At 73.0% G+C, this 54,315-nt stretch carries 57 protein-coding genes and 1 pseudogene (1 of these 58 cut by a window edge); 39 read left to right on the forward strand and 19 right to left on the reverse strand.

Features of this window, described 5'->3' with window-relative positions:
• Window positions 1-517, reverse strand: partial view of a bifunctional DNA primase/polymerase gene (locus tag ACIBIW_RS19520; RefSeq protein ID WP_399337736.1) — the 5' portion only. 83 nt of this gene lie to the left of the window's left edge; 517 of the gene's 600 nt are visible here — the first part of the coding sequence; its start codon is at window positions 515-517; its stop codon lies beyond the left edge, outside the window.
• Window positions 518-882: 365 nt separating this feature from the next.
• Here ACIBIW_RS19520 and ACIBIW_RS19525 point away from each other — a divergent pair, with 365 nt between their 5' ends.
• Entirely contained in the window at window positions 883-2,127 is a 1,245-nt protein-coding gene (locus tag ACIBIW_RS19525; RefSeq protein WP_399337738.1) for a hypothetical protein, read from the forward strand.
• Window positions 2,128-2,136: 9 nt separating this feature from the next.
• On the opposite strand, the gene ACIBIW_RS19530 is transcribed toward ACIBIW_RS19525, so the two are convergent.
• Complete coding sequence (locus ACIBIW_RS19530; protein WP_399337740.1) at window positions 2,137-3,063, reverse strand: phosphotransferase family protein; 927 nt, start codon at window positions 3,061-3,063, stop codon at window positions 2,137-2,139.
• A gap of 143 nt (window positions 3,064-3,206) precedes the next feature.
• On the opposite strand from ACIBIW_RS19530, the gene ACIBIW_RS19535 reads away from it, so the two are divergent.
• Window positions 3,207-3,857, forward strand: coding sequence for a hypothetical protein (locus tag ACIBIW_RS19535; protein WP_399337742.1), 651 nt, complete (start codon window positions 3,207-3,209; stop codon window positions 3,855-3,857).
• A gap of 65 nt (window positions 3,858-3,922) precedes the next feature.
• On the opposite strand, the gene ACIBIW_RS19540 is transcribed toward ACIBIW_RS19535, so the two are convergent.
• Window positions 3,923-4,573 (reverse strand): TetR family transcriptional regulator, encoded by a 651-nt coding sequence (locus tag ACIBIW_RS19540; RefSeq protein ID WP_399337744.1) that lies wholly within the window; start codon window positions 4,571-4,573, stop codon window positions 3,923-3,925.
• Window positions 4,574-4,702: 129 nt separating this feature from the next.
• Here ACIBIW_RS19540 and ACIBIW_RS19545 point away from each other — a divergent pair, with 129 nt between their 5' ends.
• The 6 genes and pseudogenes from ACIBIW_RS19545 to ACIBIW_RS19570 all read left to right on the forward strand — a co-directional run.
• Window positions 4,703-5,689, forward strand: a complete 987-nt coding sequence (locus ACIBIW_RS19545) for a zinc-binding alcohol dehydrogenase family protein (protein WP_399337746.1) — start codon at window positions 4,703-4,705, stop codon at window positions 5,687-5,689.
• Between the two features lie 141 nt (window positions 5,690-5,830).
• On the forward strand, window positions 5,831-6,583 hold the full coding sequence (locus tag ACIBIW_RS19550; protein ID WP_399337748.1) for a DUF2993 domain-containing protein: 753 nt from the start codon (window positions 5,831-5,833) through the stop codon (window positions 6,581-6,583).
• A 251-nt stretch (window positions 6,584-6,834) separates the two neighbouring features.
• Window positions 6,835-6,930: a putative leader peptide gene (locus ACIBIW_RS19555; RefSeq protein WP_399337750.1), complete on the forward strand. Its 96-nt coding sequence runs from the start codon at window positions 6,835-6,837 to the stop codon at window positions 6,928-6,930.
• 195 nt (window positions 6,931-7,125) lie between these two features.
• A complete protein-coding gene (locus ACIBIW_RS19560; RefSeq protein ID WP_399337752.1) occupies window positions 7,126-7,965 on the forward strand; it encodes a sulfurtransferase in 840 nt (279 codons plus the stop codon).
• Between the two features lie 136 nt (window positions 7,966-8,101).
• A complete protein-coding gene (locus ACIBIW_RS19565; RefSeq protein WP_358936921.1) occupies window positions 8,102-8,389 on the forward strand; it encodes a DUF1416 domain-containing protein in 288 nt (95 codons plus the stop codon).
• Between the two features lie 145 nt (window positions 8,390-8,534).
• Window positions 8,535-8,816 (forward strand): annotated as a pseudogene (locus ACIBIW_RS19570) (DUF3099 domain-containing protein); the annotation flags it as partial.
• Between the two features lie 239 nt (window positions 8,817-9,055).
• Here ACIBIW_RS19570 and ACIBIW_RS19575 read toward each other — a convergent pair.
• Window positions 9,056-9,418, reverse strand: coding sequence for a DsrE family protein (locus ACIBIW_RS19575; RefSeq protein ID WP_399337754.1), 363 nt, complete (start codon window positions 9,416-9,418; stop codon window positions 9,056-9,058).
• A 327-nt stretch (window positions 9,419-9,745) separates the two neighbouring features.
• Here ACIBIW_RS19575 and ACIBIW_RS19580 point away from each other — a divergent pair, with 327 nt between their 5' ends.
• The 3 genes from ACIBIW_RS19580 to ACIBIW_RS19590 all read left to right on the forward strand — a co-directional run bounded on the left by ACIBIW_RS19580 (window position 9,746) and on the right by ACIBIW_RS19590 (window position 11,927).
• Window positions 9,746-10,327: an FABP family protein gene (locus tag ACIBIW_RS19580; RefSeq protein ID WP_399337756.1), complete on the forward strand. Its 582-nt coding sequence runs from the start codon at window positions 9,746-9,748 to the stop codon at window positions 10,325-10,327.
• Between the two features lie 66 nt (window positions 10,328-10,393).
• On the forward strand, window positions 10,394-10,813 hold the full coding sequence (locus ACIBIW_RS19585; protein WP_399337758.1) for a Fur family transcriptional regulator: 420 nt from the start codon (window positions 10,394-10,396) through the stop codon (window positions 10,811-10,813).
• 148 nt (window positions 10,814-10,961) lie between these two features.
• Window positions 10,962-11,927, forward strand: a complete 966-nt coding sequence (locus ACIBIW_RS19590) for a YgfZ/GcvT domain-containing protein (RefSeq protein ID WP_399337760.1) — start codon at window positions 10,962-10,964, stop codon at window positions 11,925-11,927.
• 70 nt (window positions 11,928-11,997) lie between these two features.
• On the opposite strand, the gene dtd is transcribed toward ACIBIW_RS19590, so the two are convergent.
• Window positions 11,998-12,423: a D-aminoacyl-tRNA deacylase gene (gene dtd, locus ACIBIW_RS19595; RefSeq protein ID WP_399337762.1), complete on the reverse strand. Its 426-nt coding sequence runs from the start codon at window positions 12,421-12,423 to the stop codon at window positions 11,998-12,000.
• A gap of 717 nt (window positions 12,424-13,140) precedes the next feature.
• Here dtd and ACIBIW_RS19600 point away from each other — a divergent pair.
• The 3 genes from ACIBIW_RS19600 to ACIBIW_RS19610 all read left to right on the forward strand — a co-directional run bounded on the left by ACIBIW_RS19600 (window position 13,141) and on the right by ACIBIW_RS19610 (window position 16,027).
• Window positions 13,141-13,647, forward strand: coding sequence for an aerial mycelium formation protein (locus ACIBIW_RS19600; RefSeq protein WP_399337764.1), 507 nt, complete (start codon window positions 13,141-13,143; stop codon window positions 13,645-13,647).
• A gap of 59 nt (window positions 13,648-13,706) precedes the next feature.
• Window positions 13,707-14,678: an asparaginase gene (locus ACIBIW_RS19605; protein WP_399337766.1), complete on the forward strand. Its 972-nt coding sequence runs from the start codon at window positions 13,707-13,709 to the stop codon at window positions 14,676-14,678.
• Between the two features lie 86 nt (window positions 14,679-14,764).
• A complete protein-coding gene (locus tag ACIBIW_RS19610; RefSeq protein ID WP_399337768.1) occupies window positions 14,765-16,027 on the forward strand; it encodes a GNAT family N-acetyltransferase in 1,263 nt (420 codons plus the stop codon).
• Window positions 16,028-16,038: 11 nt separating this feature from the next.
• Here the strand turns inward: ACIBIW_RS19610 and ACIBIW_RS19615 are convergent, their stop codons facing one another.
• Window positions 16,039-16,293, reverse strand: coding sequence for a hypothetical protein (locus ACIBIW_RS19615; protein WP_399338419.1), 255 nt, complete (start codon window positions 16,291-16,293; stop codon window positions 16,039-16,041).
• Between the two features lie 110 nt (window positions 16,294-16,403).
• Here ACIBIW_RS19615 and ACIBIW_RS19620 point away from each other — a divergent pair, with 110 nt between their 5' ends.
• Complete coding sequence (locus ACIBIW_RS19620; protein ID WP_399337770.1) at window positions 16,404-17,306, forward strand: GntR family transcriptional regulator; 903 nt, start codon at window positions 16,404-16,406, stop codon at window positions 17,304-17,306.
• Between the two features lie 110 nt (window positions 17,307-17,416).
• Here ACIBIW_RS19620 and ACIBIW_RS19625 read toward each other — a convergent pair whose 3' ends face one another.
• The gene (locus ACIBIW_RS19625; protein ID WP_399337772.1) at window positions 17,417-17,608 is read right to left on the reverse strand and encodes a hypothetical protein; all 192 of its coding nucleotides are present in this window, start codon (window positions 17,606-17,608) and stop codon (window positions 17,417-17,419) included.
• Between the two features lie 232 nt (window positions 17,609-17,840).
• Between ACIBIW_RS19625 and ACIBIW_RS19630 the strand changes: the two genes are divergently transcribed.
• From ACIBIW_RS19630 to ACIBIW_RS19640, 3 genes are all read left to right on the forward strand, one after another.
• Entirely contained in the window at window positions 17,841-18,725 is an 885-nt protein-coding gene (locus ACIBIW_RS19630; protein ID WP_399338369.1) for a GntR family transcriptional regulator, read from the forward strand.
• A 158-nt stretch (window positions 18,726-18,883) separates the two neighbouring features.
• Window positions 18,884-19,657 carry an HAD family hydrolase gene (locus ACIBIW_RS19635; protein WP_399337774.1) on the forward strand — a complete coding sequence of 258 codons (774 nt, stop codon included), beginning with the start codon at window positions 18,884-18,886 and terminating at the stop codon, window positions 19,655-19,657.
• 278 nt (window positions 19,658-19,935) lie between these two features.
• Window positions 19,936-20,994: an aminoglycoside phosphotransferase family protein gene (locus ACIBIW_RS19640; RefSeq protein ID WP_399337776.1), complete on the forward strand. Its 1,059-nt coding sequence runs from the start codon at window positions 19,936-19,938 to the stop codon at window positions 20,992-20,994.
• Window positions 20,995-21,001: 7 nt separating this feature from the next.
• On the opposite strand, the gene ACIBIW_RS19645 is transcribed toward ACIBIW_RS19640, so the two are convergent.
• Window positions 21,002-22,474, reverse strand: a complete 1,473-nt coding sequence (locus ACIBIW_RS19645) for an MFS transporter (RefSeq protein ID WP_399337778.1) — start codon at window positions 22,472-22,474, stop codon at window positions 21,002-21,004.
• A gap of 325 nt (window positions 22,475-22,799) precedes the next feature.
• On the opposite strand from ACIBIW_RS19645, the gene ACIBIW_RS19650 reads away from it, so the two are divergent.
• The 3 genes from ACIBIW_RS19650 to ACIBIW_RS19660 all read left to right on the forward strand — a co-directional run bounded on the left by ACIBIW_RS19650 (window position 22,800) and on the right by ACIBIW_RS19660 (window position 26,756).
• Window positions 22,800-23,510, forward strand: coding sequence for a glycoside hydrolase family 75 protein (locus ACIBIW_RS19650; RefSeq protein WP_399337780.1), 711 nt, complete (start codon window positions 22,800-22,802; stop codon window positions 23,508-23,510).
• Window positions 23,511-23,600: 90 nt separating this feature from the next.
• On the forward strand, window positions 23,601-24,092 hold the full coding sequence (locus ACIBIW_RS19655; RefSeq protein WP_399337782.1) for a MarR family winged helix-turn-helix transcriptional regulator: 492 nt from the start codon (window positions 23,601-23,603) through the stop codon (window positions 24,090-24,092).
• Between the two features lie 471 nt (window positions 24,093-24,563).
• The gene (locus ACIBIW_RS19660; RefSeq protein WP_399337784.1) at window positions 24,564-26,756 is read left to right on the forward strand and encodes a prolyl oligopeptidase family serine peptidase; all 2,193 of its coding nucleotides are present in this window, start codon (window positions 24,564-24,566) and stop codon (window positions 26,754-26,756) included.
• 255 nt (window positions 26,757-27,011) lie between these two features.
• Here ACIBIW_RS19660 and ACIBIW_RS19665 read toward each other — a convergent pair whose 3' ends face one another.
• Together ACIBIW_RS19665 and ACIBIW_RS19670 are read right to left on the reverse strand one after the other, a co-directional pair.
• Window positions 27,012-27,488, reverse strand: coding sequence for a hypothetical protein (locus ACIBIW_RS19665; protein ID WP_399337785.1), 477 nt, complete (start codon window positions 27,486-27,488; stop codon window positions 27,012-27,014).
• A 20-nt stretch (window positions 27,489-27,508) separates the two neighbouring features.
• Window positions 27,509-28,777 (reverse strand): helix-turn-helix domain-containing protein, encoded by a 1,269-nt coding sequence (locus tag ACIBIW_RS19670; protein ID WP_399337787.1) that lies wholly within the window; start codon window positions 28,775-28,777, stop codon window positions 27,509-27,511.
• Window positions 28,778-28,930: 153 nt separating this feature from the next.
• On the opposite strand from ACIBIW_RS19670, the gene ACIBIW_RS19675 reads away from it, so the two are divergent.
• Window positions 28,931-29,629, forward strand: coding sequence for a hypothetical protein (locus ACIBIW_RS19675; protein ID WP_399337789.1), 699 nt, complete (start codon window positions 28,931-28,933; stop codon window positions 29,627-29,629).
• Between the two features lies 1 nt (window position 29,630).
• Window positions 29,631-30,266 carry a hypothetical protein gene (locus ACIBIW_RS19680; protein WP_399337791.1) on the forward strand — a complete coding sequence of 212 codons (636 nt, stop codon included), beginning with the start codon at window positions 29,631-29,633 and terminating at the stop codon, window positions 30,264-30,266.
• 147 nt (window positions 30,267-30,413) lie between these two features.
• Here ACIBIW_RS19680 and ACIBIW_RS19685 read toward each other — a convergent pair whose 3' ends face one another.
• Window positions 30,414-31,661 (reverse strand): MFS transporter, encoded by a 1,248-nt coding sequence (locus tag ACIBIW_RS19685; RefSeq protein ID WP_399337793.1) that lies wholly within the window; start codon window positions 31,659-31,661, stop codon window positions 30,414-30,416.
• Between the two features lie 474 nt (window positions 31,662-32,135).
• Here ACIBIW_RS19685 and ACIBIW_RS19690 point away from each other — a divergent pair, with 474 nt between their 5' ends.
• Complete coding sequence (locus tag ACIBIW_RS19690; protein ID WP_399337795.1) at window positions 32,136-33,635, forward strand: ABC transporter permease; 1,500 nt, start codon at window positions 32,136-32,138, stop codon at window positions 33,633-33,635.
• Window positions 33,636-33,732: 97 nt separating this feature from the next.
• The gene (locus tag ACIBIW_RS19695) at window positions 33,733-34,413 is read left to right on the forward strand and encodes an ABC transporter ATP-binding protein (protein ID WP_399337797.1); all 681 of its coding nucleotides are present in this window, start codon (window positions 33,733-33,735) and stop codon (window positions 34,411-34,413) included.
• A 36-nt stretch (window positions 34,414-34,449) separates the two neighbouring features.
• On the opposite strand, the gene ACIBIW_RS19700 is transcribed toward ACIBIW_RS19695, so the two are convergent.
• The 3 genes from ACIBIW_RS19700 to ACIBIW_RS19710 form a co-directional block, all read right to left on the reverse strand.
• Window positions 34,450-35,070, reverse strand: coding sequence for a hypothetical protein (locus ACIBIW_RS19700; protein WP_399337799.1), 621 nt, complete (start codon window positions 35,068-35,070; stop codon window positions 34,450-34,452).
• A gap of 9 nt (window positions 35,071-35,079) precedes the next feature.
• Window positions 35,080-35,664 (reverse strand): TetR/AcrR family transcriptional regulator, encoded by a 585-nt coding sequence (locus ACIBIW_RS19705; RefSeq protein WP_399338371.1) that lies wholly within the window; start codon window positions 35,662-35,664, stop codon window positions 35,080-35,082.
• A 177-nt stretch (window positions 35,665-35,841) separates the two neighbouring features.
• Entirely contained in the window at window positions 35,842-36,411 is a 570-nt protein-coding gene (locus ACIBIW_RS19710; protein ID WP_399337801.1) for a TetR/AcrR family transcriptional regulator, read from the reverse strand.
• Between the two features lie 80 nt (window positions 36,412-36,491).
• On the opposite strand from ACIBIW_RS19710, the gene ACIBIW_RS19715 reads away from it, so the two are divergent.
• From ACIBIW_RS19715 to ACIBIW_RS19725, 3 genes are all read left to right on the forward strand, one after another.
• Window positions 36,492-37,010 (forward strand): FBP domain-containing protein, encoded by a 519-nt coding sequence (locus ACIBIW_RS19715; protein ID WP_399337803.1) that lies wholly within the window; start codon window positions 36,492-36,494, stop codon window positions 37,008-37,010.
• Window positions 37,011-37,110: 100 nt separating this feature from the next.
• Window positions 37,111-38,247, forward strand: coding sequence for a protein phosphatase 2C domain-containing protein (locus tag ACIBIW_RS19720; RefSeq protein ID WP_399337805.1), 1,137 nt, complete (start codon window positions 37,111-37,113; stop codon window positions 38,245-38,247).
• Window positions 38,248-38,308: 61 nt separating this feature from the next.
• Window positions 38,309-39,040, forward strand: a complete 732-nt coding sequence (locus tag ACIBIW_RS19725) for a class I SAM-dependent methyltransferase (RefSeq protein WP_399337807.1) — start codon at window positions 38,309-38,311, stop codon at window positions 39,038-39,040.
• 64 nt (window positions 39,041-39,104) lie between these two features.
• Here the strand turns inward: ACIBIW_RS19725 and ACIBIW_RS19730 are convergent, their stop codons facing one another.
• On the reverse strand, window positions 39,105-39,986 hold the full coding sequence (locus ACIBIW_RS19730) for a class I SAM-dependent methyltransferase (protein ID WP_399338373.1): 882 nt from the start codon (window positions 39,984-39,986) through the stop codon (window positions 39,105-39,107).
• A gap of 308 nt (window positions 39,987-40,294) precedes the next feature.
• On the opposite strand from ACIBIW_RS19730, the gene ACIBIW_RS19735 reads away from it, so the two are divergent.
• From ACIBIW_RS19735 to ACIBIW_RS19745, 3 genes are all read left to right on the forward strand, one after another.
• Window positions 40,295-41,209, forward strand: coding sequence for a methyltransferase domain-containing protein (locus ACIBIW_RS19735; RefSeq protein WP_399338375.1), 915 nt, complete (start codon window positions 40,295-40,297; stop codon window positions 41,207-41,209).
• An 84-nt stretch (window positions 41,210-41,293) separates the two neighbouring features.
• Window positions 41,294-42,274, forward strand: a complete 981-nt coding sequence (locus ACIBIW_RS19740) for an NAD(P)H-dependent flavin oxidoreductase (RefSeq protein WP_399337809.1) — start codon at window positions 41,294-41,296, stop codon at window positions 42,272-42,274.
• 350 nt (window positions 42,275-42,624) lie between these two features.
• Window positions 42,625-43,401 carry an oxidoreductase gene (locus ACIBIW_RS19745; protein WP_399337811.1) on the forward strand — a complete coding sequence of 259 codons (777 nt, stop codon included), beginning with the start codon at window positions 42,625-42,627 and terminating at the stop codon, window positions 43,399-43,401.
• 88 nt (window positions 43,402-43,489) lie between these two features.
• Here the strand turns inward: ACIBIW_RS19745 and ACIBIW_RS19750 are convergent, their stop codons facing one another.
• Complete coding sequence (locus tag ACIBIW_RS19750) at window positions 43,490-43,825, reverse strand: cupin domain-containing protein (protein ID WP_399337813.1); 336 nt, start codon at window positions 43,823-43,825, stop codon at window positions 43,490-43,492.
• Window positions 43,826-43,896: 71 nt separating this feature from the next.
• Between ACIBIW_RS19750 and ACIBIW_RS19755 the strand changes: the two genes are divergently transcribed.
• Entirely contained in the window at window positions 43,897-44,832 is a 936-nt protein-coding gene (locus ACIBIW_RS19755; RefSeq protein WP_399337815.1) for a GlxA family transcriptional regulator, read from the forward strand.
• Window positions 44,833-45,018: 186 nt separating this feature from the next.
• On the opposite strand, the gene ACIBIW_RS19760 is transcribed toward ACIBIW_RS19755, so the two are convergent.
• Entirely contained in the window at window positions 45,019-45,927 is a 909-nt protein-coding gene (locus ACIBIW_RS19760; RefSeq protein ID WP_399337817.1) for a LysR family transcriptional regulator, read from the reverse strand.
• 86 nt (window positions 45,928-46,013) lie between these two features.
• Between ACIBIW_RS19760 and ACIBIW_RS19765 the strand changes: the two genes are divergently transcribed.
• From ACIBIW_RS19765 to ACIBIW_RS19780, 4 genes are all read left to right on the forward strand, one after another.
• Complete coding sequence (locus ACIBIW_RS19765) at window positions 46,014-46,658, forward strand: HAD family hydrolase (protein WP_399337819.1); 645 nt, start codon at window positions 46,014-46,016, stop codon at window positions 46,656-46,658.
• A 15-nt stretch (window positions 46,659-46,673) separates the two neighbouring features.
• Window positions 46,674-47,327: a class I SAM-dependent methyltransferase gene (locus ACIBIW_RS19770; RefSeq protein WP_399337821.1), complete on the forward strand. Its 654-nt coding sequence runs from the start codon at window positions 46,674-46,676 to the stop codon at window positions 47,325-47,327.
• Window positions 47,328-47,911: 584 nt separating this feature from the next.
• Window positions 47,912-48,283, forward strand: coding sequence for a VOC family protein (locus ACIBIW_RS19775; RefSeq protein WP_399337823.1), 372 nt, complete (start codon window positions 47,912-47,914; stop codon window positions 48,281-48,283).
• Between the two features lie 513 nt (window positions 48,284-48,796).
• On the forward strand, window positions 48,797-49,870 hold the full coding sequence (locus ACIBIW_RS19780; protein WP_399337825.1) for a hypothetical protein: 1,074 nt from the start codon (window positions 48,797-48,799) through the stop codon (window positions 49,868-49,870).
• Window positions 49,871-50,110: 240 nt separating this feature from the next.
• Here the strand turns inward: ACIBIW_RS19780 and ACIBIW_RS19785 are convergent, their stop codons facing one another.
• A complete protein-coding gene (locus tag ACIBIW_RS19785) occupies window positions 50,111-50,383 on the reverse strand; it encodes a hypothetical protein (RefSeq protein WP_399337827.1) in 273 nt (90 codons plus the stop codon).
• A gap of 375 nt (window positions 50,384-50,758) precedes the next feature.
• Here ACIBIW_RS19785 and ACIBIW_RS19790 point away from each other — a divergent pair, with 375 nt between their 5' ends.
• From ACIBIW_RS19790 to ACIBIW_RS19800, 3 genes are all read left to right on the forward strand, one after another.
• Window positions 50,759-51,166 carry a helix-turn-helix domain-containing protein gene (locus ACIBIW_RS19790; protein WP_399337829.1) on the forward strand — a complete coding sequence of 136 codons (408 nt, stop codon included), beginning with the start codon at window positions 50,759-50,761 and terminating at the stop codon, window positions 51,164-51,166.
• 17 nt (window positions 51,167-51,183) lie between these two features.
• Complete coding sequence (locus ACIBIW_RS19795) at window positions 51,184-51,792, forward strand: hypothetical protein (RefSeq protein WP_399337831.1); 609 nt, start codon at window positions 51,184-51,186, stop codon at window positions 51,790-51,792.
• Window positions 51,793-52,039: 247 nt separating this feature from the next.
• On the forward strand, window positions 52,040-52,384 hold the full coding sequence (locus ACIBIW_RS19800) for a DUF2516 family protein (protein WP_399338377.1): 345 nt from the start codon (window positions 52,040-52,042) through the stop codon (window positions 52,382-52,384).
• A gap of 80 nt (window positions 52,385-52,464) precedes the next feature.
• Here ACIBIW_RS19800 and ACIBIW_RS19805 read toward each other — a convergent pair whose 3' ends face one another.
• Window positions 52,465-53,805 (reverse strand): PP2C family protein-serine/threonine phosphatase, encoded by a 1,341-nt coding sequence (locus ACIBIW_RS19805; RefSeq protein ID WP_399338379.1) that lies wholly within the window; start codon window positions 53,803-53,805, stop codon window positions 52,465-52,467.
• Window positions 53,806-54,315 lie beyond the last annotated feature (510 nt).

Below are 54,315 nucleotides of genomic sequence, written 5' to 3' on the forward strand. Positions count from 1 at the left end.
AGTGGTCGGCTCGGTCCAGCAGGGCCGCGGAGGCGACGAGCATCACGGCCAGGGAGGTGGTGCGCAGCGGACTATTCTCCGGGAAGCGGTTGGGGGCGCGCAGCCACTGGTAGCGGTCATTGGCCATAGGGATCGGGCCCGGTACGACGACGTACGAGTCACGATCCAGATACCGGTAGGCCGGGGGCGTGTCGGTCTCCCGGCTGATGAGTCGGGCGAAGCGGTCACGTGAGTTGAGCGGCAGGAAGAACCCCACCTGGTGGCTCCCCCGGTCGGCCATCACTGGCCCAACCGGCATGTTCCTGCGCTCCAGTTGGTCGAAGACCTCGACGCCGAGGCGCTGATCCGTCGCCACGACCTCGAAGGCCACGCCAACGGGGAAGGGGTAGGGCCGCCGAAGGTCATCCGCCCAGGACTTGCGGCACAGTTCGGGGTTCTCCGCGACAGCGGAGAGCCACTGCACGCCGCGCTTCGTCATCCTCTGCACGTCATCCACCTCGGTCGGACGCTTCGTCACCGGCCCTGTTCGGCCGCCGTACGAACAGGTTCCTGCCTCTGCCGTGAGCTGGGGAGATGACGAGGGGTGACGGGGGATGACGAGGTGGCAGGGCGCGCGTCATCCCCCGTCGCGGGCAAAGAGCCGCATCCGGGGCGGCGCGGGGTGTTCAAGTGTCCGAGTGATTACGTAGAGTCCATGAGTGGCACTGGTGCGGTGTCCGGACGCGGCCCTCGGGGAGGTGCAGACGCATGGCCACTCCGACTTCCGTCAGCAGCCGTCTACGGGACGTCCGGGCCGAACGCGGTTGGAGTCAACTCCGCCTGGTCAACGAGCTGCGGCGAGCCTCCGCACAACGCGGTCAGACGCTGCCGACCGACGCCAGCGTGAAGCGTCGGATTGCCAGTTGGGAGAACGGGCACAGTGCACCGGACGACTTCTACGGCCCGTTGCTCTGCACGGCGCTCGGTCTGTCGGCCGCCGAGCTGGGGCTCAACCACCTTACCGACCATGACGTGCCCCTCCTGGACGCGACGTACCCCGCCAGTCCCGACGCGGCGATCGCTACCGTCGACCGGCTGTGGCGCGCCGATCTGAACGGCTACGAGCCCCTGATCAAGGCCGAGCCCTCCCAACCGGCGTGGAACGAGGCGTCGCTGCGCTGGCTCGTCGCGCCTGAGGCGTCCTTTCCCGCGCGCAGCGGCGAGCGCGAGCCGAAGGTGGGGCTCGCTGACGTGGCCGTGATCAGAACGACCAGCGACATGTTCGCCGGCCTGGACGACCAGTTCGGCGGTGACCACGCACGGCAGTCCGTGATCCAGTACCTCAGCCGGGACGTGGCCCCGCTCCTCAAAGGGCGGTACACCGAAGCTGTCGGCCGGGCACTGTTCTCCACAGTCGCGGAAGCCACCCTGCTGGCCGGTTGGATGTCGTACGACGCGGGACACCACGGCCTCGCCCAGCGGTACTTCCTCCAGGCGCTGCGGCTCGCCCAGGACGGCAACGACCGCCGGCTGGCGGGCAGCATCCTGTCCGCGATGAGCCACCAGGCCACGTTCCTGGGGCAGTACACCCATGCCGCGACGCTCGCCCGTGCCGCCCTGATGGGTATCTCGGGGGTCGCCACCCCGACGCTGCGAGCGCAGTTCCACGCCATGGAGGCACGGGCGCTGGCCCGTACGGGAGACCGCCGCGCGACCGAGACGGCTCTCAGCGAGGCCGCCAGGGCTCTGGACGCCTCCAACACGACGGACGAACCCGAGTGGATCACGTACTTCGACGCCGCGGAGCTGGCCGCCGAGACGGCGCACTGCTTCCGCGACGTGCGACGGGCGCGGCAGGCCGTCGAGCACGCCGAGAACGCCATGAGCGGCAGCCATGTACGGAGTGACTTCTTCGCGACCATGGTTCTGGCGGACGCGCACCTGCACGCCGGAGATGCCGAGGAGGCGTGCCGCGTGGTGCTCGACGCACTCGACCTGGGGGAACAGCTCAAGTCCGCCCGCTGCGTCGCCTACCTCGCGGAGTTCCGTCGGCACACGGACGCGCTCGGGCCCTCGACAGCGCAACGAGAGCTTGCGGAACAGGCGGCCGACAACCGGCTGTGGCTCGCCTCCGAGACACGGGTCTGAGCGCCGTCCTCAGAAGGGGGCCCACTCATTGCGGCTGCCGTCCGTGCGGAGCGTCTCGACCCGCCGCCCGAACTCCGCCGCCGACTTCCCGCTGTCCGCCACCTGTTGGCCCATCCACAGGACCATCATCAGCTCGCGGACATCGGCCAGAACCGAGTACCCGGGCCAGTTCATGACGTCGAAGCCGTAGTGGTGGACGAAGCTCTCGTACTCGGTGCGCGTGTGCCAGCCGAAGCGGTCGTAGTAGATCGCGGTCAGGATCAGGTCCCACTCGCGGGGTGCGAGGGTGAAGCCGTCGAGATCGATCAGGATGGCCTGCCCGTCCCGGTGGCGGAGGACGTTTCCGACGTTCGCGTCACCGTGGATCATCCCGAAAGGCAGGACGAAGTCCAGCCGCTCGTACTCCTTGGCCAGGCGCACGACCCGCTGTTCGAGGAACGCCGTGTCTTCGGGCGTCACCCCGCGCAGGGCGCGCAGCGAGGACCACAGCTTGCCTACGGGGTCGAAGTACGGCAGGTGCAGCGACTCGGGCTCGTGCAGCCAGTGCAGGCGCTTGAGCAGGTCGGCCAGCTCGGTGACCGTCGCGTACTCCTCGCGCTCCTGCGCGCTCTCCCAGAACGTCACCACGCGGCCAGCCGCGGTCAGCGGCTGCTCGATGCGGGGCAACACCTGGGTCGCGGGGAAGTCCTCCGACTCCAGCCAGCGGGCCACCGCGACCGCCCGTTCCATGTCCTCGGCCGCGTCCACGTCGCGCGCGATGCGGACGACAACCGGAGCGGACGGAAGCCGGTACACGGCGTTCGAGCCGAGACGCAGCAGCTCCGCCCCGGAGGCATCGACACCGGCGGCCGCGCACGCCTCGCGCAGCGCCGCACCGGCGGTCTCCGCCGTGAACTCCTGCCGCTCGTCGGGTCCGCCGGCCGCCTGCGAGGTCATGCGATCGACCGTACCCGCCGTGCCAGAAGCGTGCCAGAACGTACGGTGAGCCACGGTCACGAACAGGACATTCGCGCCATGCGTTCGGGGTGGCTCATCGGGTGTCTGTGCAGGTCAGGCAGCAAGAACCGGATTTATAGCTGGTGATTCCCAAGCTGGCTTTCGGCTTCGCACAGGAGATTCAGCAGACCCTCAACAGAACCATCTGCCAGGACGTACGCATACGTGCCGTCCAGCGCCGCGTCGAGAGCGTGCCCGTCTTCACCGTGGGCAGCGGGCTCAACCGTCAGAACTTGACCAAGCCGCTGGGCTTCCCGGTCCGTATCGACCAGAAGGCCCCGCGGATCTGGATGAACCTCAGCTATCAGGTACGCCTGGATTCGGCTCAGCGCTACCTGACCGTGCACAAGTCCTACTTCGGCATCTTCTCGGACGAATCCCTCGAAACGTGCTTATGCCATTTCGACTTCGAGCGTGACAAGCAGAAATACACCGGCGCCCATGTGCAAGTACACGGGAAGTCCGCGGCGTTGGACGCGCTGAACCGCGTCGGAGACGAGAAGCGTCCACTCGACAAGCTGCACTTCCCCGTCGGGGGCAAGCGATTTCGGCCATGTTTGGAAGATGTCATCGAGTTCCTGGTCGACGAGCGTCTGGCGGATGGCCGAGCCGGGTGGCGGCAGCTCGTGAGCGAGGGACGCGAGCGCTTCCACCGCAACCAGCTCAGGGCGGCGATGCGCAGGAACACGGCCGTCGTCGAGGAGTTCATGCGGGAACACGACAGCCAGGACTGAGCCGGGGGCCGAACGGCGTGGCGGGCATCGTTCATGGCGTGCGGACCCGCCGTGGCAAGCCCCCGTCAGGGGCTCGTGTCTGTCAGGCCCTTTGCCGTTGCCCGGAGGAGTTGGTCCAGGCGGGGCTTGAAGTCCAGGGCCACGTGGCCCCAGGACGGGACCTCGGTGTAGAGGGCGGCGAGGGTCGGGGTGGGGTGGCTGATCTGCCAGAAGTGGGACGCGAAGGTGAGGGCGGCGGGGAGCAGGGCCCGGATCTGGGCCGTCGTCATGGTGCTCGCCCGGTCCAGGGCGGCCACGATCGCGTCGTGCGCGGCGAAGGAGTTCGTCTTGTAGCGGCGGGCCCGCTCGATGTCGACGTCGCCCTCAAGGCTGAGCGCCACATGCGTCAGCAGGTCGCAGAAGACCGGTAGCGACGCGATCGTGTCGGCGAGGGCCGCGGCCGTCTCCGCGGGGCCGAGCCCGCCGCGGCCCGCGAGCCGCGCCGCGACGGCGTCGCGCCACTGGCGCCAGCCGCGCTCCGCGAGTTCGAGGAGGAGTTCCTCCCTGCTCGCGTAGTACCGCCGTACCCCCGTCCTGTGCAGCCCCGCGCGCTCGGTGACCGCCGCCACGGTCACGAAGCGGACGCCGCCGAGTTCGAGGGCCAGGGCCTCGGCGGCCACCAGCAGATCCTCGGAGCGGCGCGCCTTGTCCTCGGTCGACCGGGCTCTCTCACGCATGCCACGAGGCTAACGCATCACGGGATGCGTTATCTCCGCGGGCGTGTTACGTTCGGTTTAACGCATCACGAGGTGCGTTAAATCTGGCGCGGCGGGCCGTGCCCCGCGCCCCCTGGAGAGGAACGCCCCATGCAGGCTGTCCAGGCCACCCGCTTCGGCGGGCCGTCCGTCCTCGGCGTCGTCGAGCTGCCGGACCCGGAGCCCGGCCCCGGCGAGATCGCGATCGACGTCACACATGCCGCCGTCGGACTCGTCGACGTCTTCTTCCGGCAGGGCCGCTACCGGGACCTGCCGGGGATGCCGCGGCCCCCGTTCGTGCCGGGGCTTGAGGTCGCGGGCACGGTGCGCGCGCTGGGCGAGGGCGTCAGCGGCCTCGCCGTCGGCGAGGAGGTCGTCTCGATGTCGGCCGCCGGGGTCGGCGGATACGCGTCGGTGTACATCGCCCCCGTCACCCGCGTCGCGTCCACGCGGGGCAGCGGCATCGCCCCCGCGCTCGCGGTCGCCGCCGTGCCGAACGCCGCCATGGCGCAGGTGGCCCTCACCCGCGCCGCCCACCTCGCCGAGGGGGAGAGCGTCCTCGTGCACGGCGCGCTCGGCGGCTTCGCCGCCGCCTTCCCCGGCATGGCGCGGCGGCTCGGCGCCTCCCGGGTGGTCGGCTCGGTGCGCGCGGGCCGGCTCGCCGCCGCCCGCGCGACCCGGCTGCCGTACGACCGCGTGGTCGACTCCGCGGAGCTTGCCGAGGCGCTGGCGGGCGAGACCTTCGACGTGGTCGTCGACCCGGTGGGCGGCGCCGTGCGCACCCGCAGCCTCGACGTCATGGCGCCCGGCGGCCGGCTGCTCGCGGTGGGCAACGCCAGCGGCGACTGGGACCACAGGCTCGACAGCAACGAGCTGTGGCGCGGCAGCCTCACGGTGTCGGGCTTCAACTCCGGCGCCTATCTGCCCCGCCACCCGCGGTACATACGCCCCGCGCTCGACGCGGCCCTCGCGGTGGTCGCCGCCGGGCAGGCCGACGGCGTGCTGGACGTCCTCCCGTTCTCCGAGGCCGCCACGGCCCACGAGCGCATGGAGGACCGCGCCCTCGACGGCCGGATCGTCCTCACCCCGGACGCGTGAGCGCGCCGCGGGGCCGCCCGCCCCCGGACACCGGTCGGCTTCGGTGGGCCAGGGCGGTGGCCCGGGTTAGGCTCCGGGGGCCGGGGCCGGCCCGGGGAGGTGCGGTGGGCAGCCGCCTGACGGGGAGAGAACAGCACACTCATGCGCGCACTGCGAATACTTCTGATCGTCGTGGTCGTGCTCGCCGCGATCTTCGTGGCGGGCGACCGTATCGCCGTGAACTACGCCGAGGGCAAGGCAGCCGACGAACTGCGCGACCACGAGGACCTGGGCGAGAAGCCGGACGTCTCGATCAAGGGCTTCCCCTTCCTCACCCAGGTCGCGGGCGGCTCGCTCGACCACGTCACGGTGGGCATCGACGACTACGCCGCCACCACATCGGCGGTCGGCGGCCCCGGCGGCAAGGCGGAGACGATCCACGTCAGGGACCTCAAGGCCGACATGCGCGACGTCGACTTCTCCAGCGACTTCAGCTCCGCCACCGCCGCCTCCGCCGACGGCAGCGCCCGTATCTCCTACCCGGACATGCTCAAGGCCGCGGAGGTCGACTCCGAGGACGTGGCGCCCGGGATCACCGCGAAAGCGGTCAAGCTCTCCGACGGCGGCGACGGCAAGGTCAAGGTGGACGTGGAGGTCACCGTCCTCGGCAGCAAGCTGCCGGAACCGATCTCCGTCATGAGCACCCTGGAAGTCAAGGGCGACGTGGTCACCGCGCACGCCGAGGGCCTGCCGAAGCTGCCCGAGGGGCTCGGCGAAGAGCAGATGCGGAAGATCACGGACTACAAGCAGCGCATCGGCGACCTGCCCGCGGGAATCAGCATCGACCGGCTGACCCCGGTGCCGGACGGCGTCGAGATCATCATCAAGGGTTCGCACGTGGACCTGGCGGGGTAGGACCCCCGGGCCCGCCCTCCCCGCGCCCGCCCCTCGGGCCGCCCCCGCCCTTCGTCCCGAAGGGCGAGACGTTGCCGTCCGCACCGTAGGAGAAAGCGGGCCCCCGCACCCCGCCCGGCACGGCCCGCGGGCCGCCGCGTCGCCATGGCCACGACCGTGCGTCCAAATGGCGGACTCACCCGTCTCGGGATTCGAACAACCGGTGACATGTCAGCCGCTGGCTCCTTACGATCGCTGTCATGCAGTGCTCCATGAGCGGACTCCGTGCACGGGGGCAGGCCGACCTCACCAAGCGACGTGCGGTGGACCTGTGCCGTGTCGCCGCCATGCTCTGTCGCACTCTCTGAGCGGGACCGCGTCCCGTCGGGCCGCCGCCCCACGGGGCGCCGCGCCCGCTCCACGCACCGCGCACCCCATCCCCTCGCGCCACGGCGCCGCATGACACCGCGGAGCAGCAGCCCCAGGACCCACCACGGCCCCCGGTGCCACGCCCCGCGCCGCCGCGCACCCCGCCAAGCCGCACCCGCCCCGGAGGAGAAAGCATGAGCCGCAGCGACGTCCTGGTAGACGCCGACTGGGTCGAGGCCAACCTCGACACCCCCAAGGTCGTCATCGTCGAGGTCGACGAGGACACCGCGGCGTACGACAAGAACCACATCAGGAACGCCATCAAGATCGACTGGAAGCAGGACCTCCAGGACCCGGTCCGCCGCGACTTCGTCGACCAGGCTGGTTTCGAGAAGCTGCTCTCCGAGCGCGGTATCGCGGGCGACGACACCGTGATCCTCTACGGCGGCAACAACAACTGGTTCGCCTCGTACGCCTACTGGTACTTCAAGCTCTACGGCCACGACTCCGTCAAGCTCCTCGACGGCGGCCGCAAGAAGTGGGAGCTGGACGCCCGCGAGCTGGTCGAGGAGGTGCCGCAGCGCGCCGCGACCCAGTACCGGGCCAAGCCGCAGAACGCCGCGATCCGCGCCTTCCGCGACGACGTCGTGAACGCGATCGGCAACCAGAATCTCGTCGACGTCCGCTCGCCCGACGAGTTCAGCGGCAAGCTCCTCGCCCCCGCCCACCTGCCCCAGGAGCAGTCGCAGCGCCCGGGCCACGTGCCCAGCGCCCGCAACATCCCCTGGTCGAAGAACGCCAACGACGACGGCACCTTCAAGTCGGACGACGAGCTGAAGGAGCTGTACGCCGACGAGCAGGTCGACCTCGCCAAGGACACCATCGCCTATTGCAGGATCGGCGAGCGCTCCGCGCTGACCTGGTTCGTGCTGCACGAGCTGCTGGGCGTCGAGAACGTCAAGAACTACGACGGCTCCTGGACCGAGTACGGCTCCCTCGTCGGCGTTCCGATCGAACTGGGCGCCGCCAAGTAGTCCAGGCGCCCGGGTCCCCTCCGCACGGCCCCGCCCGGGTCACCTCCGGGCGCGGCCCGGAGCCGCACACGCGGGGGCGCGAGCGAGCGCCCCTCACGTGTCCCACCCAGAACCAAGCGACAGTAAGGACTGACGTATGTGTGGAGCCAAGGCCGGTGGCCCCGACGCCTCGACCATCAAGCCTGGTGAGACCACCATCCAGGGCCAGGTGACCCGCGACGGCGAGCCCGTCACCGGGTACGTGCGGCTGCTGGACTCGACCGGCGAGTTCACCGCGGAGGTCCCGACCTCGGCGACCGGCCAGTTCCGCTTCTACGCGGCCGAGGGCACATGGACGCTACGGGCGCTGGTGCCCGGTGCGACCGCGGACCGCACCGTCGTCGCGCAGACGGGCGGCCTGGCCGAGGTGGCCATCGCGGTCTGAGCCGCGGGCGGTCCTGGCGGGACCGTGGGACCCCGAGGGGGCCGGGAGCGCACTGCCGCTCCCGGCCCCCTCCGCGCTGCCGGGGCCGCGAGAAGGAGGTGTGCGCCGGGTCACACATTGGCCTCCGTGGGCCTACATTGGACTTATGTATGCCCGCCGTCGGCACCTCTACTTCGCCATGATGGGCATGTGCGTGACGCTCTTCGTCCTCGCCTGGACGGTCGTGCGCATCTGGTCCGTCCCGGCCGCCATCGCGATGTGCGTCGTGGCCATGGTCATCCCTCCGACCGCCGCCATCGTGGCCAACCGCAGAGGGCCCGAGGACCGCTGGTGGGACGAGCCGCCGCCGCCCTCCGACACCCCGCCGCGCCCGGACCGCGGTGACCCGCGGGACCCGATGTCGCAGGCGTGGTGGGAGGAGTTGGACCGGCTGGGCGACGGCCGGGACACCGGGGCCGACGGCGGCCGCGCCGCCGACGACGCCAGTGGCGGTACGGGCCGTACCGGCGGCGCCGGCACGGACACCACCGGGACCGGCACCGGGACAGGAACCGGCACCGGCCCCACCGACACCGGGGACGGCCGTGACGCGCGGCGCGGCGACGACGGCAGGAACCGCGGCGGCCGCTGGTGGCGCCCCTGACGACCGGGGCCCACCGCCGGACGTCAGTACACGAGCGCCTGCGTCCCGTCCGCCATGGCCTCCTGCACGAACACCTGCGCCCCCGCGATCCGTACGCCCTCGACCACGTCCGCCTCGGTGATGTCCCGGCGCGCCGCGCACTGGGTGCAGAGGGTCACGGAGCCGGCGCCGAGCACGCTCTCCAGCAGGTCGGGCAGCGGCGCCGCGTGCGGCAGCTCGAACTCCGCCGCGCGTCCCGGCAGCGCGAACCACGCCGACTCCCCGGTCAGCCACAGCGACACCGCGACCCCGCTCGCCACCGCCACCGCGGCCACCGTGAACGCCTGCGAGCACCGCTCGGGCGCGTCCGCCCCGGCCGTCACCTTGATCACCAGCTTCTCCGCCATGGCCAGCAGCGTAGACAACCCCGCGCGGCGTGCCGCCGCGGCCCCGCCTCCCATGACGCGAAGATCCGGGGGCCACGGCCTAAGCTGGACCGCGGCCCACCCGCCCCGAGGACTACGGCGCACTCCGCGTGCGCCGCGCCCGCGGGGACCCCCCACGCCCCGAGGAGCACCACGTGCTTGAGGCTTTCTACGAAGCGCTGCTCGCGCTGATCTGCGTCGCGACCCTGGCGTTCGCGTACTACGCCGTGACGAAGCTCTACCAGGGCCAGCGCTGAGCCGACCGGCCACCGACCCACCACCGCCCGACAGAAACCGGCTGCCGCACCCATGATCGAAATCCCGTCCGACCTGCACAAGGACCTCGTACCGCTCGCCTTCCTGCTGGGCGACTGGGCCGGGGCAGGTGTCTTCGACTTCCCCGGCGCCGAGAAGTGCAACTTCGGCCAGGAAGTCAGCTTCACCCACGACGGCCGCGACTTCCTCGAATACCACTCGCACACCTGGGTCCTCGACGCCGAGGGCCACAAGGTCCGCCCGCTGGAGTCCGAGTCCGGGTACTGGCGCGTGGACCAGGGGCGCAAGGTCGAGACCGTGATGGTCCGCGACGACGGCGTGGTCGAGGTCTGGTACGGGGAACTGGCCGAGAAGAAGCCCCAGATCGACCTGGCCACCGACGCCGTCGCGCGTACCGCTGCCGCGGGCCCGTACAGCGGCGGCAAGCGGCTCTACGGCTATGTGAACGGCGACCTGATGTGGGTCGGCGAGAAGCAGACCCCCGAGGTGCCGCTGCGGCCGTACATGTCGGCGCAGCTCAAGAAGGTGGCGGCCGCGCCGTCCGCCGAGGAGGTCGAGAGCTGGGCCAGGGATCTGGGCGACCTGCCGGACGACGGCATCACCTTCTTCAAGTAGCGGCCCGGCTCCGGCTTCGAGCGGCGGCCGGGCTCCCGTCCGCTTCCGGCTGCCTACACTGGTCCCGTGGTGACCACCGACTGGAAGAACGACCTCCGCAGGCGCGGCTACCGGCTGACGCCGCAGCGCCAGCTCGTGCTGGAAGCGGTCGACACCCTGGACCACGCGACGCCCGACGCCATCCTCGGCGAGGTCCGCAAGACGGCGTCGAGTGTCAACGTCTCCACGGTCTACCGCACCCTGGAGCTGCTGGAGGAGCTGGGCCTGGTCAGCCACGCGCACCTGGGCCACGGCGCCCCCACGTACCACCTCGCCGACCGGCACCACCACATCCACCTCGTCTGCCGGGACTGCGGTGACGTGATCGAGGCGGACACCTCCGTCGTCGCCGAGTTCACCGCCAAGCTGCGGGACACCTTCGGCTTCGACACCGACATGAAGCACTTCGCGATCTTCGGCCGCTGCGCGAAGTGCGCGGGGCACTGACGCCGTACGGCGAGGCGGTGGGGCAGGCCGGGCCCGGTGGCGGGCGGGGCCTGAAATAATGGCCGTGCGGCCGTGGTCATAGAGAGGGCGAGCGCGACCCGCCGGGGACAGGCCCCGGACGTACCCGGATGCCGAACTGGATGTGGATATGAAGTCTCCCCTGCTGTCCCTGCCAGGTGCCGTCCCCGCCGAGGGCGTGGACGACGGTGTGGCGGCCCATTACGGCGACCTCTTCCGTGAGCAGCGCGCCCTGGCCGACGGCCGCGGCTTCGTGGACCTGTCCCACCGCGGCGTGGTCACCGTCAGCGGCGACGACCGGCTGGCCTGGCTCCATCTGCTGCTGACCCAGCACGTCAGCGAGCTGCCGCCGGGCGAGGCCACCGAGGCCCTGATCCTCTCCCCGCACGGCCACATCGAGCACGCCCTCTACCTCGTCGACGACGGCGCCACGGTCTGGCTGCACGTCGAGCCCGGCACCCGGGACGACCTGCTGAAGTACCTGGAGTCGATGAAGTTCTTCTACCGGGTCGAGGTCACCGACCGCACCGCCGACACCGCCGTCGTGCACCTGCCCGCCGGCTCCATCGCCGAGACCCCCGCGGACACCGCGGTACGCGAGACGCCGTACGGACGCGACCTCTTCCTGCCCAGGGCCGGGCTCGACGACTTCGCCGGGCAGTACGGGCCGCCCGCGGGACTGCTCGCCTACGAGGCGCTGCGCGTCGAGGCGCACCGCCCCAGGCTCGGCTTCGAGACGGACCACCGCACCATCCCGCACGAGCTGGGCTGGCTGGAGACCGCCGTCCACCTCGACAAGGGCTGCTACCGGGGCCAGGAGACGGTCGCCCGCGTCCACAACCTGGGCAAGCCGCCGCGCCGCCTGGTCTTCCTCCACCTCGACGGCAGCGAGGTGCACCTCCCCCCGCACGGCGCCGCGGTACGGCTCGCCGACGAGGGGCCCGAGGGCAGGAAGCTCGGCTTCGTCACCACGTCCGTACGCCACCACGAGCTGGGGCCGATCGCGCTCGCGCTGGTGAAGCGGAACGTCCCGCTGGACGCCCGGCTCGTCGCCGACGAGACGGCGGCGGCGCAGGAAGCGGTGGTCCAGCCCTGAGCCCACGGGGGCGCGCACCCCGCGCCCCCGCCCCGCGGCCCCGGTGCCCGGGCGTCCGCGGGCGGCGGTCTCAGAGTTCGAGCAGGACGGTGAACGGGCCGTCGTTGGTCAGGGACACCCGCATCTTCGCGCCGAACGAGCCCGTCGCGACGGTGGCGCCCAGCTTCCGCAGCTCCGCCACCACCTCGGCGACCAGCGGCTCGGCGTGCTCGCCTGGGGCCGCCGCGTTCCAGGTGGGCCTGCGGCCCTTGCGGGCGTCCCCGTACAGCGTGAACTGGCTGATCACCAGCAGCGGTGCCGCCGCGTCCGAGCAGGAGCGCTCGCCGTCGAGGACGCGCAGCGTCCACAGTTTCGCCGCGAGCCGCGCGGCCTGCTCGGAGGTGTCGTCGCGGGCCACCCCCACCAGTACGCACAGGCCCTCGCCCGCGATCTCGCCCACGACCGCGCCGTCCACCTCGACGCTCGCGCCGTCCACCCGCTGCACCACCGCACGCATGGCCCCCATCATGCCCGGCGGCCCCCGCGAGCCCCCCACCGGCCCCGGCTCGCACCGGCCACGGCGCCCGCGCCGCGGGCGTCCGCACGGCCGTCCGGGTCCCCTGAGGCGGTCAGATCCCCCCATCCGGGGCCGTTCACGGGCACTCGGTCACATAGTGCGCAGCGGGGATGGCACCATGGCTGAACATCGACGCGACGCACCGTGTCCGCGCGGGCACGGGAGGGCGGCGAGCGGCCGGGGGGCCGGGCGGGGCGAACACGCGACGACCACGCGAAAACCAGGCGAGAACGAGGCGAAGGGGCGTAACGCCGCATGTGCACAGCGAGTACCGGGGCCGGTCAGCCGCACACCGTGCCCTCCGGGGCGCGCTCCGAAGGACCCCGGCAGGGCGCCGGAATCCGGCCGCCCGCGCAGCGCTCGGAGAGCCCCGCCCCGCCCGAGCCCGCGCCGACCCGGGCAGCCCCCGCAGAGCCCGCGCCGTCCGGGCCCGTCGCGTCCGACCCGGCCTCGTCCGACCCGGCCTCGTCCGAGCCCGCCCCCGCAGAGCCCGCCCCCGCAGAGCCCGCCCCCTCCGAGCCCGCGCCGTCCGGGACAACCGCCTTCGGGACCGCTTCGATCGGGCCTGTCCCGCCCGAGGCAACCGCAGCCGGGTCCACCGCCTCCGAGACAACCGTCCCCGGGCCCCCCGGGTCCGACCCCGACCAGGCTCTCGCCGTGCCCGAGCTGCTCGCGGACGAGGGGGAGCCGGTCGACTTCGCCGCCCTCGGGCTCGTCGCGCTGCGCGCGCTGCGCCGCAGGGCTCAGCGCGACGAGGCCGACCTCAGCTATGTGCGCCGCCTCGTCCAGGGCCGTATCGACATCCTCCGCGCCGAACTCGCCCGCCGCACCGGGCGGGACGCCCCGCTCGTCGAGCGGCTGCCCGAGATCCTCACCGACCAGCCGGCCCGGCAGCGCTCCTCGGCCCGGCACGTCACCCTCGGCACCCCGCAGAGCGAGGAGTACGGGCGGCTGGCCGCCGGGGTGCTCGCCCAGGTGTCGCTCTCCGCCCTCGACTCCCTCGGCGACGACGAGCTGCGCGCCGCGATGAGCCACCTCGTGCGCTGCGAGCACCAGGTCTCACGCCGCCGCCACCAGCTCCAGTCCGCCGCGGACGGGTGCAGCGCGGAGATCGCCCGCCGGTACCGTGAGGGCGAAGCGCAAGTCGACGATCTGCTCGCCTGAGGCAGGAGGCCGGGGACCCCGGGCGCCCGGGCGGGCGATCCCGTAACGGAAGGCCACCCATGTCTGCCGACACCCCCGCCCCCGCCGCCACCACCGCGGACGGCACGGCGCCGCCCGTGCTCGCCGAGGTGGTCCGCTCCGGCTTCGTGGAGAGCAGGCACCGCGGCTCGCTCGTGCTGCTCGACGCCGACGGCGGGGTGGAGTTCGCGCTCGGGGACCCGGCGGCCCCGGTCTTCCCGCGCTCCGCCAACAAGCCGATGCAGGCCGCCGCCATGCTGCGGGCCGGTCTCGACCTGTCGGGCGAACGGCTCGCGCTCGCCTCCGCGAGCCACTCGGGGGAGCCCTTCCACCGCGCTCTCGTACGCACCATGCTGGCCGAGCACGGGCTGACCCCCGACGACCTCCAGTGCCCGCCCGACCTGCCGCTCGACGAGGGGGAGCGCGCCGCGTACCTGGCGGCGGGCGGGGTTCCCGAGCGCCTTGCCATGAACTGCTCCGGCAAGCACACCGGGATGCTGGCCGCGTGCCTGGCCGCCGGATGGCCCACCGCCACCTACCGCGACCCGGAGCACCCGCTCCAGCGGCTGGTGCGCGACGTGGTCGAGGAGGCGGCGGGGGAGCCGGTGGCGGCGGTGGGCGTCGACGGCTGCGGGGCGCCGCTGATGGCGATCGGCCTGGTCGGGCTCGCCCGCGCCTTCCGGCACTTCGTGCGCGCCGCGGACACCACCCCGGAGGGCAGGGTGGCCGCCGCGATGCGCGCGCACCCCGAGTACGTCGGCGGCACCGGGCGCCTCGACACCGAGCTGATGGGCGCCGTACCGGGGGCGCTGTCCAAGACCGGCGCCGAGGGGGTCCAGGCGGTGGCGCTGCCGGACGGCCGGGCGCTGGCCTTCAAGGCCGACGACGGCGCGAAGCGCGCCTTGGGCGTGATCCTCTCCCGGGCGCTGGCGATGACCGGGGTGGACTGGAAGACGGCGGCCCCGGTACTGGGCGGCGGCGCGGAGGTGGGGGAGATCAGGGCAACGTTCTGACCTGACAACCGAACCGCCCCCCACCCCCGGCGCCCCCGCCGGAAACTCGTGCGACAGGAGAGGCGGAAGCGGCTTAGCGTGCAGGTATGTGTGCCGACATCGACGTGCGCCGTATCGGCCGTGACGAGCTGACCGGGTGGCTGCGGGCGGTGAACACCGGGTTCCTGAAGCCGCCCACGCCCGCCGACGACCTCGTCGAGGACTACGCGGGCTTCGTCGACTTCGCCCGCACCCAGGGCGCGTACGACGGCGACCGCTGTGTCGGCACCTTCCGCTCCTTCCCGCAGACCCTCACGGCGCCGGGCGGCGCCCCGGTGCGGGCGAGCGCCGTCAGCAATGTGACGGTCACCCCCACGCACCGCCGCCGCGGCCTGCTCGGCAGGATGATGGCGGCGGAGTTCGAGGCGGCGCGCGAGCGCGGGGACCAGGTCGCCACCCTGATCGCCGCCGAGCACCCGATCTACGGCCGGTACGGTTTCGGGCCCGCGGCGAGCCTCGCGGAGTGGGAGATCGACGTGCCGAGGGCCGGGCTCGACCCCCGGTGGCCGGGCCCGCGCGAGGGCCGCGTCGCGCTGGTGGACCCGGCGGAGGTGCGCGAGGCGGGCCCCGCCCTCTTCGACCGCTTCCGGGCCGGGCAGCACGGCGCGGTGGACCGCTCGGAGCGCTGGTGGCGCAGGTTCACGGGGCTCGGCCGCGAGCGCGAGCAGGAGCGCGGGGGCAAGGACGCGTGGACCGAGCCGTTCCACGCCCTCTACACCGGCCCGGACGGCGAGCCCGAGGGGCTGGTGACGTACCGCGCGGACGGCCGCTGGGGCGACGCGAAACAGCCGCTGGTGACGGCGGAGGTGTCGGACCTGTTCGCGGTGACCCCGCGCGCCGAGCGGGCGCTGTGGCACTACGTGTGCGCGGTGGACTGGGTGACCCGGGTGCGCACCGGGTACCGCGCGGTCGACGACCTCGTCCCGCACCTGCTGCCCGACCCCCGCGCCGCGAGGGTGGTGACCAGGTCGGACTGGCTCTGGGTGCGCCTTCTCGACATCCCGGGCGCGCTCGCCGCCCGCAGCTACCCCGCGGCGGGCTCCCTGGTGCTCGGCGTCACCGCGCCCGACGGGCCGGGCGGGCGGTATCTGCTGGACGCCTCGCCGCAGGGCGCGACCTGCGAGCCGACTTCGCGGCCCGCCGCGCTCACCCTGGACGTCGGCGCCCTGGCGACGCTGTGGATGGGGGACGACTCGGCGCCGCGGCTCGCCGCGCTCGGCCTCGTCGCCGAGGCGGCCCCCGGGGCCCTGGCCACGGCCGACGCCCTCTTCCGGGTGCCCCGCGCCCCCTGGTGCCCCGACATGTTCTGAGCCCGCGCGGCTCACGCCAGCAGCAGGAGCAGGATCACCCCGCCGAAGAGCGCCGTCGCGGCGCTGCGTGCCTTGATGCCGAAGGACAGCAGCAGGAACGCCACGATCCCCATCGGCCCGTACCTCCACTGCACGATCTGCTCGAACCCGATGGCCCCCACTGCGGTGACGATGGCGAAGAGCGGCATGTCGGTCCCTCCCGTCCGGCTGTCCTGCGGAGGAGAGACCCAGGCCAGACCTGCCATCTCCCCCAAGTTGGCAGCCAACCTCACTCTTCTTATTGCCTAGTTGGCGTGTCCAGTAACCACCCAGCCAATAAAGTCTGCTGACTTCTTCTGACCTCTTCAGAGTTGGTGGGAAGTTGTACTGTGCGGAGATGACCCTGGAAGATGCCACGGGCGAGGGCCGGAGCGGGCCGCGGGAGTCGCACCGCGCCATGGCGGACGAACTGCGCCGCAGGATCAGGGCGGGGCGTCCGGGACCGGGCGGCAGGCTGCCCTCGCAGGCGGCGCTGGCCGCCGAGTTCGGCGTGGAACGCGGCACCGTGCGCCGGGTGCTGGCGCTGCTGCGCGCCGAGGGGCTGCTCCTCGACGCGGCCAGGGGCAGCCGCGCGGTGGTCGCCGAACGCACGGGGCCGCCGCCCGCCGAAGGCGCCCCGCTGCCCACGGCGGTGGCGCTCGGGCCCAGGGTCGCGGCGGCGTTCGGGGCACCGCACGTGGCGATCGACGCCCTGTGCAGGACGGCCGCCACCCTGACCCTCGCCGTCGGCGAGGCGCTGCGGCTGATCCACGCGGGGCGCCTGAGACCCGAGAGCGTACGGGTGCGGGTGCTCTTGCCAAGCCGCCACATCGACCTCGCCTTCCCCACCTCGGTCGCGACGGGCGACACCGGCGCGGACGACGAACTGCACAGCGACTGGCTCGCGCAGCGCAACGCCCAGGGCCAGGTACTGCGGCACAACCTCCGCTCGCTGCGCGCCTCCCACGGCATCCGGGTCGACGTCGCCTTCCGGGCGCTGCCCTTCACCCCGCCGGTCAAGCTCTACCTGCTCAACGGCGCCGAGGCGCTGTTCGCCTACTACACGCTCGGGCGCCTGGACCGCCAGACGGGGCAGGGCCCCCTGGAGACCTGGGACGCCGTCGGCGAGCAGTCCCCCCTCTTTCCCTTCGAGCCGGGCGCCCTGCGGGACTCGGCCTTCGTCGAGCAGTCCCAGCTCTGGTTCGACGCCCTCTGGAACACCATCAGCACCGATCTCGTACTCGGCGGCCCCGGCGGCTGAGCCGTCGCGCGGCCGGGTGCCGCCCGCCCCCGGCGTGCGGGGGGGCGGGCGGCGGGAAGGCCCGCCGTCCCCCTCGGACCTGAACCGGCGGGCCTGGTGTGCCGGCGGCCTCAGGCCGCCGCGCCTCCGACGACCAGCAGCGTCAGGACCAGGGCCCCCGCCGAGCTGTACGCCGGGCTGCTCCGGTGGAACCCGAGGGCGAGCAGCAGCAGCCCCGCGATTCCGACCGGTCCGTACTTCCACTGCGTCAACTGCTCGAACCCGACGACGAAGGCGCCGGCGAGCAGGGCCAGAGCGGACATGGTGGTCCCCCCTTCCTCCGGACTCCCCCAGTACCCCCCGGGGGAGCGTGCGAGCGCGCGTGCCGCGCTCAGAACTGGCGCCGCTGCGCCCGGGGCGGAGTGCCAACTGGACCCAGGCATTCCGCCATCTTCTTTAACTTGGTTGCCAACTTCACTATAGTTGTCCCCGCTTGGTTGACAGTTATAAACAACCTTTCGGCAACTGCCATAAGAAAGATGGAAGTTGTAACGTCTGGTCGTGACCCAGGAGAATCTCGCGGTGACCGACTCCTCCCGATTCACCCCGCAGTCGATCGCGGACCGCCTGCGCGAACGCATACGCGCGGGCGTCCTCAAGCCGGGCGAGCCGCTGCCGACCCAGGCCGTGCTCGCCGCCGAGTTCGGTGTGGAGCGCGGGGTGGTACGCGAGGCCGTACGCCAACTGCGTGCCGACGGGCTGCTGGTGGGCGAGGGCAAGGGCCGCTCGCCGCATGTCGCCGGGCCGTCGGCGGGCGGCGGGCGCGACGAGCCGCAGCCCACCATGGTCGGCCTGGCACACCGGCTCTCCGAGGCGTTCCGCGCCCCGCACGTCCGCGTCGACGCCGTCTGCCTCACCGCCGAGACCCTGATGCTCGCGGTCGGCGAGCCGGTGCGCCGCATCCACGAGGGGCTGCTGCGCCCCGAGTCCGTGGAGGTACGCGTCCTGCTGCCGAGCCGGGACATCTCGCTCGCCTTCCCCGCCCCCGCCGAGGCCCCCGAGGAGCAGGGCCGGGTGCACCAGCGCTGGCTCACCCAGCGCAACGCCCAGGGGCAGGTGCTGCGGCACAATCTGCGCTCGCTGCGCGGCTCCCACGGCATCGACGTGAAGGTCACCTTCCGCGCCCTGCCCTTCACCCCGCCCATGAAGCTCTACCTGCTGGGCGGGGACGAGGCGCTGTTCGCGTACTACCTGGTCACCCGGCGCGCGGAGGAGTACGGCTCCGGCACCCTCGACATGTGGGACGCCCTCGGCGGCGAGTCCCTGCTCTTCTCCTTCCAGCGCGGGGGCGGTGAGCGGGACGCGGCGTTCGTGGAGGAGTCGCAGAAGTGGTTCGACGCGCTCTGGGCAACCATCACCACGGACCTGACACTCTCTTAGTGACCTCTGATGCGAAGCAGACGGAAAAGGTGTCGAAAAAGACCGAATCCAGCGCACGATCGACGGCGGACGACCACGGAGCCGGGACGGACACGGCCGGGACGCACACGGCCGATACGGACACGGCCGGGCAGCAGCGCCCGCACGCCCCAGGCCCCATGGGACGCACCGGTCCCACCAGTCCCACGGGACCCGACGGCCCCCCGGCCGCCGAGCCCGCGGTCCCCGGCGCCGCGGACGCCGCCACCCTGCGCGCCCTCGTCACACGCGCCCGCGCCGTGCTCTTCGACTTCGACGGGCCCATCTGCCGGCTCTTCGCGGGACACCGGGCGGAACGGGTCGCCGGGGAGCTGGTGGAGTGGGTGGAGAGCCGGGGCCTGCACGGCCTCGTCACCCCCGACGAGCGGCAGTCCCTCGATCCGCACCGGGTGCTGCGCGCCGTCGACGCCAGACACCGCCACAGCGACCTGGTCACCGAGCTGGAGCAGCGGCTCACCGAGGAGGAGATGCGCGCCGCCGCCTCCGCCTGGCCGACCGCCTTCGCCGACCCGCTCATCAGGACATGGGCGGCGCGCGGCGCGCGGCTCACCGTCGCCACCAACAACTCCCCGCTCGTGGTGCGCTCCTACCTCACCGCGCGCGGCCTGCTGGGGTGCTTCGAACCGCACGTGTACGGGCGCACCGACGACCTCCAGCGCCTCAAGCCGCATCCGCACTGCCTGACCCGGGCGCTCAACGCCACCGGGACCGCGCCCGGCGACGCCCTGATGATCGGGGACTCGCCCGCCGACCTCGCCGCCGCCCGCACCGCCCGGGTCCCCTTCCTCGGCTACGCGCGCAGCGAGCGCAAGGCCAAGCTGCTGCGCGAGGCGGGCGCCGAGCACCTGGTCGCCTCGCTCGAACCCCTGCTGCACGCCGTACGCGACCGGTGAGGAGGGCGCGCGGGGCGGCGCCGTGAGCGCGTGGTGAACGGGCGCCCGGCGCGCGCCGCACCCGCCCCCTGGGCGCCCCCGCGCTCCGTCCCCCGGGTGAATAACCATCGGTCCCGGCGCGCCCCCGCCCGGTGACGCGAGGGGCCGGGGACGCCCAGGGGGAGGCATGCGGCGCGCTGCTGGGGCGGATGTGAAGGGAGTGGCTCAGGAGGCCGCGGCGACCTCGCTAAGGTATGCATCGTCTCAGCACAGGTCGCATGAGCTTCCAGGAGTGACCCATGGGTGGACCACCCGCGCCCGACACCGCGGCGGCACCGGCCGCGGCAGGGTGGCTGCCCGACGAACGGGTTCCCGAGCACCCCCTGTTCCCCCGCGCGGCCGTGCCCGCCGCGCTCGCCGCCGAGGCCGCCGCGCCCCCCGCGGCCGTCTTCCGCGGCACCTCGCACGTGAACACCGCGGTGCGCGTCCCCGGCGTCGCCGCTCCCGTCCTCGTGCGGCGCAGCGTGGGCACCGCGGCCCGGCTCGAACGGGGGCTGCTGAGCGAGCACGCGGTGCTCGCCGCCATCGAGGCGTCGGGTGTCGCGGTGCGCGCGCCCCGGGTGCTCGCGCTCGGCGGCGACCCGGGCGGCGCCACCTTCGCCATCCACTCGTACGAGGGCACGGACGGCTCCCGGCACCCGGTGGACGGGCTCACCGAGGCGGAGGCCGCCGACCTCGCCTGGCAACTGCGCGCCCTCACCGAGATCGACCACCGCACCCTCGACCCGGCCGCGGACGGCGTCGACTTCTACCGCTGGCTCTGCGCGGAACTGGTCAGCCTGGTGGAGCAGTTGCAGCAGCCTGTACGGGAGGCGGCGGCGGAGCACGGGCTGCCCGACGGGCCGGGGCTCGCCGCGCGGCTGCGGTCCCACACCGTCACCCGCAGGGACATGGCCCTGCTGCACGGCGACCTCAACCCCTGGAACCTGATCCGGCACACCGGCCGGGAGGCGGGCCGCCTCACCGTCATCGACTGGGAGATGGCGATGGTCGGCGACCCGCTCTACGAACTCGTGCGCCACCTCCACCTCACCCCGACGGGGCCCGCGGCCAGGGAGCGGCTTGTGGAGACCTGGCTGCGGCTGCTGCCCGGGCGCTTCACCCGGGACTGGGACCGCGACTGGGCCGTCTACCAGTGGATCGAGTACGTCCGCTCGGCCTATGTCGACCTGGAACGCCTGGTGACCAGGACCGCGCTGGACGCGCCCAACGTGCGGCGCGCCGTCGACGACTACCGCAGCACCCTCAGGGCCGCACTCGGCGGCGTCTGCGACCCCGCCGCCCCGCTGCTGCCCTGACCGCAGGTCAGGCGACGGACTCCTGCCCACGCGCCGGGCGCCGCAGCACCACGGCCGTCACCGCAAGCGCCACCGCCACCAGGCACGCGCCCACCCCGAACGCCAGGTGGTAGCCCCCGGCGAGCGCCTCCCGGTGCCCGGCGCCCCCGGCGGAGAGCCGCGCGGTGCGGCTTGCCGCGAGCGTGGAGAGCACGGCGACACCGGTCGCCATGCCCACCTGCTGGGCGGTGTTGAAGAGCCCGGAGGAGGTGCCCGCGTCCTCGGGCCCTGCCGCCGACATCGCGAGCGACGTCAGCATCGGCATCGCGAAGCCGAAGCCGGAGGCGAGCAGCAGCGGGGGCAGCACGTCGACGGCGTAGTGCGCGTGCACCGGGAGCCGGGTCAGCAGCGCCAGCATCCCGACGAGCAGCAGCAGCCCGGCGACCAGCACCCGGTGCTCGCCGAAGCGCGCCCCTGCGCGCGCGGAGAGCCCGAGCGAGGCCGCGCCGATCAGCAGCGCGGCGGGCAGCATCGCGACACCGGTGCGAAACGCCCCGTAGCCCAGCACGTTCTGCAAGTGGAGCGCCAGCACGATCTGGAACGAGAACAGCGCCGCCACCATCAGCATCAGCACCGTGTACGAGCCCCACACCCGCGGCGGGCGCAGCAGCCGCAGCGGCATCAGCGGCCGCGCCGCCCGCGCCTGCCGCAGCACGAAGCCCGCGAGCAGCAGCAGCGCCACCGCGCCGAGGCCGAGGGTGTGCGCGCAGGCCCAGCCGTACTGGTCTGACTTGACGATGGCGTAGATCAGCAGCACCAGGCCCCCGGTGCCGAGCACGGCCCCGAGCACGTCGGCGCCCCCGGCCCCCGCCGCGCCCCGCTCGCGCGGCAGCACCCGGGCGCCGACGGCGAGGGCGGCGACGCCGACGGGCAGGTTGATGAAGAAGATCCAGTGCCAGTCGAGGGCGTCCGTGAGCACCCCGCCGAGCACCTGCCCGAGGGAGGCGCCCGCCGAGCCGGTGAAGGCGAACACCCCGATGGCGCGGGCGCGTTCGCCGGGCCCGGGGAAGAGCGTGACGAGGATGCCGAGCCCCACGGCCGAGGCCATCGCGCTCCCGACGCCCTGGAGGGCGCGGGCCGCGACCAGCATCCACGGCGCGCCCGCGAGCCCCGCGAGCACCGAGGCCGCGGTGAACACCGCCATGCCGAGCAGCAGCATCCGCCCCCTGCCCAGCAGGTCCCCGAGCCGCCCGGCGAGCAGCAGCAGCCCCCCGAAGGGGATGAGGTACGCGTTCACCACCCAGCCGAGCCCGGTGGGGGAGAAGTGCAGGTCGGCCGCGATGGACGGCATGGCGACCGTGACGATGCTGCCGTCCAGGACCGTCATGAGCATCCCGGTGGCGACGACCGCGAGCGCGAGCCACCTCCGGTCCCGGCCCCCCGGCCGCCCGGGCTCGCTCGTCGGTGCCGCGCTCGTGACGGCGGCGGGATCTGGAGGCATGGCGTACTCCCCGGAGGCAGAGGGGCGGGGGCGGCGGCCGGGCACGGGTGCCGGGACCGCTGCCGGTGGATGAGAGTGACCGTAGCAGATGGTTCTGTTGCGGACTATCTCTCTCGGTCTCGCCTGGGCTGCCGGGTGCCGGGGGTGGGGTATCGGCGTGCCCGCGTGGGGCGCCGGGGTGTTGGGTGCGGGGTGTTGGATGCCGGGGTGTTGGGCGCCGGGGTGTGGAGTGTGAAGGTGTCCTGTGCCCTGGTCCGGACCATTGACATGTTCACGGTCATTCCGTTTATCTGAAATCCCTTTCGCCCCACAGGAAGGAACTCCCTTGAGCCGTATACGTCTTGTCCTGGCGACCGCGGGCGCTGCCGTGCTCGCCGTCGCGGGCACCGCGTTCGCGTCACCCACCCCCACCGCGTCCGCGGCCCCGGCGGCACCGACCGCGGGCCCCTCGGCGAGCGAGCTGCTCGCCAAGGCGCAGAGCGGCTGCGACCCCGCCTCGAACGGCAAGTACGCCACCGACGAGGGCGGCGCGGAGACCATCTCCATCTGTGCGAACGGTTCCGCTTACACCTGGACGTCGGACCTCGACATCGACTGCGACGGGGTCACCACCGACCGCTGCAACAGCTCGACCGACCCGGCCTACCAGGACCAGACCTCGTTCCAGACGTCCACGGGCGAGCCGTTCACCGCGGACGTCACGCACTTCTACGTCATCCCGCTGCCCAGCTCGCGCTTCGACTACGGCGACGCGGGCATCTCCCCCGGCAGCGTCGCGGCCGTGGTCTACAACGACAAGGTCGTCTACGCGGTCTTCGCCGACGAGGGCCCCGACAGCATCATCGGCGAGGCGTCGTACGCCACCGCGCAGGCCCTCGGCATCGACCCGGACCCGGCCACCGGCGGCACCGAGGGCCCGGTGACCTTCATCGTGTTCCCGGGCGACGTCCCGAGCCCGGTGGAGGACAACGGCGCCATCGACTCCGTCGGCGCCTCCTCCGCGAGCGCCTGGCTCGGCGAGGGCGCCACGAGGTAGCCACGAGGCAGCCACGGACCCCGCGCGGCGTACGGCGAACTGGTCCCGTACCGGATAATCCATTACCCGACCTTTTGCTACGCTTGCCGTATGACCGCCATGAGTCCCGTCGGCCGGGGTGAGCCCGATCTCTCGTATCTGCTGGACCGGGCGAGCCATGTGCTGCGCACCCGGATGGCGGCGGCGCTCGCGGAGATCGGGCTCACCGCGCGCATGCACTGCGTGCTGGAGCACGCGCTCGGCCAGGAGCGCACCCAGATCCAGCTCGCCGAGATCGGCGACATGGACAAGACGACGATGGTGGTGACCGTGGACGCGCTGGAGCGCGCCGGGCTCGCCGAGCGGCGCCCCGCCACGAAGGACCGCAGGGCGCGGGTCGTCGCCGTCACCGCGAAGGGCGCGGAGGTCGCCAAAGAGAGCCTGCGGATCGTGGACACGGTGCACCGCGAGGCCCTGGCCGACCTCCCGGAGGCCGACCGCGCCGCCTTCCTCGGCCTCATGGGCCGGCTGGTGGACGGCGCGCTCGGCACCCCCGTCGAGAGCCCGCGCCCGGCGCGCAGGGCGCGGCAGCGGGAGCGCTAGGGAGTGTCTTCAAAAGAGCGTCGTCCGCCTGGAGGGCGGGGTCGGGGTGGCCCGGTGCTCCCCCACTGCCCGAAGGGCGTGGGAGGTGCCCCCATCGCAAGGCGGAGGAGGGAGTCGACGCGGCGCGTCGGCGACCGACGACAACGCGGCGTGGGGGCACCTCCCGGCCGAAGGCTGGGGGAGTGCGTGCCGGGCCGGCCCGACCAGACGGGCTTTTGAAGACACGACCTAGGGCGCGACGGCGCGCGCGAGGTCCTGGTCCGCGCCCTCCCTCGTGCTCCGCCCGCCGGGCCCACGGCGCCGTACGGAGTGGGGACGGACGGGAGGGGGCCGATGTGCCGGGCGGCTACGCGTCCGTGGTAGAAAATCAGGTGACCGCGCCGTCGGTCGTCGATTCTCCCCAAGGCTTCGGGACCTGCTCCCGGAGCCTTTTTTCGTTGGACCACCAGCGAACCAGGAGAGTGAGCCGAGATGACCACGGAAGAACCGGCGAAGGCCCCCTGCACCCCCGCCACCCCCACCATGCCCGCCGCCCCCGGCGCCGAGGCGCGTGCCGCCTTCCCGCGGCAGTTCGCCAGGACCCGCCGCTTCACCCTCGGCGGGCCCGAGCGGTTCACGGTGTCCCCGGACGGCGCCCGCGTCCTGTTCACCCGCTCCGAGTCCGGCACCGACCCCTTCGTACGGCTGTGGCGCCACGACACTGCCGCCGACACCGAGCACCCCCTCACCCCGCCGCCCGCCCGCCGCGGCGCCACGGGCGTGTCCTCGTACGCGACCGACCGCGCGGTGCGCACGGCGGCGTACGTGGCCGACGGGCTGCTGTACACCGTCGCGGCCGACGGCGGCGGCGCCCCCGCGCGGCTGCCCACGGCGGGGCGGGCCACCGACCCGCGGCCCTCGCCGGACGGCTCCCTCGTCGCCTACGCCAGCGGCGGCTCGCTGTACGTGGTCGGCGCCGACGGCAGCGGCGGCCGCGCCCTCGCCGTCGCGCCGGGGCCCGGGATCGCCTACGGCACCACCGACCACGTGGCGCACGAGTCCATCGGCAGGACCCGCGCCTACTGGTGGTCGCCGGGCGGCGACGCGCTGCTGGTCGCGCGGGCCGACACCACGGGGGTGCGGCGCCGCCACATCGCCGACCCCACCGACCCCGGGCGCCCGCCGACCGCCCTGCCCTACCCGGCGGCCGGCACCCCCAACGCCGTCACCACCCTCCACCTGATCACCACCGGGGGCCGCCGGGTCCCCGTGGACCTGCCGGACGCCGACACCGCGCGCCCCGCTCCCGAGCCGGGCGTGTGGCACGCCCCCGGCTTCGACTACCTGGTGGCCGCCGCCTGGGACGGCGAGCGCCCGGTGGTCACCCTCCAGACCCGTGACCAGCGCACCGCCCTGGTGCTCGCCGTCGACCCGGAGACCGGCGCCGTCGAGCCGCTGCACCGCCTCACCGACGACGCCTGGGTGCACCTCCCCCCTGGCGCCCCGCTCATGACCGCCGCGGGCACCGCGGTGCTGCCGCACCCGCACGGCGACACCCGGGGCATATCCGTCGGCGGCGCCGTCAGCCCGGCCGGGCTCGACGTGCGCGCGGTGCTGGGCGCGGTCGGCGAACGCGTCTACTTCACGGCGAGCGAGGAGCCCACCGAGACCCACGTCTGGTGCCACGGGCCGGGCACCGGCTTCACCCGCCTCACCGCCGAGCCGGGGGTGCACACCGCCGCCGCAGGGGGCGACACCCTCGTCGTCGACAGCCGCAGGGCGCACACCGGCGGCGGACGCCGGGTCACCGTGCGCGGCCCCGGCGGCGCCGAGGGCCGCGTCCGAATCCTCACCGACGCCCCCCTCGTCACCCCGCGCCCGGTCATGACCGCCCTCGGCGAGCGCGCGCTGCGCGCACGGCTCCATCTGCCGTCGTGGTATGAGCCGGGTTCAGGGCGGCGGCTTCCGGTGCTGCTCAGCCCGTACGGAGGGCCCGGGCTCCAGATGGTGAACCGGGCGGGCGGCTGGCCTGAGGCGGTGGCGCAGTGGTTCGCCGAGCACGGCTTCGCGGTGCTCGCCACCGACGGCCGCGGCACCCCGGGCCGCGGCGTGGCCTGGCTGCGCGCCGTCCTCGGCGACCGGCTCACCCCCGTGCTCGACGACCAGGTCGACGCGCTGCGCGCGGCGGCGGCCCGGTATGACGCGCTCGACCTCGGGCGGGTCGGCATCCGCGGCTGGTCCTACGGCGGCTACCTCGCGGCGGGCGCGGTACTGCGCCGCCCCGACGTGTTCCACGCCGCCGTCGCCGGGGCGGCCCCCACCGACCGGCGGCTGTACGACACGTACTGGGAGGAGCGCTACCTCGGCCACCCCGGCCACCAGCCGCACCGGCTGCCCGGGGTGCCGGGGCTCCCGGACGGCGACGGCTACGAACGCTCCTCGCTGCTTGCGGACGCGCCCCGGCTGCGGCGCCCGCTGATGCTGGTGCACGGCCTGGCCGACGACAACGTCCATCTCGCCCACACCCTGCGCCTCTCCGCCGCACTCCTCGCCGCGGGCCGCCCGCACACGGTCCTCCCGCTCCCGCGCACCGGCCACCTGGTCACCACCGAGGGCACAGCCGACACCCTGCTCCGCGCCGAACTGCGCTTCCTCACGGACGCGTTGGGGGCGGAGATCTTCTGACGTCAGGTCAGACGCCGCCGCCGCGCGTGGCCCGCCAGGGTGTGGTGTACCGCCGGGTTCTGCTGTACCGGTGCCGCCACCTGCTCTGGGCCGCGACGGCAGCTCCGTCCACCCCAACGCGAACGAGCGGGGCCGACTCGAACACGCCCTGAGGAGAGCCGGTCTTTTCGGCCGTCTCCGTCCGGTAGACACGGTGGTGCGATCATGGCCTCCGCTAGCTCTCGGAGGGCGGGGGCCACTCCGCTGGGGTCGATGTCAACCCCTGCTGGCACCCTTCGGCCAGATGATCCGCACGGGGACACCAGTGCGTTCGGCATACGCTACGACGTCCGCCGTGCCGCCATAGCCGCGAGCAGGCTGACCGTCCCATACCGCGACGAGTTCGTCCGCCAGGCCGACCAGGACCTCGCTGCCCGCCATGTGGGCCTCCGACGTCGACTCGGGCAAGCCCGTATGGTGCACTTCGCTGGCTTGTCGGAGAAGTTCGTCATACGCCGCGTGGTGCTCAGCGGGCAGCCCCTCACGGTAATCCTGGGCGGGGACCACGACGTCGAGTTGTCCACCGTGCGCCAGCACTGCTTGAGCGAACCAGGTGTCCGGGCCGTCCGCGATACATGACACGCCCACGAGATCGGATGAGGCGTTCTCCGCAACAACCTCGCGCAGCGCGGCGCGCACGAGATCAGCCGAAACCTCCGGCAGGCCACGATGCCCAGTGATGCCCAGTCGCATGAGGTTCCCTTCCGTACAGGTCACAGGTACACGTCGTGCAGGCGATCGTCGAAGTCCCGTACGACGCGGGGCGCGCCGGAAGGGTACTGGCGGCGCACCGCTCGTGCCCGTTCGACGATTCGCCCAGATCGGTACCGGATTCCGGCGTCGAGTGCCCGCGTTGCCAGGGAGAATGCGCCATCCACCCGCCCGGCTGCCAGACGGGAGGAGGCCAAGTCCAGAAGCAGCAGTGCCCGCTGCTTCTCGTGGCCGCTGGCCAGGACCTCCCCGACATCGTCTTGGGCAGTGTCGACCCAGCGAGGCAGCCCGAGCCACGCGCCGCAGGTGAGACGCATGGCGGCGACCTTGGCGCCACTGAAATGGAACATCCAGGGCCAGGGTGCCGGATCTTGTGCGGACACGAGTTCAGCGGTCCGCGCAGCCTCGGTAAGCGCAGCGTCCGACCTTCGCTCATCGCCAGCGGCAGCGTGCGCCAGGGCCTCGGCAGCCAGGAGCCATGCCGACGCGATGGCCATGGGCCGATGAGCCTCCAGTTCCGTCCGCGCCCGCCGCAGCAGAACCAGGCCCTGGGCGGAGTTTCCGGCGTGGGCCTCGAACTGGGCCAGCGAGCCGAGTTGGTATGCCGTCAACAGCCGGTTCCCAGACTGGCGGGCCGCCTTGATGGCGCTGCCGTACCAGGTCCGGGCCGAGCCATAATCGCTCATGTCCCAGGCGAGCCATCCCGCCAGGCTCGCCGCCTCGCTTCCTACGCCGGCCAATCTGCGTTTGCCCGCTGGGGCTGAAGCTTCGCCCGCGGTGGTCTGTGTCAGTTTCAGATGCGCCAGGACAGCTTCTTGGAGATGCCGCGAAGGCGTGCTGCCGTCCAGGTGCCGGAAGGCTGTTGTGGCCAGCCGGAGAGTCGCCGCCTGGCCTCCGTCGTCGCGGTGCGGGTGAGCGACCGCCCCATGGGCTAGGGCGGGCGCTGCGGCCACCGCCGCGGCACCCTGGAGAAAGCTTCGACGTTCCACTTCTGATCCGTCCGCGCGGGCGACAGGCGCCGCCGTTTGTTCGGCGAGGCCGACCAAGTGCGAGGGGATGTGCAGGTGCGCGGCAGCTCTCGCCAGGAGATTCATGTTGTAGGTGCCACTTGCTCCCTGACCTTCGAGTCGGGAGACGGCTGATTGGCTGATCCCGCAGGCGTCGCCCAGTTGCTTCTGGCTGACCCGGGCGTCCACTCGGACGAGCTTCACCACCCGGCCGAAGTCGCGGCGGCTGGCCGCGTCCCTCACGGCTTGAGTTGCCCAGTTCACCTGCTCTACCCCCGTAAGTACCTCGTTGGTCGCGTCACTACGTCACCGGTATGCGAGGGATGCATATCCGTATGCATGGTGCGGGCCACCGCTGGTTCGGTCAGCATGACGTGCGTCACGGTCTCTTCACTAGCTGTAGCAGAGGAGAGCTGGATGACTGTCAATCGGGACGCCAGACCTGACAGAACCGATGCGTTGCAGCACTCGCCGCAGGCCGGTCGGTGCACTCTTGACCGCGCGCCTTCCGCGGCGACATGGCTGGCGTCCGCGCACCCGCGCCCGGCCGAGGTGCACGAGGCGTGGACGCATCCGTACGGAGTGGCGGCGCTGCCGTGCAATGGGCCGTTCACCGCGGTGCGGCTGCCCGAGAACGTCGTGGGTGCCGCCGTCGAGTGCGACGACCCGGCCGCCGTCCGCGCCCGCCTCGCCGCTGCCCTGCACGGGCCGGTCATCCATGACCCTCAGCACCAGCGCTACTACGCCCTCGTACCGGCCGGTGTGGCGAGGGGGTGGCGGGTGCCCGGGGTGGAGTGCCTCGGGTCCGAGTACTACCTCGGTGTTCCCGACCCTGCCGCGATCCGTCCGTCGGGGATGTGCGGGTATTGGGCGGTGCCGATGGACGGTCCTGGCCACCTGTGCGACCCGGTCGCGGTGGAGGAGTTGGCGCGGGTGGGGCGGGAGCGGGTGGCGGCCGGGGCAGTGCGCTGGTGCAACTGGCATCACGGTCATGCCCGCGGCACGGAACTGGTGAGCATCATCGAGCAGATGAGCGGGCCGGGCGCGAGCCTGTACGCCTGCGCCGACTGCCGCGCGGCACACCGCCTCACGCCCCTGGCCGAAGGTGGTGTGTGAGGTGCCGGTGAATGACAGCCGCCCCGCAGCCGACTGGCTCGCCTCCGCCCACCCCCGGCCCGCCCAGGCACACCAGGCGTGGGAGCGGCCGGGCGGTGTGGCCGCGCTGCCGTGCGGGGTGGTGTTCACCGCCGTGCGCCTGCCCGCACTGCTCGTCCACGCCGCCGTCGGGACCGCTGTCCCCCACGCCGTGCGCGCACGGCTGGGCGAGCGCCTGGGCGGGCCCGTGATCCACGACCCCGCGCACGCCCGCTACCACCTGCTCGTCCCCGCGGACACCGCCAAGTCCTGGCACCGCACGGTGGCGTACGTACGGTGCCTGGAACCCGAGGACCACCTCGACATCCCCGCGCCGGGCGCCACCCAGCTCTCCGGACAGGTCCCGTACTGGGCCGTACCCCCGGTGAAGCCACACAAGCTGTGCGCCCCGGAAGCAGTGAAGGCCCTGACCCGCCACGGCCAGCGGCGGGCCGCCGCGCGCGGCATCGGCTGGTGCCACTGGCACCAGGGTTACGCCCCCGGCACCGAACTGGTGACGGTCACCGGCACGTCGAGCCTGGACGCCGGCGGACGCTGGGCCTGCCCGCCCTGCCGCAGAACCCACCGCCTCGAACCCTTCTACGGTCGGCGGAACTGACCCCCAACTCCCACGTGACCGACGCCCCCCCGCAGGGCGGCCACAGAAGCGCCGCCCCTACGGTCTCAACCGTCACTGTGCTCTGGCGGCCGGGACCCACATGCGGCCTCCCCGGCGCCCCGCGGCCCGCCGGGGGCCGCTCTGACGTCAGGTCAGACGCCGCCACCTCGCACGCCCCGCCACGAGGTGGCGTACCGCCGGGCCCGACGACAGCAGTGCCGCGCAGGCCGAGGGCGCGGCGGCGAGTGCGAAGCACAGTGCCAGCGGTGCCTGTTCCACCAGCAGGCCCACCAGCGCGGTCCCGGCTGAAGAGCCCGCGTTGAAGGCGGTGCTGACCCAGGTGCCGGCGCGGGTCCTGGCCGCGGGCGGCACCGCGTCGTCGGCGAGCAGATACGCGGTGCTGAGCGCGGGCGCCACGAAGAGGCCCGTCGCCGCGGCCCCCGCGACCAGGACCCACACCCCGGGCGCGAGCCCGGTCGCGGCGAGCGCGGCGGCAAGCGCGAGCGCGAGCAGCGAAAGCCGGGCGCGGTCCCCGAGCCGCCAGTGCCGCGCCCCGTACAGCACCCCGCCCACCGCGCTGCCCACCGACAGCGCCCCCGCGGGCCAGGCCACCGCGCCCGGCCGGTGCGCCCGCTGTGCGAACACCACGATCAGCAGGTCGAGCGCCCCCAGCGCGATCCCGATGCCGCACGCCACCAGCACCGGCGCGATCAACACCCGTACCGTGAAGGCAGGTTCGGGGGCCGCGGTGCCGTCCCGCGGGGTGCCGTGGCGGGCGGTGCGCAGTGCGGGGGCGGTGGCGAGCAGGGCGCCCCCGGCCAGGACGAGCAGCGCGCACACCGCGACCCCGGCCGGTGCGCTGCCGGTCGCGACGAACGCCCCGGCGATCAACGGGCCCGCCACGAACAGCAGTTCTTCGGCGACGGTGTCGAGCGAGAAGGCACGGCGGCGCAGCGCGGGCCCCGCCGCAAGGTCGCTCCACAGCGTCCGCATCACGGCCCCGAACGGCGGTGCGCAGCCGCCCGCGAGCAGCGTCAGCACCAGCAGTACGGGCGTCGGCGCGGGCCGCCAGGTGGTGAACGCGAGCGCGCCGAGCAGCGCGGCGCACGCCCAGGAGAGCGGCGGCAGGGCGGCGCGCGGGCCGCGCCTGACGACGAGTTCGGCGCGCACCGGCGCCAGCAGCGACGCGCTCAGCCCGAACACGGCGAGCACGGTGCCTGCCACCGCGTACGACCCGGTGGCGTCGGTGAGCGCGACCGTCAGCGCGAGCGAGACGGTCCCGAACGAGAGCCGCCCGACCAGCGAAGCGGCGAACGCGCGCGGAGCGCCGGGCGCGCGCAGCACGGCGCGGTAGGTGGGCGGGGGCGTGGGCGGGTGAACGGCGGGCGCGGGCATGGTGGTTCCCCTGTTGGTGCGCGGCGGGTGGCGGTGATCGGGGCCCGGTGCGGGCGGCGGGGCCGCGGGCGTGCCGGGTCGCCGCGCCGGGCGCAGCGGCCGGGCGCGGTGGGATCACTCGCCAGTGCCGCAACAGGCAACGTTCACCCCGTCGCGACGCCCAGCACGCTCCCCCGAGTTCTCGACTCCGCTCGAACAGGGAGGTGCCCCCTTCGCCGCACCGGACGAAAGCCCACGTACGCCCAGTACGCGGACTTCCGCCCGGCACGCCGACAGCACGCACCGGACGCCGCTCCTTGACGGGCAAACGTTGCCTGCCGCGGCACTAGACGCAGGGGAAACGCACCCGCGCAACGTAACAGCGCACGTATACAAGGCGCGAGGTCGCGCGGGCCCGCCACCGGGGTGGGGATTCTCACGCTGTCCTCAGGACCGTGTAAGCATTTCCCCACGACACCTTCCTAGGTTCGCCGCATGTTTTTCACCTACCTACGACGTGAGCTGCGCCGCCGAAGGAAGGCGGCCCTGGTCGTCGCGCTGGGTCTCGCCCTCGGGATCGGCCTCGTGATCACGGTCTCGTCCGTGGCGGACGGCATGAAGGACGCCCAGGACGACGTGCTGCACTCGCTGTACGGCGTGGGCACCGACATCACGGTCTCCAAGGAGCCCGCGGAGGCGGGGAAGGGCGGGTCCGGGCCCCGGCACTTCACCGTCGACGGCAGTGACGACGGCAAGAAGTCGACGTCCACCGGTGACCAGCTCGTGCCCTCCGCAGGGTCGACGCAGATGGAGGCGGCGACCGTCGGCGAGGTCACGGAAGAGAAGGGCGTGGCCGCAGCCACGGGCGCGCTCGCCCTCAACGACATCACTTTCAAGGGGGACTTCAAGCCCGGCGAGATCAGGAAGGGCTCAGGGGGCGGGGGTTCGGGGGACGTCGGCGGCCCCGGCGCGGGCGGTAGCGGCGGCGGTGGCGGGCGCAGCTTCGTGGGCGGCGGCGGTGCCGACGTCGACATCGACAGCTTCACCGTCACCGGCGTCGACGTCACCCGGCAGGACCTCGGGCCGCTCTCCTCCTCGAAGACCACGAAGGGCGCGTCCTTCACCGACTCCGACACCGACGCCCGCAAGGCGGTCGTGGACAGCGCGTACGCCAAGGACAAGGACCTCGCCGTCGGCGACGAAGTCACCGTCAAGGGCAAGAAGTTCACCGTCATCGGCATCGCCACCGCGGACACCGGCGCCGCCACCGCCAACGTCTACATACCGCTGAAGCAGGCCCAGACGCTCGCCGACATCGACATGAAGGACAAGGTGTCGACGGTCTATGTGAAGGCCGCCAGCTCGGAGGACATCCCCGCGGTCAAGAGCGCGCTCTCCAAGAAGGTCGACGGCGCCACCGTCACCAGCGCATCCGACCTCGCCGAGCAGGTCTCGGGCAACCTCTCCACCGCCTCCGACCTCGCCAACAACGTCGGCAGGTGGCTGTCCGCCGCGGTGCTCGCCGCGGCGTTCGTGGTCGCCGGGCTGCTGACCATGTCCGCGGTCTCCCGCAGGGTGCGCGAGTTCGGCACCCTCAAGGCGGTCGGCTGGCGCAGCGGCCGGGTGGTCCGGCAGGTCATGGGCGAGGCGTTCGTCAACGGCCTGATCGGCGGGGTGCTCGGCATCGGCGTCGGACTGCTCGGCGCGTACGTCGTCACCGCGGTGGCACCCCGGCTCAGCGCCACCACGGGCGGTTCCGGCGCGGACGCGCCCGGGCCCGGCGGCGGCCCGGGAGGCGGCCGTGGCGGTGGCCTCGCCAAGGCGTTCGGCGGAGCCGAGCACACCGTCGACATCGCGCTGAAGGCGCCGGTCAGCGTCTCCGTGATCGTGATCGCGGTGGTGCTCGCGGTGGCCGGCGGCATCATCGCGGGCTGCTTCGGCGGCTGGCGCGCGGCCAGGCTGCGCCCCGCGGACGCCCTGCGCCGCGTCGAGTGACGCACGCGGGCCCGCGCCCGCGGACCCCGCGCGCCCCACGCCCCTTCCCGATCTCACGGAGGCACCACCCCGTGCACGACAGGAGCCATCGCCCCATATGTACAAGCTGACCGGAGTCACCAAGCGCTACCGGCGCGGCAAGCGGACGGTGGACGCCCTCGACGGCGTCGACCTCACCATCGAGGCGGGCGACCAGCTCGTCATCCAGGGGCCGACGGGCGGCGGCAAGTCGACGCTGCTGCACATGCTCGGCGCCCTCGACCGCCCCACCACGGGTACGGTCGCGTTCGACGGCACCGACCTCAGCAAGCTGAGCGAGGCCAGACTGACCCGGGTGCGGGCGGGCGCCATCGGCTTCGTCTTCCAGAGCTTCAACCTCATACCGACCCTCAGCGCCCAGGAGAACGTGGAGACCGCGCTGGTGGCGCTCGGCGTGAAGGGTGCGGAGCGGCGCCGCAGGGCCGCCGACGCGCTGGAGTCGGTCGGGCTCGGGGAGCGCCTCGGGCACCTCCCGAGCGAGCTGTCCGGCGGCCAGCAGCAGCGGGTGGCCATCGCCCGCGCCCTGGTGAAGGAGCCCAAGGTGCTGCTGGCCGACGAGCCCACGGGCAACCTCGACGAGGAGACCCGCGACGAGATCATGGGCCTGCTCGGCACCCTGTGGAAGGAGCGCGGCCTGGTCTTCGTCTGCGTCACCCACGACAGCTCCATCGCCAAGCGTGCCCCGCGGCTCGCGGTCCTCAGAAAGGGCCGGATCAAGGTGACGGAACGGCCCCGGTAGGCGGGTCGGGGCCGACGCCGGGGCCGGTTTCGGGCTTCAGCGGCGCTCGCGGCGGGCACGGTGCTCGTGGCGGGCGCGGCGCAGACTCTCCAGGGCGGTGCGGGGGAACGGGGCGCCCCAGAGGGCCCGGTAGCCGTCCTCGCCGTGGGCGCGGGCGACGTCGTCGAAGCACCGTACGAGGGCGCGTGCCAGGGTGTCGGCCTCCACCACCGTCGACCAGGCGGCCGTAGACCGCGCGCCGCCGTCCGGGCCCGCGTGGTCCGGGTCCCCGCCGTCCGGACCCGCGCCGTCCGGGTCCCCGCCGTCCCCGTACTCCGCGCTCCCGTGGCCCGGGGCCCCGTACTCCGGGCTTTCGCGGTCCGCCGGGCTCCCGCCGTCCGGCGGCAGCAGCCGCACCAGCACCGGGTCGTCCGCCGGGCCTCCGGCCGCCGCCCGTATGCGTCGGAAGGTCCACAGGTGGGTGCCGGGCTCGGCCTCGAAGCGGGCGCTGGTCCCGTCCTCGCCCGCGAGCAGCCGTACCACCGCCGTCAGCAGTTCCTCGGGGCCTGGGCCCACGTAGGAGGCGGCCAGCTCCGTCCCGTGCGCGCCGTGCGCCACCGCGCACGTGGCCCATCCGTGCGCCCCCAGCGTCCAGACCACGCGGAACCCGGCAGCCATCGGGACGCCCTACGGATTCTCGTCCGCGGGCCCGCCGCCGCCCGCTTCCGCCGCCGCGCCGCCGGGCCGCAGCGAGTCGAGCCAGGCGTCGATACGGGCCCCCTGGTCCACCATGATCCGGGGCTCCCGCAGCGCGTTGGCCAGCAGCGACATGCCCTGGTACGCGCCGACGAGGGTGAGTGCGAGCCCCGCCGCGTCCGGCAGGCCGAGCTGCCCGAACTGCCGCTCCACCCAGTCGAGCAGCAGCCGTACGACGGCCCCCGCCTCCGCGTCGAGCCCGCCCGGGTCCCGCTTGCCCAACTCGGTGGCGAGGGTCCCGGTCGGGCAGCCGTAGCGGGCGGCGAGGTCGCGCTGCGCCACCCAGCCGCCCACCAGCCCGTGCAGCCGGGCGAGCGGGTCCGGCAGCTCGTCCAGCCGGCCGGTCACGTCCGCCAGTCGGCGGGCCTGCTCGGCGAGCGCGGCCGAGATCAGCTCGTCCTTGGTCTTGAAGTAGTAGTAGACGTTGCCCGTCGGGACGTCCGCGGCGTGCGCGATGTCCGCGATGGTGGTCCGCTCGGCGCCCTGCCGGTGCACCACCCCGGCCGCCGCCGCCATCAGCCGCCGCCGCTTGGCACCCGCCGCCGCGGCCCTGGCGCCCTTCGGACCACCCGAATCCGGAGCCGCCGGGGCGGACGGGGTGCGCGGGTCGCGAGAGGGGCGTGGGTTGTGTGGGTTGCGCGGGGTCGTCGTCGGTGAGTCAGCCACCCCACTCACTATAGGCGGGCGCCCGCGCTACTTCTCGGGCCAGTTCCGCAGCAGGGCGTCGAGGGCGTCGAGGATTCTCGGCCAGGTCTCGCCGGGGCTCGGCGGGCTGTGGTCGAAGCTGCCCGACGCCTCAAGGCTGACATAGCCGTGGAAGACGCTGCCGAGGAGCCGTACGGCGTGGGTGCGGTCGGGTTCCTCCAGGTCATAGCCGCGCAGTACCGCCCGCGCCATGTGCGCGTGCCGGGCGCCCGCGCTCTCGGCCGCGGCCTCGGGGGAGAGCGGATGGCGGGCGGCGGCGTAGCGGCCGGGGTGCTCGTGCGCGTAGTCCCGGTAGACGTCGGCGAGCGCGGTCAGCGCGTCCTTGCCCGCCCGCCCCGCGAGCGCGGCGGCGGCCCGGTCGGCCATCTCCTCAAGCGCGAGCTGGGCGATCCTCGTCTTGAGGTCGTCCGAGCTTCTGACGTGCGAGTAGAGGCTCGCCACCTTGACGTCGAAGCGCCGTGCGAGCGCCGACACGGTCACCTGCTCGAAGCCCACCTCGTCGGCCAGCTCCGCACCCGCCCGCGTCAGCCGCCGCGCTGTGAGACCCGCACGCGCCATGAACGCCCCTTCCGCCGACCCGACCCGTACCCCCATTTAATCATTTGCCTAAGGGGTATAGGAAAATTACCCTCGCCTTCATGAAGCCGCTGACCGAGAAAGAGATCCGTGCCGCGTTCGTGAACTGCACGAAGGGCGAGGCGAAGCGCCTGTACGTCCCGCGCGACCTGGCCGAGCGGCCCTGGGGCGACCTGGACTACCTGGGCTGGCGCGACCCGCAGTCGACCGGCCGCGCCTACCTGGTCGCCGAGCTGGACGGCGCCGCCCGCGGTGTGGCGCTGCGGCTGCCGGGCGCCGCCTCCTGGCAGGCGCGGCGCAGCATGTGCTCGATATGCCTGGTCACCCACACGAACGGGGTCTCCCTGATGGTCGCCCAGCGGGCGGGGAAGGCCGGGAAGCAGGGCGACTCGGTGGGCGCGTACATCTGCACCGACCTGGCCTGCTCGCTGTACGTGCGCGGCAGGAAGGACACGGGAGAGGACTTCAGGGCGCCGGAGACGCTCACCACGGAGGAGAAGGTCGCCCGCATGACGGCGAACCTCGCCGCGTTCGTGGCGAAGGTGCGCGGGGTGGCGGGAGCGGCGGCAGCGGCGGGCTGAGGCGGCGCGGCCCTGCCGGGGCCGCTCCTTGACCTTCACCCTGGGGAAAGCCACAGCATCGGTGGGGCCGGGCGAGCGGCCCGGTGCGAGGAGGGCGGGCATGGCGCTGCTGACCATCGGGGCGTTCGCGAGGGCGGCACGCCTCTCGCCGAAGGCGCTGCGGCTCTACGACGAACTCGGACTGCTGGTACCGGCGAGCGTCGACCCGCTGACCGGCTACCGGCGTTACGCGGCCGAGCAGTTGGAGCAGGCCAGGCTGGTGGCGTGGCTGCGCAGGCTCGGGATGCCACTGGCCCGTATCCGGTACGTACGGACGCTTGCGGCGGGCCCCGCGGCCCGTGAGGTCCGTGCGTACTGGGCGGAGGTGGAGGCCGAGACGGCCGCCCGGCGCGATCTGGCCGCCTTCCTCGTCGACCATCTGGCGCGAGAGGACCCCGACATGACACAGCACCCGGCCCCGTACCCCCTCGACATCCGCTACGCCGCGCTCTCCGACCGCGGCCTCGTACGTGACAGCAACCAGGACAGCGTCCACGCGGGCGGCAGGCTCCTCGCGGTCGCCGACGGCTTCGGCCGCGCCGGTGCCCCGGCCGCCGCGGCGGCGGTGAACGCCCTCCGGCACCTCGACACCGACCCGGTGCCCGCCGGCAGCCTCCTCAACGCCCTTGAGGACGCCGTAGAACAGGCCGGACTCGCGGTGAACCGGGCCACGTCGGGCGCGGGTGCCGAGGGCCACGTGGTTGCCGAGGGCGCCGACGCCGTCGCCGACGCGGACGCGGGCACGACGCTCACCGCGATGCTCTGGACCGGTTCCCGGCTGGCCCTCGTCCACATCGGCGACAGCCGCGCCCATCTCCTGCGCGACGGCGAGCTGTTCCAGATCACACACGACCACACCGTGGTGCAGTCCCTGCTCGACGAGGGCCGCATCACACCGGAGGAGGCCGCCTCCCATCCGCAACGCACGCTGCTCGCAAGGGCGTTGGGCCAGGGCGCCAACAACACGCCGGAGCTGCGGCTGCACGAGGCGCGGTCGGGGGACCGCTATCTGCTCTGCTCCGACGGTCTGTCCGCCGTCGTCGCGCCCGGGGAGATCCACCGCGTGCTGCGCGAGTCGGCGCTGCCCGAGCACGCCGTACGCGACCTGGTCGCCCTCGCCAACGCCGCGGGCGGCCCCGACAACGTGAGCTGCGTGGTCGCCGACGTCGTGACACCCGGGGTCCCCGCGACCGGCTGACCCCCGGCACGGCCTGAAAAACCGGTGGTCGCCCCGGCCCGGCCCGGCGTACGTTCTGCGGATGGCCGACGAGTGCTTCCGTGAACGGCGGCTCGCCGCGATCTACGACCAACTCGACGGGGACCGCGCCGATCTCGACATCTACCTGGGCATGGCGGGGGAGTTCGGCGCGCGCCGCGCCCTGGACATCGGCTGCGGCACCGGGGTGCTCGCGCTGCTGCTCGCGGGGCGCGGCGTCGAGGTCGTCGGCGTCGACCCGGCGGCCGCCTCCCTCGACGTGGCGCGCGCCAAACCGGGCGCGGACGGCGTGCGTTGGCTGCACGGCGACGCCACCGCGCTGCCGCCGCTGCGCGTCGACCTCGCCACCATGACGGCGAACGTCGCCCAGCACATCGTCGAACCCGCCGCCTGGCACGGCACCTTGCGGGGCGCGTACGGGGCCCTGCGGCCGGGCGGGCGCCTGGCGTTCGAGACCCGGGTGCCCGCGCGGCGCGAGTGGGAGCGGTGGAACCGCGCGGACACCCGCAGGGTGGCGGACATCCCCGGCGTCGGCGCGGTCGAGACCTGGGTGGACCTGACCGAGGTGTCGGGGCCGCTGGTGTCGTTCCGCTGGACCTACGTCTTCGCCTCCGACGGCGCGGTACTGACGTCGGAGTCGACCCTGCTCTTCCGCGAAAGGGCCGAGATCGAGGCGGAGTTGGCCGCCGCCGGATTCACGGTCGAGGCGGTACGCGACTCACCTGACCGGCCCGGCACGGAGTTCGTCTTCGTGGCACGGCGCCCGGCGGACTGAGACCGGGGCCCGGGGGAGGAGGAGGCCGCGGGTCCTCGCCGGCGGCCGCCCGGGGTGCCACCGGCTACGGCGGCGGGACACCCCCGTCCTCCGCCGCCGCCCCCGCGGGGTCCAGGCCCCAGACGAACACCTCGGTGTCCGGGGGCCGTTGGGAGAAGAGCCCCGCGGGTGCCGCCTCCCGCAGCAGCCGGTGAAGGTCCGACTCGAACGCGGCGCGCCGCCCGCCGAACAGATGCGGGGCCGAGAACGACATCGAGAACACCCCCGCCACCACGTCGTCCCAGGTGCGTTCCAGCGGCGGCCCGCCCGGTACGACGAGCCGCCGCGGCCCCGAGAACCCCGCCGCGCGCAGAACGTCGGCCTCGCCCCCGGCGGTGCCGGACGGCAACACCCCGCGCCCCGCCCGCCGTACCGGCCCCAGATACCGCTTGACCAGCTCGTCCACCGCCCCGTACGGCACGGCGGGGTGGGGCAGGTCCTCGGCGGACGCCGGGGCCTTCGACTTCAGGTCCGAGACGTGCACAAGGGCGCCGCCCGGCCGCAGCATGCCGCGGACGGTGGCCGCCACCCGCTCCTGGTCCATCCAGTGGAAGGACTGGCCGAACGCCGCCACCGTGAACGTCCCGAGCCCCGCGGGCAGCCGCTCCGCCCTGGCCCGCACCCAGCGGACCTTGCCAGAAAGCCCGCGCTGCGCGGCCTCGCGCCCGGCCTCCTCGATCATCCCGGCATCCGGGTCCACCCCGACGACCTCGCCGAAGAGATGCGCCAGATCCAGCGCGAGGACACCGGGCCCGCACCCCATGTCGACGAGCCGCCCCCGCCCGTCGAGCCGCAGCGCACCGCGCAGCGCGTCCGCGAGGCCCGGCGCGTACGGCAGCCTCCCGCGCCGGTAGTGGACCGCGGTGCCCGCGAACAGGGTGTCGTCCCACTCCCAGCCGTCCGCCACACCCACCCACCGTCCTCGGAGACCGCCCCGCGTCGTGCCGTGCCGGGGGCCGTGCCCGCCGATCATTCCACCGCGTACCGGACCGCGCGATCCGTTTCCCGGCGCCCGTAGACTCGCGGCGTGGCATTCACGAGCACCCCGCACTACTGCTTCCCCTGACCGGGAGCCGCTGAGGGCGACGCCGCCGGCGCCGCCCCGTCCGGCATGCCTGCCGCCCCCGCGCGCCCACGGGCGGGCGAACCCCCGCCCGCGCCGGGGCCAGGCACACCCCACCCGTTTCCCACCCCGGCCAGGAGTGCCCCGTGCCCGTGCCCGTGTCGTTTCCCCCTGCCCTCGTACCGTTCCTCGACCTGCTGCGCTGCCCGAACTGCCGCGCCCCCGGCCTGCGCCCCGCCCCCGGCGCGCTGCGCTGCCCCGCGGGTCACGCCTTCGACGTCGCCCGCCACGGGTACGTCAGCCTGCTCACCGGCGCCCGCGCCACCAGCGGCGACGACGCGGACATGGTGCGGGCCAGGGACCGCTTCCTGGCCACCGGCGGCTATCTGCCCATCCGCCGTACCCTCGCCCGGCTGGCGACCGCGCCCCTGCCGGGCCCCCGGGCCGCGACACCCCCGCCGCCCGCAGGCACCGCGCTGGACGTCGGCTGCGGCACCGGCTACTACCTGGCCGGGGTCCTCGACCGGCTGCCACGCGGCGCCCACGGCCTCGGCCTCGACGCGTCGGTACGCGCGCTGCGCTCCGCCGCCCGCGCCCACGCCCGAGCCGCCGCGGCCACCTGCGACGTCTTCCGGCCCCTGCCGCTCGCCGACCGGGTGGCCGACGTGGTGCTGAACGTGTTCGCGCCGCGCAACCCGGCCGAGTTCCACCGGGTGCTGCGCCCTGCGGGCCGCCTGGTCGTGGCCCGCCCCACCGCGGTCCACCTGGCCGAACTGCGCGCCCGCACCCCCGGGATGGTCATGGTCGACCCCGCCAAGGAGCGGCGCCTGCACCGCGCGCTCGACCCGTTCTTCCGGCCCGTACACACCGAACGCGTCGAGTATCCGCTGCCGTTGGCCCCCGGGGCGGCCCTCGATCTGCTGGGCATGACACCGAGCGCGCGCCATGTGCCCCGCGCGGTGTGGACGGGGCCGGGGCCGGGCGACGTGGGGCCGGGCGACGGGGCCCGCCCTGCTCGGCTCACGGTCACCGTCTCCGTACTCGTCACCGCCTACCGGCCGAGGTGACACCGCCCGCTGCTGCCGCCCGCAGGTGACGACGCGAGGGGGAGTACGGCGCCCTGTGGCGCCCGCCGGAGCATCATGGTGGGCATGGCGTTGTCGACGGCGTTCACGCGGCTCTTCGATGTACGGCATCCGATCGCGCTGGCCCCGATGGGAGGTTCCGCAGGGGGCGCGCTCGCGGCGGCCGTCGCACGCGGCGGCGGGCTCGGCCTTGTCGGCGCGGGCGGCGGGGACCACGACTGGCTGGCCCGCGAACTGCCGCTGGCGGCGGGGGCGTTGGGGGCGGCGGGCGCCGGGGCGTGGGGTGTGGGCTTTCTGAGCTGGGCGGCGGAGGTCGACGCCGTCGAACAGGCCCTGGAGTACGGCCCCGCGGCCGTGATGTTCTCCTTCGGCGACCCCCGCCCGTTCACCGAACGCGTCCGCGCGGCGGGAGCGGCGCTGATCCTCCAGGCCACCGATACGGAGGAGGCACGGCAGGCGGTGGACCTCGGCGCCGACGTCATCGTGGCGCAGGGCACGGAGAGCGGCGGCCACGGCGCCCGGCGGGGCATGTCCACACTGCCGTTCGTGCCGACGGTGGTGGATCTGGCGGCGCCGGTACCCGTGCTGGCGGCGGGCGGGATCGCCGACGGCCGCGGCCTGGCAGCCGCCCTGTCGCTCGGCGCCGCAGGGGCGCTCATCGGCACCCGCTTCCAGGCCGCGGCGGAGTCCCTGGCCGACCCCGCGACCGCCACGGCGATCGTCGCGGGGCGCGGCGAGGACACGGAGCGCAGCAGCGTTCTCGACGTCGCCCGCGGCTCCCGCTGGCCCGCCCGCTACACGGCCCGCACCCTCGGCCACCCCCACCTCGACCGCTGGCGCGGCAGGGAGGCGGAACTCGCCGCGTCCGCGCCCGAGGCCCGGCGCGACTACCGGGCGGACGTGGCACGGGGCGCCGTGCCCCCGCTGCCGGTCTGGGCGAGCGAGGCGGTCGGCCTGATCACCGACCGCCCCCCGGCCGCCGACCTCGTCACCGCCCTCGCCACCGGAGCCGCCGAGGCCCTGCGCCACGCGGCGGGCGACTCCTGACGGCGACCACACGGCGACCCGGCGATCGGCGACCCGGCCACCCAGTGACCCGGCGACCAGGTAGCCCAGTGACCCGGTGCCCCGGCGACCCGGCGCCCGGCGACAGCCGCCCACCCGCCCCGCCCCGCACCCCGCCGCCACCACCCGCCCGTGACGCCATAGGCGTCCCCTATGGCAGGTGCTGAATTCTCGTCTTTGCCCCGCCTTCTCCGGCGGCCCTACGGTGAAACAACCCGACGGGCGCACCCGCGAATCCCCGGCAATTCGCCCCGCGCAGAGGCATGTTTCCTTATCTTCCCCCCCCCGCCCGTCGTGCGAACCGGAAATTCGACCGAGAGGGCAGGTGTGGCATGGCCGCATTCGAGAACGGAACGGAAAAGCGGGAACTCACGGGAAAGCGCGCCCTGGTCACGGGCGGCACCCGCGGCATAGGGGCGGCCGTGGTCCGCCAACTCCTCGACGCGGGCGCCGAGGTGCTGACGACCGCCAGGTCCGAAGCGGGCACCGCCCCGCGGGGCGCCACGTTCGTGAAGGCCGACGTCAGGACCGGGGCGGGCGCGCGTGCGCTCGCGCAGGCCGCGCGCGAAACGCTCGGCGGGGTGGACATCCTCGTCCACAACGCGGGCGGGGCACAGCCCCACGGGAGCGCGCTCACCATCCCCGACGAGGAGTGGCAGGACGCCCTCGACCTGAACTACCTGGCCTCCGTACGCCTTGACGCCCTGCTGGCACCGGGCATGCGCGAGCGGCGTTCCGGGGCGATCGTGCACGTCTCGTCGGCTGCGGTCCTCACCCCGATGGGGCAGTTCCTGCACTACGTGACCGCGAAGGCGGCGCTGGAGACCTACAGCCGCGGCCTCTCCCTCGAACTGGCCCCGTACGGCGTCCGCGTCAACACGGTGACCCCCGGCAGGGTCGCCACCCCCGGCGGCGAGGCGACACGCGAGCAGTGGGCCCGCCTCGACGCGGCCCCCGGCCAGACCAACGCCACCGACACCCCGCCGCTCGGCCGCGAGGGCCACCCCGACGACATCGCCCACGCGGTCCTTTTCCTCGTGTCCGAACGCGCGAATTGGCTGACCGGCAGCAATGTGGTCGTGGACGGCGGCGAATTCCCCAGGCGCTGAGGCTACGCGGTCCGGCGACCAGGAACTCGTAAACCGGAATTCGTAACGGGGAATTCAGTGCCCCCGAAACCGGAAACCCGGCCGGTGCTCACCCCTCCGGGTAGAAGAGGAACAGCGTGCAGCCGGTGGTGCTTGACGGCACGTGCCACGAGCCCGCCGGTGCGTGGAGGAACGTGCCGGCCGGGTAGTCGCGCGCGCCGTCGTGGAAGACTCCGGCGACCACGTAGACCTCCTCAGGGCCCGGCTCGTGGACGTCGCGGCGGGGCCATGAGGCGCCGGGCTCCATCTCCAGCACATTGGCGTGCGCGCCGGTCGGCCCCCGCCACAGGGGACGCAGCCGGACGCCGGGGAACAGCTCACGGACCGGGGCCTCGTCGACGGAGACGGAGACATAGCCCTGCTGGGCGAGGATCTCGGGGTGCATGCCGCAACTGTGGCTCCGGCGGCCCGCGCCGGGACAGGGCCGCGGCTGACAGGGTGGGGTACTTTCGTGCCATGCATCGCGTGGTGGCCCTGGTGCGCCCGGTGCAGTCGACGTTCGAACTCGGCTGCGCCGTCGAGGTCTTCGGCACAGAGCGGCAGGGGGTGCCCGGGCACTACGCGTTCGAGACGTGCACCCAGACGCCCGGCCAGGTGCCGACCACGGGCGGGTACGCGATCTCCGTGGCGAGGGGCCTGGCGGCGCTCGACACCGCGGACACCGTCATCATCCCCGGCTGGCTCCCGGTGGAGGAGCCGCTCTCCGTACCTGTGCGCCGTGCGCTGCTGCGGGCGCACGCGCGTGGGGCGCGGCTGGTCACGATCTGCTCGGGGGTGTTCGCGCTGGCCCGCACCGGGCTGCTGGACGGCAGGGCGGCCACCACGCACTGGGCGCGCGCCGAGCAGCTACGGCGGGAGTTCCCCCGGGTGCGGGTCGAGGAGGACAGGCTCTACGTGGACCACGGTGACGTCGCCACCAGCGCGGGCGCGGGCGCCGGTCTCGACCTGTGTCTGCATCTGGTCAGGCGGGACCACGGGGCCGCGTACGCCGCCCTGCTCGCCCGGCACATGGTGCTGGGGCCGCCCCGCGAGGACGGCAGGGCGCGCCATGCGCCGCCCCCGCCGCCTGGGGACGCGCTCGACGGCCTGCTCGCGTGGGCGGATGAGCGCCTGGGGACACCGCTGTCGGTGAACGACCTGGCCGGGCACGCCGGTGTCTCGCCCCGCACCCTGGCCAGGCGCTTCGCCGACCAGCTCGGCACGAGCCCGGGCGCGTGGCTGCTCGCCCGGCGGGTGGCCGCGGCACGCACCCTGCTGGAGGAGACGGACCTGCCGGTCGAGGCGATCGCGACCCGCGTCGGCCTCACCTCCGCGGTCAATCTGCGCCGCCGCTTCCGGTCCCGCGTGGGCGCGACCCCCGGCGCCTACCGACGGGCGTTCCGCGTCCCGTGACCAGCCGAGGGGGATGACGCAAGAGGACGCGGCGGGGGACGGGGCGGGGACGGGGCGGGCAGGAACTGAGGGACGAGGCGAGGCCCCGAGCGAGCGATGGGCGTGGGCCGAGGGACGAGGCGGAGGCCGGGGCGACAGGCGGCGCGACGGCCCGCACCGGCTTACGAGGCGGGCGGCCGGGGCGCGTTACGAGGCCGGCGGCGGTGCGACGGCCGGGGCGAGCGACGGACCCCAGTCCTCCCGCCGCAGGAACTCAAGCAGGGCCCGCTCCGCCCGGCCCGCCCCCTGCCGGACCACGGCGATGACCGGCCGGGACACCGCGGGGAACACCGGCCGTACGAGGTGTTCGTGGCCGGGCGGCACCGCGGAGGCCGGGACGAGCGCCACCCCGAGCCCGTGGGCGGCCCAGCGCACGGCCGTCGCCGCCTGGGACACCCGGGCGGCCGTCGCCGGGGCGGGCCCGCTGTCCCGCAGCGCGTCGAGCAGTACGCCGTCGAGCATGCTGTCGCGGTCGAAGCGCACCCAGGGCTCCCCCGCAAGATCGCTCAACTCAACCCGTTCGGCGGCGAGTTGACGGTGCCCGGCGCCCAGTACCACGACGAACTCCTCGTCGCCGAGGCGGTGCGCGTCGGCGGGGCTGCGCTCGCACGCCGCCATCAGGGCCAGGTCGAGCGCGCCACGACGGCACATCCGCTCCAGCTCCGCCGCGCCCGCCTGCTCGAACACGGTGACCTCAAGCCGGGGGAAGAGGCGGCGCAGCGCACCGAGCGCCCCCGGGAACTGCCCCGTACCGAAGCCCAGTTGCACCGCGACGACCAGCTCGCCCACCAACTCGTCGGCCCCGGCCCGCGCCGTGGCACGCGCCCGCCGCGCCGCGCCCACCGCGGCCTCCGCGTCCCGCAGGAACGCGCGGCCGACCACGGTGGGCACGAGACCCGAGGCCGTACGGGCGAACAACTCCACGCCCAACTCCCTTTCCAGACCGCGGATCTGCTGGGACACCGAGGGCTGTGCGACACGCAGCCGCTCGGCCGCCGCCGTCACCGACCCGGCCTCGGCCACCGCCAACGCGTACTCGAACTGCCGAAGACTCACCACTCCCACCCTCTCCACCGCACCGTCCGCCATGACCGCCAACCCGTCCCCGGGCCCCGCGATTCCCCCTGTGCTATCCAGAGACGATGAAGACTTCCGCCACCGCCGCCACCAGCGCGGGCAGACCCTTCGACGCGGTGCTGTGCGACGTCGACAACGTGATCCGCTGCTACGACACCACCGAGCTGGCGAACCTGGAGCGCCGCGCGGGGGTGGCGGAGGGGACCACCGCGAAGGTGGGGTTCGCACCGGAGAGGGGCCGCCCCCTGCTCCTCGGGGAGATCACCAAGGCCGAGTGGGCGCGGTCCATCGCGGCCGGCCTCGCGGGCCTGGTGCCGCAGGACCTGGCACGGGAGCTGGGCGCGGCGCTCACCACGGCACCGGCCAGGGCGGACGCTGCCGTGGTCGACATGCTCACGAGGGCGCGGGCGCACGTGCCGGTGGTGCTGGTGACCAATGCGAGCGTGGAACTGGAGGAGGAGTTGGCCGCGTTGGGCCTCGACGGCCTCGCCGACCACGTGGTCAGCAGCGCACGGACGGGGGTGGCCAAACCGGACGCGCGGATCTACGCCATCGCGGCCGACCTGGCGTCCGTCCCCCCACACCGCTGCCTCTTCGTCGACGACAGCCCGGAGAACGTGGAGGCGGCGGCCGGGCTCGGCATGAAGACCGTCCACTACCGGTCCCCCCACCACCTCCGCACCGCCCTGACCCCCCTGCTGGACAACTGACCCCGGAGCCGCCCCATGAACGACGACCGCTGGCTGGCGGACACCAGGACCTCGTACGACACGGTCGCGGTCAGCTACGCCGACCAGGTGCGCGACGCCGTCACCACGATGCCGTACCTGCGGGGCGCCCTGGCGCTCTTCGCCGACCTGGTGCACGTCGCCGGGGGAGGGCCGGTGGCGGACGTGGGGTGCGGCCCCGGGCACTTCACCGCGCACCTGCGCGAACTGGGGGTGGACGCGTTCGGCATCGACCTCTCGCCCGCGATGATCGACGTGGCCCGGCGGGACCACCCGGGCCTGCGGTTCGAGGTGGGCTCGATGACGGACCTCGACCTCGCCGACGCGTCGGTCACCGGCCTGCTCGCCTCCTGGTCGCTGATCCACGTGCCCGACGACGCGGTCCCCACGGTCCTCGCCCACTTCCGCCGCGTGCTGCGCCCCGGCGGCCCGCTGCTGCTCGGCTTCCACGTCGGCGAAGGGTCGACCCTGAAGACACAGGGCTACGGCGGCCACCCGATGAACGTCCAGGTCCACCGCCGCCGCCCCGACCTGATGGCGGCCTGGCTGCGCGCCGCCGGATTCACCATCGAGGCCCAAACCCTCCTCACCCCCGACACCCCCACCCCCACGTCCCTGCTCTTCGCCCACCACGGCCCCACCGTCAGATAGGGAGTCCGGACGGGAAGCCGGTCCAGCGCAGCTCTGCGGGCAGGTAGGGAATCGGGCAGGCAGGGAATGTAGTCCCCGGCAAGCACCGACTGGTGTGCGCTGACCAACTGGGCCGTGTGCCGCGCCCGGGGCGGCGGCCCGCGGTGGATCACCGAAAGCGGCCGCTCTCCGCCAGGGTCGTCTCCTCCGCCGACGCTTCACCGTGCCGGGCAAGGCAGAGATACCGAACGGCCGCGCCCGTCATACCCCGGGCCCCGTCCTCATCCATCCTCATCCATGCTCTTGTACGCCAGGGATGGACGCTGAGTCCTTTGTGCGCAGCTCCGCGCCCATGCCGATGAGAGCCGGGCCGTGACGTCGACGAAGGCACCAGTACCGCTGTTGGGCCCGAATGACGTCGGGGGCGCGGGACAGATCGAGCCGCTGTCCAGGATGTCCTGTCCCGTATCACTGTTGGCGTGTGGAGTTCCTGACCTGCTGTGCTTACGGTTGAGTGGAATGAATGCGCTCTCCCCCTCCCGCTCAACGGTAGGCAGCCGCCCTTATGGCGTGCATGGAAGTCCACTGATCGGCTCGGAGGTCTCATGCCCCTGCGGATGGAACTGGTCGCGATAACACTCGATTGCCCTGATCCGCTGGCTTTGGCGGCGTTCTATCAGCAGGCCACCGGCTTTGAACCACACCCGAAGTCGGACGCCGAATTCGCCGGTCTCAACCGTGAGGATGGGCTCTTCATCGGCTTCCAGCGGGTCGAGGACTACCGGGCTCCGAGTTGGCCTGGCCAGATCGTCCCCCAGCAGCTTCACATCTGCTTCAAGGTCGCGGAGAGCCTGGCCGAGGCCGAGGCCCGGCTGCTGGAACTGGGTGCGGGAAAGCCGGATCACCAGCCGCATGGGGAGAAGACGCGGGTCCTCACCGACCCTGCTGGGCATCCCTTCTGCATCGTTACGCGCTGATCGCGGTTCTCGCGGTGAACTGGGCGATGCTGCTGAGAGACGTAGAAGTCCTCACTCATCGCCAGTCTCCTCCAGCGAGGGGACGTGAACATGTGGATCAGCGCTATGCGTTCGGGGAATCCGGCTGCTGTCAGGCAGGGTGCCTTCCTGTCTGGTTCGACTTCGGGCCCTTTGACTCGGATCAGGTCGTGAAGGGTCTCGGCTTGGTGGACGAGCCGGTAGTGGCGGTGGGCGAGGCCAGACCAGAGCCCTGCGGTGAGTTCCTCGCAGAGGTCGATGATGGCCGGGCCGTGATGTCGGCGAGAGCGCAGTACTTCTGCTGTGCTCGTGTCGTATCTCAGTGAAGACGAACCACGTCGATGTCGTGACCAGCAGTGGGTCAGTTTGAGTGAGACGGGGTGCGAGCTGGCGTCTCAGCCGATCTTGCATCACAGCCCCCGATGTCCGTTTGGCCGGGCGATGTCAGAGGGGCTCCGTAGCCTGGTGAGACACGCACCACCGGGAGGGAAGCCCATGAGCGCAAGTTTCTACAGGAGCCAGCTAGGCCGGAAGAACAAAGATCGGGCCACTGCCGAGAAGAAGGTCGGCGAGTTCCGCACGAAGGAGGCCGATCGACGAGGTAAGGCCGCCAAGGAGCGGTTGGCTGCGGATAAGGCGAGCACGGCGAGTTCCCGGGCGAGCAAACTGCGCGCCGCGCAGCGGTATGAGGACGAGGCCAACAAAGCCGCTCGTGACGTGGGCACCTGGAGTACGAAGGTCGGCAAGCTCGGCAGGGAGATCTCGGAGCTATCAACGAAGCTGGTTAAGGCGGAGACAGCCGAGAGAGCGGCTGCGGAGAAGGCTCGCCAGCGCGAGCAGCAGCAGACGGAGCGACGTGCTGCGGCCGCGCAGCGAAAAATCGAGAATCGACTGTCGACGACGGAAGGGCAGGTGCGCACGGTTTTGCGGGAACTGCGGACTCCGAAACCGGAGAAGCTGCGGGTGCTGCTGCTGGGGGCCGCTTCAGACGGGAGCCTGCGCACCGGACGAGAGCAGGAGCGGATCCGTACGATCGTGCAGCGGGCGACACACCGGGACCTGGTCGACCTGGATGTCCACCCAGCTGCTACGGCGGACACCCTCCTAGATGCCCTTCCGCGTTTCCGTCCTCACATCGTGCACTTCTCCGGACACAGCGGGGAGGACCTGCTGGAGTTTGAGCAGGACATCGACGACTTCCACGAGAGCGCCATCGTCAGCGCCGGGGCCTTCGCCAGGGCCATCGCAGCCGTGGATGAGAAGCCGCTGCTGGTCGTGCTGAACTCCTGCCACTCCGCTGCGCAGACCGAAAGCCTCGTCGAGACTGTCCCCTTCGCCATCGGCATGGCGAAGTCCATTGGCGACGTTGATGCCATCACCTATGCCGCGCGATTCTATGCTGGCATCGCCGAAGGTCAGTCCGTGCAGGGTGCGCACTTGCTCGGCCGGGCGGCGGTTGAGATGAACGGGCTACCGGACCATGAGGTCCCAACCCTTACCTTTGCCCCGGACGTCGACCCCAGCGCGACACGGCTTGTGACGCCGCCTCCGACCTCGGAGATCGCGTAGCGACCAGCGGCGGTGTGTACCTTTCGGAGCACACCTCCGCTCGCTGTCTGCATTGGCCGCCGGGAGGCGAGGCGGGCCCTCGCCCTGTCTTCGTGCCTCGCGCTCGATAGGGAGAATCCTGTTCGGATGCATCACTGCTGCTGGCGCCGTGCGTCAGCCTGAGCTTCCTTTCGCCAATTGCAAGCAGTGCACCTGTCGTGGACGTAGGGGTAGTCGCCTTCGTATATCGCTTCCCATTCGTCAACTTCCTTGAAGCTGCTGCGGACGCGAACGCGGCCACAGGGAGCATCTGCCGAGTGATAGACGGTGTGATCCCCGGACCAGACAGGGCAGCAGTTGGTTCTTGTCCAAGAAGTTGGCCGCAGCCGCGTCGATCTCTGCCAGGTGGGCTTCCAGTTGTCTGCGCAGCTTCTTGCCCTCCTCGTAGTAGCTGGTGAAAGCCTTGAGCCGCCGAATCTGAAGGGTCTTGAGTTCGGCGTCAATATCTAGGGTGTAAGAAGTGTTATCGCTCATGAATATTTCTTAGCACCTCGGGAGTGACGGCCTGCAGCGCTTGCCTGAACTCGATCGCCCCGGGAGGCGATGTGCTCCGCGACGCTTTCAACCTGCGGCGCCAGGGGTGGGTCTCGTTCCCGCTGCGGATCGTCAGCATGAACCGCTCCGAGAGCATGATGGCCAGGCGCGACATCATCGCCCGCGGGCCGATCCCCCTGGGCGGTGGCAGTGGGGCGCGCTCGGAGGGGTATCGCCGACGCGGGCCTCAGTGACAGTTGTCCTGCTCAAGTGACAACCATCGTGCTCAGGCACAAACCCCCACCCGAGTGGTGTGGCGCACTTTTGCAAGCGGGTGCTTGCAAAAGTTAGCGAGGGGTGGGCATCATCGGAGGCATGGCATCGCTCAGCGTCGGCAGTCTCGGGGAGTATCTGCGGGAGCAGCGCCGCAGCGCGCAGCTCTCCCTCCGCCAGCTCGCCGACGCCGCCGGGGTGTCGAACCCGTATCTGAGCCAGATCGAGCGCGGGCTGCGCAAGCCGAGCGCGGAGGTGTTGCAGCAGGTGGCCAAGGCCCTGCGGATCTCCGCCGAGACGCTCTACGTACGGGCCGGCATCCTCGACGAGCGGGAGCGGGACGAGCTGGAGACGCCCGCCGTCATCCTCGCCGATCCCTCCCTCACCGAGCGCCAGAAACAGGTACTGCTCCAGATCTACGAGTCCTTCCGCAAGGAGAACGGGCCCGCCGTGGACCCCGGCACCCCGGGGGACGAGCAGCCGCCAGCACCAGGACCCCAAGACCAGTGATCCGGAGGACCACCGGCATGGCCATCGCAGACGATCTCCGTAAGACGTTCACCGACCCCACGCCGCTGTACTTCGCGGCAGGTACCGCCGACCTCGCCTACCAGCAGGCCAAGCGCGTGCCCGGGCTCGTCGAGCAGTTCCGCTCCGAGGCCCCGGCCAGGCTCGACGCCGTGCGCAACACCGATCCGAAGGAGGTCCAGGGCCTCGCCGTGACGCGCGCGAAGGAGGTCCAGGAGACCCTTCAGACCAAGGTGGCCGAGCTGGTCGGCGCCTTCGACACCGACCTGAAGAAGCTCGGCGAGTCCGCGCAGGACCTGGCGCTGCGCTCCGTCGGCGTCGCCGCCGAGTACGCGGTGCGCGCCCGCGAGACGTACGAGAAGGTCGCCGAGCACGGCGAGCAGACCGTGCGCACCTGGCGCGGCGAGGCCGCCGACCAGATCGTCGAGGCCGCCGGGACCGTCGAGCCCGAGCCCGTCGTCGTCAAGGACGAGACCCCGGTCGCCCAGCCCCCCGTTGAGCAGGAGGCCCCCGCGAAGCCCGCGGCCAAGCCTGCCGCGAAGAAGACCACGGCGCGCAAGACGGCCGCGAAGCCCGCAGCGAAGAAGCCCCGCCCGGCCGCTGAGTGACTTCTGCGGAGCGGCCGGGCACCATCGGAGTGCCCGGTCCGTTCTCCGGGTACGGTGGCCGTTGACCGCATGACTCAGGACGCGCCGAGGACCGGCGCCGAGGGAGTGGCCGTACCGGCAGGTGCGGCCCGTGTCGTACGACACGCGAGCGGTCCCGGCGCCGACGCGCACCCGTGACCGCGCACCCACGCGGCCAGGGCACGCGGAAGCGATGCATGCCAATGACTCGACTCGGGTGGTGGGCCTTGTGCTGATGACGGCTTTCGGCGGCTTCATGTGGCTGCTCTTCACCGCCATACTGGTGCTCGCCGTGGTGGCGCTGGTGATGGCGGCCGTGGCCCGGGAGGACGCGTACCGCGCCGCGAGCAAGCAGAACAAGATGTTCTGGCTGATCATCCTCGGCGTCACGGTCGCGGTGAACCTCTTCGTGCCGATGCTCTTCCTCCAGATCGCCGGGCTGATCGCCACGATCGTGTTCTTCGTGGACGTACGGCCCGCGATCCGCGAGGTCACCGGTGGTGGCCGTGGTGGCCGTGGACGCCGCGGTTCAAGCAGCGACGGCCCCTACGGACCGTACAACGGGGGTCGGTGAGCCACCGGGGACGGCGAGAGCCGGCTGTCCTGTCCGCGGCCGCCGTGGTCCCCGGGACCGCCGGGGTGCACGGGCCGGTATCAGGGCAGCCGGTCGAGGAGCAGGACGGCGACGTCGTCCGTCAGCTCGCCGCCATTGAGTTCACGCACCTCGCTGACGGCGGCCTCCAGCAGGTCCTCGCCCGAGAGGCCCGCGGCGAGCTGGCGGCCGACCATGTCCACCATGCCGTCCTCGCCGAGCCGCTGCTTCCCGCCGTCGATGCGGCCCTCGATCAGGCCGTCCGTGTAGAGCATCAGGCTCCAGGCGCCGCCGAGATGCACCTTACGGCGCGGCCAGCGCGCGTTCGGCAGCAGGCCGAGCGCGGGGCCGTTGTCGTCGTACGGCAGCAGCTCGGGGCGCCCGCCGTGCGGCGCGACCAGCGGCGCCGGATGGCCTGCGAGCGACAGGGACGCGCTCTGCCCGTCGGGCGCGATGTCCACCATGCAGAGCGTGGCGAAGATCTCCTCGTCCGCGCGCTCGTGCTCAAGGACGCGTTGCAGCGTCGACAGCAGATGGTCCCCGCACAGGCCCGCGAAGGTCAGGGCCCGCCAGGCGATACGCAGCTCCACGCCGAGCGCCGCCTCGTCGGGGCCGTGCCCGCAGACGTCGCCGATCATGGCGTGCACCGTGCCGTCGAGAGTGCGGACCGTGTCGTAGAAGTCGCCGCCGAGCAGCGCCCGTGAGCGGCCCGGCCGGTAGTGCGCGGCGAACCGCAGCTTCGAGCCTTCGAGCAGCGGCGTCGGCAGCAGCCCGCGTTCGAGGCGGGCGTTCTCCTGGGCGCGCAGCTTCGACTCGGTGAGCTGCCGCTGCGCGATGTCCGCGCGTTTGCGCTCGACCGCGTAGCGGATGGCCCGGCTCAGCAGCCGGCCGTCCAGCTCCTCCCTGAGCAGGTAGTCCTGCGCGCCGACCCGCACGGCCTCGGCGCCGCGCTCCTCGTCCCCGGTCGCGGTCAGCGCGAGCACGGCCTGCCGGGGCGCGATCCGCAGCACATGCTTGAGCGTGATCAACTCCTCGGTGGCCGGTGCCGGGGTGCCGCCGGGCGGCGTGGCCTCGGGATCGGGCTCCCCTGGACGCGGCAGTCCGCTCACGGTCCTGCCCGTCCTGTCCGTCCTGCCCGTCCTGTTGTTCCTGCCGCGGCCGTTGCGGTGGCCGCCGGGCGCGGGAAGCGCCAGGTCGAGCAGGATGCAGTGCACGTCGTCGGTGAGCAGCCGCTCGGCCTCGGTGAGGTTGCGCGCCGTGCGGACGCGGATCGGGTTGCCCGCCGCGTCGAGCAGCTCGGGCACGCTCAGCGACCTCGCGGGGTCGTCCTCGATCACCAGCAGGGTGAGCGTGACACCGCCGAGTGACTGGCTCTCCTGGCTCTCCTGGCGCTCCTCGGTCATGGAAGCGGTCTTGGACTGTGGTTGGGCCTGACCGCTCTCCGCGGCCGGGATGTCCCTCTGCCGCGGTACGGGTACGGGCATCGGTCTGTTCCTTCCCTCCCCCCGAGGGCATGGCGGTGCGCCAGGCGACGCGCCGCCAGACGGGGACCATAGCGGGTGCCGGTGGCACAGGGGAATGCCACTCAGAAAACGGCCACTGGCATATGCCGCATCCCCTCCTGCATAGGGGCAGCCACTGGCCCCTGGGAATGACGAACGTCACCGATGGGCGGTTGCTTCCTGAGGAGAACCGTGCGGTGGATCACGTGCGACGGGTCACTCCTGGCCACTCCGCCGCCCGGATGGCCGGGAATCCCGGGGGTGGGGCGGCCGGGATGCGGTGTGTGGGGCGCTCTCGTGGGAGACACGCGGCGAGTTGGTGGCGTTCGTCACTACTGGTGCGGTTCGGGGGAACGCTTCCCGCGGGAAGCCGTGGCGGGCTCGGGGCCTGTGCCTCCCGGCTCCACCGGG

The organism is Streptomyces sp. NPDC050560 (assembly GCF_044457285.1).
Lineage (GTDB): Bacteria > Actinomycetota > Actinomycetes > Streptomycetales > Streptomycetaceae > Streptomyces.

Bases quoted from the DNA above. Each gene is read 5' to 3' on its own strand.
- ACIBIW_RS19530 (WP_399337740.1), bottom strand. From the start codon at position 3,063: ATGACCTCGCAGGCGGCCGGCGGACCCGACGAGCGGCAGGAGTTCACG.
- ACIBIW_RS19540 (WP_399337744.1), bottom strand. From the start codon at position 4,573: ATGCGTGAGAGAGCCCGGTCGACCGAGGACAAGGCGCGCCGCTCCGAG.
- ACIBIW_RS19545 (WP_399337746.1), top strand. From the start codon at position 4,703: ATGCAGGCTGTCCAGGCCACCCGCTTCGGCGGGCCGTCCGTCCTCGGC.
- ACIBIW_RS19550 (WP_399337748.1), top strand. From the start codon at position 5,831: ATGCGCGCACTGCGAATACTTCTGATCGTCGTGGTCGTGCTCGCCGCG.
- ACIBIW_RS19555 (WP_399337750.1), top strand. From the start codon at position 6,835: ATGAGCGGACTCCGTGCACGGGGGCAGGCCGACCTCACCAAGCGACGT.
- ACIBIW_RS19560 (WP_399337752.1), top strand. From the start codon at position 7,126: ATGAGCCGCAGCGACGTCCTGGTAGACGCCGACTGGGTCGAGGCCAAC.
- ACIBIW_RS19565 (WP_358936921.1), top strand. From the start codon at position 8,102: ATGTGTGGAGCCAAGGCCGGTGGCCCCGACGCCTCGACCATCAAGCCT.
- ACIBIW_RS19575 (WP_399337754.1), bottom strand. From the start codon at position 9,418: ATGGCGGAGAAGCTGGTGATCAAGGTGACGGCCGGGGCGGACGCGCCC.
- ACIBIW_RS19580 (WP_399337756.1), top strand. From the start codon at position 9,746: ATGATCGAAATCCCGTCCGACCTGCACAAGGACCTCGTACCGCTCGCC.
- ACIBIW_RS19590 (WP_399337760.1), top strand. From the start codon at position 10,962: ATGAAGTCTCCCCTGCTGTCCCTGCCAGGTGCCGTCCCCGCCGAGGGC.
- dtd (WP_399337762.1), bottom strand. From the start codon at position 12,423: ATGCGTGCGGTGGTGCAGCGGGTGGACGGCGCGAGCGTCGAGGTGGAC.
- ACIBIW_RS19605 (WP_399337766.1), top strand. From the start codon at position 13,707: ATGTCTGCCGACACCCCCGCCCCCGCCGCCACCACCGCGGACGGCACG.
- ACIBIW_RS19610 (WP_399337768.1), top strand. From the start codon at position 14,765: ATGTGTGCCGACATCGACGTGCGCCGTATCGGCCGTGACGAGCTGACC.
- ACIBIW_RS19620 (WP_399337770.1), top strand. From the start codon at position 16,404: ATGACCCTGGAAGATGCCACGGGCGAGGGCCGGAGCGGGCCGCGGGAG.
- ACIBIW_RS19625 (WP_399337772.1), bottom strand. From the start codon at position 17,608: ATGTCCGCTCTGGCCCTGCTCGCCGGCGCCTTCGTCGTCGGGTTCGAG.
- ACIBIW_RS19635 (WP_399337774.1), top strand. From the start codon at position 18,884: ATGGGACGCACCGGTCCCACCAGTCCCACGGGACCCGACGGCCCCCCG.
- ACIBIW_RS19640 (WP_399337776.1), top strand. From the start codon at position 19,936: ATGGGTGGACCACCCGCGCCCGACACCGCGGCGGCACCGGCCGCGGCA.
- ACIBIW_RS19645 (WP_399337778.1), bottom strand. From the start codon at position 22,474: ATGCCTCCAGATCCCGCCGCCGTCACGAGCGCGGCACCGACGAGCGAG.
- ACIBIW_RS19655 (WP_399337782.1), top strand. From the start codon at position 23,601: ATGACCGCCATGAGTCCCGTCGGCCGGGGTGAGCCCGATCTCTCGTAT.
- ACIBIW_RS19660 (WP_399337784.1), top strand. From the start codon at position 24,564: ATGACCACGGAAGAACCGGCGAAGGCCCCCTGCACCCCCGCCACCCCC.
- ACIBIW_RS19665 (WP_399337785.1), bottom strand. From the start codon at position 27,488: ATGCGACTGGGCATCACTGGGCATCGTGGCCTGCCGGAGGTTTCGGCT.
- ACIBIW_RS19675 (WP_399337789.1), top strand. From the start codon at position 28,931: ATGACTGTCAATCGGGACGCCAGACCTGACAGAACCGATGCGTTGCAG.
- ACIBIW_RS19685 (WP_399337793.1), bottom strand. From the start codon at position 31,661: ATGCCCGCGCCCGCCGTTCACCCGCCCACGCCCCCGCCCACCTACCGC.
- ACIBIW_RS19690 (WP_399337795.1), top strand. From the start codon at position 32,136: ATGTTTTTCACCTACCTACGACGTGAGCTGCGCCGCCGAAGGAAGGCG.
- ACIBIW_RS19695 (WP_399337797.1), top strand. From the start codon at position 33,733: ATGTACAAGCTGACCGGAGTCACCAAGCGCTACCGGCGCGGCAAGCGG.
- ACIBIW_RS19700 (WP_399337799.1), bottom strand. From the start codon at position 35,070: ATGGCTGCCGGGTTCCGCGTGGTCTGGACGCTGGGGGCGCACGGATGG.
- ACIBIW_RS19705 (WP_399338371.1), bottom strand. From the start codon at position 35,664: ATGGCGGCGGCGGCCGGGGTGGTGCACCGGCAGGGCGCCGAGCGGACC.
- ACIBIW_RS19710 (WP_399337801.1), bottom strand. From the start codon at position 36,411: ATGGCGCGTGCGGGTCTCACAGCGCGGCGGCTGACGCGGGCGGGTGCG.
- ACIBIW_RS19715 (WP_399337803.1), top strand. From the start codon at position 36,492: ATGAAGCCGCTGACCGAGAAAGAGATCCGTGCCGCGTTCGTGAACTGC.
- ACIBIW_RS19720 (WP_399337805.1), top strand. From the start codon at position 37,111: ATGGCGCTGCTGACCATCGGGGCGTTCGCGAGGGCGGCACGCCTCTCG.
- ACIBIW_RS19725 (WP_399337807.1), top strand. From the start codon at position 38,309: ATGGCCGACGAGTGCTTCCGTGAACGGCGGCTCGCCGCGATCTACGAC.
- ACIBIW_RS19740 (WP_399337809.1), top strand. From the start codon at position 41,294: ATGGCGTTGTCGACGGCGTTCACGCGGCTCTTCGATGTACGGCATCCG.
- ACIBIW_RS19745 (WP_399337811.1), top strand. From the start codon at position 42,625: ATGGCCGCATTCGAGAACGGAACGGAAAAGCGGGAACTCACGGGAAAG.
- ACIBIW_RS19750 (WP_399337813.1), bottom strand. From the start codon at position 43,825: ATGCACCCCGAGATCCTCGCCCAGCAGGGCTATGTCTCCGTCTCCGTC.
- ACIBIW_RS19755 (WP_399337815.1), top strand. From the start codon at position 43,897: ATGCATCGCGTGGTGGCCCTGGTGCGCCCGGTGCAGTCGACGTTCGAA.
- ACIBIW_RS19765 (WP_399337819.1), top strand. From the start codon at position 46,014: ATGAAGACTTCCGCCACCGCCGCCACCAGCGCGGGCAGACCCTTCGAC.
- ACIBIW_RS19770 (WP_399337821.1), top strand. From the start codon at position 46,674: ATGAACGACGACCGCTGGCTGGCGGACACCAGGACCTCGTACGACACG.
- ACIBIW_RS19775 (WP_399337823.1), top strand. From the start codon at position 47,912: ATGCCCCTGCGGATGGAACTGGTCGCGATAACACTCGATTGCCCTGAT.
- ACIBIW_RS19780 (WP_399337825.1), top strand. From the start codon at position 48,797: ATGAGCGCAAGTTTCTACAGGAGCCAGCTAGGCCGGAAGAACAAAGAT.
- ACIBIW_RS19785 (WP_399337827.1), bottom strand. From the start codon at position 50,383: ATGAGCGATAACACTTCTTACACCCTAGATATTGACGCCGAACTCAAG.
- ACIBIW_RS19790 (WP_399337829.1), top strand. From the start codon at position 50,759: ATGGCATCGCTCAGCGTCGGCAGTCTCGGGGAGTATCTGCGGGAGCAG.
- ACIBIW_RS19795 (WP_399337831.1), top strand. From the start codon at position 51,184: ATGGCCATCGCAGACGATCTCCGTAAGACGTTCACCGACCCCACGCCG.
- ACIBIW_RS19805 (WP_399338379.1), bottom strand. From the start codon at position 53,805: ATGACCGAGGAGCGCCAGGAGAGCCAGGAGAGCCAGTCACTCGGCGGT.